This window comes from Paenibacillus sp. Y930, assembly GCF_056786375.1.
Genome location: NZ_JBXCIX010000005.1, coordinates 288,357 through 346,027, shown reverse-complemented (window position 1 = coordinate 346,027; position 57,671 = coordinate 288,357). Strand labels below are relative to the sequence as shown.

General features: G+C 40.7%; 50 protein-coding genes and 1 pseudogene (1 of these 51 only partly in view). 32 read left to right on the top strand and 19 right to left on the bottom strand.

Annotated features, from left to right (window positions below):
- The 11 genes from AC1TO5_RS16560 to AC1TO5_RS16510 form a co-directional block, all read left to right on the top strand.
- Window positions 1-179, top strand: partial view of a DHH family phosphoesterase gene (locus AC1TO5_RS16560; protein ID WP_482063934.1) — the 3' end only. The gene continues 1,783 nt to the left of window position 1, outside the view; 179 of the gene's 1,962 nt are visible here — the last part of the coding sequence; its start codon lies beyond the left edge, outside the window; its stop codon occupies window positions 177-179.
- Entirely contained in the window at window positions 176-619 is a 444-nt protein-coding gene (gene rplI / locus AC1TO5_RS16555; protein ID WP_482063933.1) for a 50S ribosomal protein L9, read from the top strand. The genes AC1TO5_RS16560 and rplI overlap by 4 nt, the downstream gene beginning before the upstream one ends.
- A gap of 568 nt (window positions 620-1,187) precedes the next feature.
- A complete protein-coding gene (gene dnaB, locus AC1TO5_RS16550; protein ID WP_482063932.1) occupies window positions 1,188-2,549 on the top strand; it encodes a replicative DNA helicase in 1,362 nt (453 codons plus the stop codon).
- A gap of 194 nt (window positions 2,550-2,743) precedes the next feature.
- Window positions 2,744-4,030, top strand: a complete 1,287-nt coding sequence (locus tag AC1TO5_RS16545) for an adenylosuccinate synthase (RefSeq protein ID WP_482063931.1) — start codon at window positions 2,744-2,746, stop codon at window positions 4,028-4,030.
- A gap of 207 nt (window positions 4,031-4,237) precedes the next feature.
- Window positions 4,238-4,819, top strand: coding sequence for a hypothetical protein (locus AC1TO5_RS16540; protein ID WP_482063930.1), 582 nt, complete (start codon window positions 4,238-4,240; stop codon window positions 4,817-4,819).
- Between the two features lie 138 nt (window positions 4,820-4,957).
- Window positions 4,958-6,553 (top strand): peptidoglycan DD-metalloendopeptidase family protein, encoded by a 1,596-nt coding sequence (locus tag AC1TO5_RS16535; protein WP_482063929.1) that lies wholly within the window; start codon window positions 4,958-4,960, stop codon window positions 6,551-6,553.
- Window positions 6,554-6,728: 175 nt separating this feature from the next.
- Complete coding sequence (gene yycF / locus AC1TO5_RS16530) at window positions 6,729-7,475, top strand: response regulator YycF (protein WP_482063928.1); 747 nt, start codon at window positions 6,729-6,731, stop codon at window positions 7,473-7,475.
- Window positions 7,475-9,322: a cell wall metabolism sensor histidine kinase WalK gene (gene walK / locus AC1TO5_RS16525; protein ID WP_482063927.1), complete on the top strand. Its 1,848-nt coding sequence runs from the start codon at window positions 7,475-7,477 to the stop codon at window positions 9,320-9,322. Before yycF ends, walK begins: the two co-directional genes overlap by 1 nt.
- Entirely contained in the window at window positions 9,319-10,656 is a 1,338-nt protein-coding gene (gene yycH / locus AC1TO5_RS16520; protein ID WP_482063926.1) for a two-component system activity regulator YycH, read from the top strand. The genes walK and yycH overlap by 4 nt, the downstream gene beginning before the upstream one ends.
- Window positions 10,657-11,166: 510 nt before the next feature.
- Complete coding sequence (gene yycI / locus AC1TO5_RS16515; protein WP_482063925.1) at window positions 11,167-11,904, top strand: two-component system regulatory protein YycI; 738 nt, start codon at window positions 11,167-11,169, stop codon at window positions 11,902-11,904.
- 41 nt (window positions 11,905-11,945) lie between these two features.
- The gene (locus AC1TO5_RS16510; RefSeq protein WP_482063924.1) at window positions 11,946-12,752 is read left to right on the top strand and encodes an MBL fold metallo-hydrolase; all 807 of its coding nucleotides are present in this window, start codon (window positions 11,946-11,948) and stop codon (window positions 12,750-12,752) included.
- Here AC1TO5_RS16510 and AC1TO5_RS16505 read toward each other — a convergent pair.
- Window positions 12,703-12,936 (bottom strand): hypothetical protein, encoded by a 234-nt coding sequence (locus AC1TO5_RS16505; RefSeq protein ID WP_482063923.1) that lies wholly within the window; start codon window positions 12,934-12,936, stop codon window positions 12,703-12,705. The genes AC1TO5_RS16510 and AC1TO5_RS16505 overlap by 50 nt on opposite strands.
- A gap of 147 nt (window positions 12,937-13,083) precedes the next feature.
- Here AC1TO5_RS16505 and AC1TO5_RS16500 point away from each other — a divergent pair, with 147 nt between their 5' ends.
- The 3 genes from AC1TO5_RS16500 (at window position 13,084) to rlmH (ending at window position 15,209) form a co-directional block, all read left to right on the top strand.
- The gene (locus tag AC1TO5_RS16500) at window positions 13,084-14,385 is read left to right on the top strand and encodes a S1C family serine protease (protein ID WP_482063922.1); all 1,302 of its coding nucleotides are present in this window, start codon (window positions 13,084-13,086) and stop codon (window positions 14,383-14,385) included.
- Window positions 14,386-14,561: 176 nt separating this feature from the next.
- On the top strand, window positions 14,562-14,729 hold the full coding sequence (locus tag AC1TO5_RS16495) for a CxxH/CxxC protein (RefSeq protein ID WP_482063921.1): 168 nt from the start codon (window positions 14,562-14,564) through the stop codon (window positions 14,727-14,729).
- Entirely contained in the window at window positions 14,730-15,209 is a 480-nt protein-coding gene (gene rlmH, locus AC1TO5_RS16490; RefSeq protein WP_482063920.1) for a 23S rRNA (pseudouridine(1915)-N(3))-methyltransferase RlmH, read from the top strand.
- A gap of 327 nt (window positions 15,210-15,536) precedes the next feature.
- Here the strand turns inward: rlmH and AC1TO5_RS16485 are convergent, their stop codons facing one another.
- Window positions 15,537-16,421: an SDR family oxidoreductase gene (locus AC1TO5_RS16485; protein ID WP_482063919.1), complete on the bottom strand. Its 885-nt coding sequence runs from the start codon at window positions 16,419-16,421 to the stop codon at window positions 15,537-15,539.
- A 180-nt stretch (window positions 16,422-16,601) separates the two neighbouring features.
- Here AC1TO5_RS16485 and AC1TO5_RS16480 point away from each other — a divergent pair, with 180 nt between their 5' ends.
- Both AC1TO5_RS16480 and AC1TO5_RS16475 read left to right on the top strand, forming a co-directional pair.
- Window positions 16,602-17,243: a TetR/AcrR family transcriptional regulator gene (locus AC1TO5_RS16480; protein ID WP_482063918.1), complete on the top strand. Its 642-nt coding sequence runs from the start codon at window positions 16,602-16,604 to the stop codon at window positions 17,241-17,243.
- Between the two features lie 351 nt (window positions 17,244-17,594).
- Window positions 17,595-18,293 carry an AraC family transcriptional regulator gene (locus AC1TO5_RS16475; protein ID WP_482063917.1) on the top strand — a complete coding sequence of 233 codons (699 nt, stop codon included), beginning with the start codon at window positions 17,595-17,597 and terminating at the stop codon, window positions 18,291-18,293.
- Between the two features lie 59 nt (window positions 18,294-18,352).
- Here AC1TO5_RS16475 and AC1TO5_RS16470 read toward each other — a convergent pair whose 3' ends face one another.
- The 5 genes from AC1TO5_RS16470 to AC1TO5_RS16450 all read right to left on the bottom strand — a co-directional run bounded on the left by AC1TO5_RS16470 (window position 18,353) and on the right by AC1TO5_RS16450 (window position 23,219).
- Complete coding sequence (locus AC1TO5_RS16470; protein WP_482063983.1) at window positions 18,353-19,201, bottom strand: IS3 family transposase; 849 nt, start codon at window positions 19,199-19,201, stop codon at window positions 18,353-18,355.
- Between the two features lie 41 nt (window positions 19,202-19,242).
- Entirely contained in the window at window positions 19,243-19,926 is a 684-nt protein-coding gene (locus AC1TO5_RS16465) for a transposase (RefSeq protein WP_482063916.1), read from the bottom strand.
- A gap of 574 nt (window positions 19,927-20,500) precedes the next feature.
- Window positions 20,501-21,244, bottom strand: a complete 744-nt coding sequence (locus tag AC1TO5_RS16460; RefSeq protein WP_482063915.1) for an SDR family oxidoreductase — start codon at window positions 21,242-21,244, stop codon at window positions 20,501-20,503.
- A 111-nt stretch (window positions 21,245-21,355) separates the two neighbouring features.
- Window positions 21,356-22,354 (bottom strand): alpha/beta hydrolase, encoded by a 999-nt coding sequence (locus AC1TO5_RS16455; protein ID WP_482063914.1) that lies wholly within the window; start codon window positions 22,352-22,354, stop codon window positions 21,356-21,358.
- Window positions 22,355-22,385: 31 nt separating this feature from the next.
- Window positions 22,386-23,219 (bottom strand): MBL fold metallo-hydrolase, encoded by an 834-nt coding sequence (locus AC1TO5_RS16450; RefSeq protein WP_482063913.1) that lies wholly within the window; start codon window positions 23,217-23,219, stop codon window positions 22,386-22,388.
- A 414-nt stretch (window positions 23,220-23,633) separates the two neighbouring features.
- Between AC1TO5_RS16450 and AC1TO5_RS16445 the strand changes: the two genes are divergently transcribed.
- Window positions 23,634-24,176, top strand: coding sequence for a helix-turn-helix domain-containing protein (locus tag AC1TO5_RS16445; protein ID WP_482063912.1), 543 nt, complete (start codon window positions 23,634-23,636; stop codon window positions 24,174-24,176).
- 229 nt (window positions 24,177-24,405) lie between these two features.
- Here the strand turns inward: AC1TO5_RS16445 and AC1TO5_RS16440 are convergent, their stop codons facing one another.
- The 4 genes from AC1TO5_RS16440 to AC1TO5_RS16425 form a co-directional block, all read right to left on the bottom strand.
- Window positions 24,406-24,795, bottom strand: coding sequence for a carboxymuconolactone decarboxylase family protein (locus tag AC1TO5_RS16440; RefSeq protein ID WP_482063911.1), 390 nt, complete (start codon window positions 24,793-24,795; stop codon window positions 24,406-24,408).
- A 2-nt stretch (window positions 24,796-24,797) separates the two neighbouring features.
- Entirely contained in the window at window positions 24,798-26,426 is a 1,629-nt protein-coding gene (locus tag AC1TO5_RS16435; RefSeq protein WP_482063910.1) for a thiamine pyrophosphate-binding protein, read from the bottom strand.
- Window positions 26,410-28,716, bottom strand: coding sequence for a putative bifunctional diguanylate cyclase/phosphodiesterase (locus AC1TO5_RS16430; protein ID WP_482063909.1), 2,307 nt, complete (start codon window positions 28,714-28,716; stop codon window positions 26,410-26,412). Before AC1TO5_RS16430 ends, AC1TO5_RS16435 begins: the two co-directional genes overlap by 17 nt.
- Before the next feature lie 657 nt (window positions 28,717-29,373).
- Window positions 29,374-29,751 (bottom strand): MarR family winged helix-turn-helix transcriptional regulator, encoded by a 378-nt coding sequence (locus AC1TO5_RS16425; protein WP_482063982.1) that lies wholly within the window; start codon window positions 29,749-29,751, stop codon window positions 29,374-29,376.
- A 203-nt stretch (window positions 29,752-29,954) separates the two neighbouring features.
- Between AC1TO5_RS16425 and AC1TO5_RS16420 the strand changes: the two genes are divergently transcribed.
- Window positions 29,955-30,875, top strand: a complete 921-nt coding sequence (locus AC1TO5_RS16420; protein WP_482063908.1) for an alpha/beta hydrolase family protein — start codon at window positions 29,955-29,957, stop codon at window positions 30,873-30,875.
- Window positions 30,876-31,145: 270 nt separating this feature from the next.
- Here AC1TO5_RS16420 and AC1TO5_RS16415 read toward each other — a convergent pair.
- A pseudogene (locus AC1TO5_RS16415) lies at window positions 31,146-31,383 on the bottom strand (IS66 family transposase); the annotation flags it as partial.
- 323 nt (window positions 31,384-31,706) lie between these two features.
- Between AC1TO5_RS16415 and AC1TO5_RS16410 the strand changes: the two are divergent.
- Together AC1TO5_RS16410 and AC1TO5_RS16405 are read left to right on the top strand one after the other, a co-directional pair.
- Window positions 31,707-32,528 carry an SDR family oxidoreductase gene (locus AC1TO5_RS16410; protein WP_482063907.1) on the top strand — a complete coding sequence of 274 codons (822 nt, stop codon included), beginning with the start codon at window positions 31,707-31,709 and terminating at the stop codon, window positions 32,526-32,528.
- Complete coding sequence (locus tag AC1TO5_RS16405) at window positions 32,521-32,898, top strand: MerR family transcriptional regulator (RefSeq protein WP_482063906.1); 378 nt, start codon at window positions 32,521-32,523, stop codon at window positions 32,896-32,898. Before AC1TO5_RS16410 ends, AC1TO5_RS16405 begins: the two co-directional genes overlap by 8 nt.
- 285 nt (window positions 32,899-33,183) lie before the next feature.
- Here AC1TO5_RS16405 and AC1TO5_RS16400 read toward each other — a convergent pair whose 3' ends face one another.
- The 3 genes from AC1TO5_RS16400 to AC1TO5_RS16390 all read right to left on the bottom strand — a co-directional run bounded on the left by AC1TO5_RS16400 (window position 33,184) and on the right by AC1TO5_RS16390 (window position 35,701).
- Window positions 33,184-34,050, bottom strand: coding sequence for a CPBP family intramembrane glutamic endopeptidase (locus AC1TO5_RS16400; RefSeq protein ID WP_482063905.1), 867 nt, complete (start codon window positions 34,048-34,050; stop codon window positions 33,184-33,186).
- Window positions 34,051-34,203: 153 nt separating this feature from the next.
- A complete protein-coding gene (locus AC1TO5_RS16395) occupies window positions 34,204-34,848 on the bottom strand; it encodes a response regulator transcription factor (protein WP_482063904.1) in 645 nt (214 codons plus the stop codon).
- Window positions 34,835-35,701: a sensor histidine kinase gene (locus AC1TO5_RS16390; RefSeq protein ID WP_482063903.1), complete on the bottom strand. Its 867-nt coding sequence runs from the start codon at window positions 35,699-35,701 to the stop codon at window positions 34,835-34,837. Before AC1TO5_RS16390 ends, AC1TO5_RS16395 begins: the two co-directional genes overlap by 14 nt.
- 854 nt (window positions 35,702-36,555) lie before the next feature.
- Between AC1TO5_RS16390 and AC1TO5_RS16385 the strand changes: the two genes are divergently transcribed.
- The 5 genes from AC1TO5_RS16385 (at window position 36,556) to AC1TO5_RS16365 (ending at window position 43,432) form a co-directional block, all read left to right on the top strand.
- Complete coding sequence (locus tag AC1TO5_RS16385; protein WP_482063902.1) at window positions 36,556-37,914, top strand: SLC45 family MFS transporter; 1,359 nt, start codon at window positions 36,556-36,558, stop codon at window positions 37,912-37,914.
- Between the two features lie 223 nt (window positions 37,915-38,137).
- The gene (locus AC1TO5_RS16380) at window positions 38,138-39,130 is read left to right on the top strand and encodes a LacI family DNA-binding transcriptional regulator (protein ID WP_482063901.1); all 993 of its coding nucleotides are present in this window, start codon (window positions 38,138-38,140) and stop codon (window positions 39,128-39,130) included.
- 141 nt (window positions 39,131-39,271) lie between these two features.
- A complete protein-coding gene (locus tag AC1TO5_RS16375; RefSeq protein ID WP_482063900.1) occupies window positions 39,272-40,936 on the top strand; it encodes a glycoside hydrolase family 13 protein in 1,665 nt (554 codons plus the stop codon).
- Between the two features lie 486 nt (window positions 40,937-41,422).
- Entirely contained in the window at window positions 41,423-42,889 is a 1,467-nt protein-coding gene (locus tag AC1TO5_RS16370; RefSeq protein ID WP_482063899.1) for a C39 family peptidase, read from the top strand.
- Window positions 42,890-42,967: 78 nt separating this feature from the next.
- Complete coding sequence (locus AC1TO5_RS16365; protein ID WP_482063898.1) at window positions 42,968-43,432, top strand: hypothetical protein; 465 nt, start codon at window positions 42,968-42,970, stop codon at window positions 43,430-43,432.
- A gap of 248 nt (window positions 43,433-43,680) precedes the next feature.
- Here the strand turns inward: AC1TO5_RS16365 and AC1TO5_RS16360 are convergent, their stop codons facing one another.
- The 3 genes from AC1TO5_RS16360 to AC1TO5_RS16350 all read right to left on the bottom strand — a co-directional run bounded on the left by AC1TO5_RS16360 (window position 43,681) and on the right by AC1TO5_RS16350 (window position 47,026).
- On the bottom strand, window positions 43,681-44,424 hold the full coding sequence (locus tag AC1TO5_RS16360; RefSeq protein WP_482063897.1) for a glycoside hydrolase family 16 protein: 744 nt from the start codon (window positions 44,422-44,424) through the stop codon (window positions 43,681-43,683).
- A gap of 234 nt (window positions 44,425-44,658) precedes the next feature.
- Entirely contained in the window at window positions 44,659-45,786 is a 1,128-nt protein-coding gene (gene nspC, locus AC1TO5_RS16355; protein ID WP_482063896.1) for a carboxynorspermidine decarboxylase, read from the bottom strand.
- 1 nt (window position 45,787) lies between these two features.
- Complete coding sequence (locus tag AC1TO5_RS16350; protein ID WP_482063895.1) at window positions 45,788-47,026, bottom strand: saccharopine dehydrogenase family protein; 1,239 nt, start codon at window positions 47,024-47,026, stop codon at window positions 45,788-45,790.
- 751 nt (window positions 47,027-47,777) lie between these two features.
- On the opposite strand from AC1TO5_RS16350, the gene AC1TO5_RS16345 reads away from it, so the two are divergent.
- The 5 genes from AC1TO5_RS16345 to AC1TO5_RS16325 all read left to right on the top strand — a co-directional run bounded on the left by AC1TO5_RS16345 (window position 47,778) and on the right by AC1TO5_RS16325 (window position 52,744).
- Window positions 47,778-48,962 carry a serine hydrolase domain-containing protein gene (locus AC1TO5_RS16345; protein WP_482063894.1) on the top strand — a complete coding sequence of 395 codons (1,185 nt, stop codon included), beginning with the start codon at window positions 47,778-47,780 and terminating at the stop codon, window positions 48,960-48,962.
- A gap of 71 nt (window positions 48,963-49,033) precedes the next feature.
- Complete coding sequence (locus AC1TO5_RS16340) at window positions 49,034-49,534, top strand: LytTR family DNA-binding domain-containing protein (protein ID WP_482063893.1); 501 nt, start codon at window positions 49,034-49,036, stop codon at window positions 49,532-49,534.
- Window positions 49,535-49,544: 10 nt separating this feature from the next.
- Window positions 49,545-49,976, top strand: coding sequence for a hypothetical protein (locus tag AC1TO5_RS16335; RefSeq protein ID WP_482063892.1), 432 nt, complete (start codon window positions 49,545-49,547; stop codon window positions 49,974-49,976).
- Between the two features lie 70 nt (window positions 49,977-50,046).
- Window positions 50,047-50,736, top strand: a complete 690-nt coding sequence (locus tag AC1TO5_RS16330) for a phosphoribosylaminoimidazolesuccinocarboxamide synthase (RefSeq protein ID WP_482063981.1) — start codon at window positions 50,047-50,049, stop codon at window positions 50,734-50,736.
- Between the two features lie 319 nt (window positions 50,737-51,055).
- A complete protein-coding gene (locus AC1TO5_RS16325) occupies window positions 51,056-52,744 on the top strand; it encodes a methyl-accepting chemotaxis protein (protein WP_482063891.1) in 1,689 nt (562 codons plus the stop codon).
- Between the two features lie 212 nt (window positions 52,745-52,956).
- Here the strand turns inward: AC1TO5_RS16325 and AC1TO5_RS16320 are convergent, their stop codons facing one another.
- Complete coding sequence (locus AC1TO5_RS16320) at window positions 52,957-54,105, bottom strand: stalk domain-containing protein (protein ID WP_482063890.1); 1,149 nt, start codon at window positions 54,103-54,105, stop codon at window positions 52,957-52,959.
- A 228-nt stretch (window positions 54,106-54,333) separates the two neighbouring features.
- Between AC1TO5_RS16320 and AC1TO5_RS16315 the strand changes: the two genes are divergently transcribed.
- Together AC1TO5_RS16315 and AC1TO5_RS16310 are read left to right on the top strand one after the other, a co-directional pair.
- Window positions 54,334-56,070 carry a sensor histidine kinase gene (locus tag AC1TO5_RS16315; protein WP_482063889.1) on the top strand — a complete coding sequence of 579 codons (1,737 nt, stop codon included), beginning with the start codon at window positions 54,334-54,336 and terminating at the stop codon, window positions 56,068-56,070.
- 14 nt (window positions 56,071-56,084) lie between these two features.
- On the top strand, window positions 56,085-57,659 hold the full coding sequence (locus AC1TO5_RS16310; protein ID WP_482063888.1) for a response regulator: 1,575 nt from the start codon (window positions 56,085-56,087) through the stop codon (window positions 57,657-57,659).
- Window positions 57,660-57,671: the final 12 nt, after the last annotated feature.

The following is a 57,671-nucleotide window of genomic DNA, read 5'->3' as shown; positions in this document are numbered from 1 at the left end:
TTGCCATAAGTGCCCGTTCATTTGGACAAATTAATGTTCAGGTTGTGATGGAGCATATGGGCGGTGGTGGACATCTAACCAATGCTGCGGCACAGTTAGAGGGAACGGTAGATGAAGTGGCGATTAAGCTGAAAAATGTACTCAAACAAATTGAGGAAGAAGAGGGGTTATTCGAATGAAAGTGATTTTTCTACAGGATGTTAAAGGTCAAGGTAAAAAAGGTGAAGTTAAAGATGTTTCTGAAGGATATGTACGTAATTTCTTATTGCCGAAAAATTTAGTTAAGATTGCATCAGCCGGCAATGTGAAAACATTAGATATGCAGCATGCTTCTGAAGTAAAGCGCAAAGAGCAAGAGAAACAAGATGCGATTGCATTAGGCAAAAAAATTGAAGAATTAACGATTCAAGTAAAAGCTAAAGCTGGTGAAGGCGGTAAATTATTCGGTGCCATCACAACGAAACAAATTGCTGATGCTGTTGCAGCACTTGGCATCAAAATCGATAAACGCAAAATGGAATTGGATGAGCCAATTCGTTCCCTTGGCGTAACGCAAGTACCTGTTAAGCTACACCTGGATGTAAAAGCGACTATGAAAGTACAAATCGTCGAAGAATAGTTAGAGGTAGTTCAAAACATCCACTTGTGATCACGATGACTATGCTGACGTAGCGTAGTCGACGGCGAATATGCCTCCCCATCGAAAGCCTGTGTGTGCTCGTGTACCAATAACGTACACTGTGCTACTCGTTTTCGCTGTGGGTCATCTTCTTGGTGCTGACAAGCGAACGTTTTGAACCTTTATTTGAAGTTCGGTCAAAAGACATCGTGGCTTCACTTTGTTGCAGAGACATTGTCGTTATGCTTCGAAGGTGTGGGTTTGCTTACGTACACTTTGTGTACGTTGTACTCTATGCTCCGTTGTATAGGCATCATCATAGCTTGGCTATGATGATTTTGAGAGATAAATTGAACCACCTTAACATGAAAGTTCAAAAAATGGGCTTTCAGAACCGAGAAGATGGAGCGCTACTTGAGAAAGGCGGAAGCGCAAGTGTACGTGTTTGGTACACGCGAACCGTACTTTCCAAGTTCGCTTCATCTTCGACGTCGAGTAACCTTCGAAGTCAATCATCGTTATCAAAGTCCGTTTTTTGAACTACCTCTAAAAGAAAGGATGTGGGCTGGTGAATTCTGAGCCGTTATTTGACCGCGTGCCTCCGCAGAATATGGAGGCTGAACAGGCTGTTATTGGGGCAGCATTGTTACAGCCAGAAGCTTTAATTACAGCGATGGAACGTGTAAAGAGTGAAGATTTCTATAATAGTGCCCATCAACTGATCTTTGAAGCTATGTTGGATCTCGGTGAGAACAGTCAACCGATTGATCTCGTGACGTTAACAGCGCATTTACAGGATAAGGGCACGTTAGAGGAAATAGGCGGAGTAAGTTATTTGGCGAAGCTTGCCCATTCCGTACCTACGGCTGCTAACGTAGAATATTATGCGCAAATCGTTGAAGAAAAGTCGATGTTACGTCGCTTAATTCGGACAGCAACAAATATTGTTTCTGATGGCTATGCGAATGCAGAAGATATAACGAGTATGCTTAGTGATGCAGAGAAAAAAATTATGGAAATTTCCAATCGTCGTTCAAGTAGCGGATTTATTTCGATTCGAGATGTATTGATGGAAGTTTTCGAAAAAGTAGAATTTCTCTATGCAAACCGCGGAGGAACTTCTGGTATTCCGTCGGGCTTCATTGATCTAGATCGGATGACAGCAGGCTTCCAGCGTAGTGACTTAATTATCGTTGCTGCTCGGCCTTCTGTAGGTAAGACGGCATTTGCCTTAAATATTGCGCAAAACGTTGGTGTACGTGCCAAGGAGACGGTAGCTATCTTCAGTCTGGAGATGTCAGCTGCTCAGCTTGTACAGCGTATGATTTGTGCGGAGGCCAATGTCGATGCGACACGTATGCGTACAGGTAACCTAGAGCCTGATGATTGGGAGAAGCTGACGATGGCGATTGGTGCTTTATCTGAAGCGGAAATCTTTATAGATGATACTCCAGGTATTACTGTAGCGGAAATTCGCGCAAAATGTCGTCGTTTGAAGAAGGAAAATGGTTTGGGTATGATTGTGATCGACTATTTGCAGCTAATCTCAGGTCGTGGGAAAGCTGGAGAAAATCGTCAGCAGGAAGTATCTGAAATATCACGTACATTGAAGCAAATTGCTCGTGAGTTGGAAGTTCCTGTTATCGCACTGTCGCAGCTTAGTCGTGGCGTTGAACAACGTCAAGATAAACGTCCAATGATGTCCGATCTACGTGAGTCAGGATCAATTGAGCAAGATGCCGACATTGTATCCTTCCTATATCGCGATGATTACTATGATAAAGAGTCAGAGAAGAAAGATATTATCGAAATTATTATTGCAAAGCAGCGTAATGGTCCCGTTGGGACGGTGGAGCTCGTATTCCTCAAAAACTTCAATAAATTCGTAAATATAGATAGAACTCATCAAGATCCGTCGAAAGCGTCATAAATCACGAACGATTACATGTACTAGCATGTAATCGTTCGTTTTTTATTTGACTTTTTTTAGGACAATTGATAAAATATCAATGCGGTTACTTAAAGTGAAAATTCAAAAAGTAGACTTTTTGAGCAACCGCTTGAATATCATCTTTTGTTGTGACAAAAATTATCGATGTAGAATCATCGAGTGGGGGTAGAGCTATGTCAACAGTTGTTGTTGTCGGTACGCAGTGGGGAGATGAAGGGAAAGGTAAAATTACCGATTTTCTTGCGGAGGGTGCGGACGTAGTAGCGCGTTATCAAGGTGGTAACAATGCCGGACATACGATTCTTATTGATAATAAAAAATATAAGTTAACGATGGTTCCTTCTGGTATTTTCAATGCCAATAAAACATGTGTTATTGGCAATGGTATGGTCATTAATCCTGAAGCATTAATTACTGAAATTAATTATATTCAAGAGAATGGCTTCTCTACAGAAAACCTTGTAATTAGTGATCGCGCGCATGTTATTATGCCTTATCATATTATTCTTGATGGTCTTGAAGAAGATCGCAAAGGTGATCAAAAAATAGGTACAACTCGTAAAGGAATCGGCCCTTGCTATATGGATAAAGCTTCTCGCAGTGGTATTCGTATCGCAGATCTTATGGATGCAGAAGAGTTCTCTGCTCGTGTCCGTGCGATTATTATTGAGAAAAACCAATTAATCGAGCAAGTTTACGGTTCTGCAGGTGTTGACGCTGAGCAAATCATTAAAGAGTATCTTGCATATGCGGAAGTACTTCGTCCATATGTTACAGATACGTCTGTTGTTTTGAATGATGCTATCGATGCTGATCAAAATGTGTTATTTGAAGGTGCTCAAGGTGTAATGCTTGATATCGACCAGGGTACTTACCCATATGTTACTTCTTCAAACCCGTCAGCAGGTGGTGTTTGTATCGGTTCTGGTGTAGGCCCATCACGTATTCAACAGGTTATCGGCGTTGCGAAAGCATACACCACTCGTGTTGGTGATGGTCCTTTCCCTACTGAGCAAGATAATGAAATCGGCCAACGGATTCGAGATATAGGCCATGAATACGGTACGGTTACTGGTCGTCCTCGTCGTGTAGGCTGGTTCGATACCGTTGTTATCCGTCACGCGCGCCGTGTCAGTGGTATTACGGGGCTTTCCCTTAACTCATTAGACGTTCTTTCTGGCCTTGATACCGTAAAGATCTGTACAGGGTATAAATATCGCGGTGAGATCATTCACCACTACCCCGCAAGCTTGAAAGCAGTTAGTGAATGTGAAGCGGTATATGAAGAGCTACCAGGCTGGTCAGAGGATATTACGAGCGTAAAACGTCTTGAAGATCTACCGACCAACACATTGAACTATATCAATCGTATTGCTGAACTAACAGGAATTCCAATTGCGATCTTCTCTGTGGGGCGGAATCGTGAGCAGACGAATCAAGTACTCCCAATCTACAAGTGATCCGCTTGTGATCACGTTGTGATACTCACAAGTTTATTGATATGATTACAGATTAAAGACTTAATTGTGAGCAATTCTCGCTTACAATTGAGTCTTTTTTGTCCTTGGATTTATACAAATTTAGGAAATAACTATTTTTGTGAGAATGAGTCCTACCCTTTCTGTCCATAATGATAGAGACTATGAAATGCGGTGGGAGTGAGATGGATGATTTTGAAGATTTTGATGTGGGCGGGTAAAGCAATCGCAACGGTGTTAATTGTTTGTATGCTATCAATATGGACGACAGGGTATATTATCACTAGTTATGTAGAATCTATTTTGAAGCAATATGAAATTCCAATAGAGATTCCTCCAATGGCGATGTCCGGTGTTTGGGGCATGCTGTGGGGAAGTGAAATAGATACATTAAGTAATAAGGCCGTCACAGACCTTCCTAGCGCCACAGAGCAACCAGAGACGAATGAGGGGGAAATACCGACTGAACTTAATACTGAACCTGACGATGCTGCTCAAGAAGTATTAGCCCCTATTGAGGTAGACGATACCGAAATCGCGATGACACCAGAGGAAATTGCTGATGCCAAAGATACAGTTTCGCTGGAAGATAAGGATAGAATGCTAGAGTTGTTGACGACCCAATTACCACCAGATTCGTGGCAAACATTCTCAACTTATCTAGAAGATGGACTAACCGATCAAGAGTTAATAGACATTCAACAAATGATGGCGCAGCACCTTAATGGCGCAGAATACGAGGAATTAATGATAATTCTTAAGAAATATTAATGTGATTAAAAAACTCCAAAGGTTGCTCAATTTGTAAATCCTATGTTAAAGTTAAAGGCGGATGATCCTATCAGGAGCGTTTGTCTTTTTTCTGTGGGGATACTTTAATAAGAGCAAAAGTGCTAAAAGGAGAATATCATGACCGGATTCGGGGACATGAGTCGTTTGAAAGAATCAGTTACGAAATTAGTAGATAAGCTAGTTAGTAAGATTCGTCCAGTAGACTCTCAAGCAGTAAAAGCTGAACCAGATGAACAGACCGATGCATTGATACCATCAACACCACTTTGGCGTAAAAAATCCACCCAACTTATAGGTGGAGCCATAATTCTACTAACAACTGCAGGCGTTATCGGCGTTCAACAATATAATGAATATAGGACTAATAATACATTTGAGATTTTTCATGTTTATCAAAATGGAACGATAATCGGTTCAGTAGATACTAAGAATGAAGTGGAAAAGTTAATAAGTGATGAACAATTAGAATTAGCTAACAATAATCCAGGTATTACTATGGTGCTAGAGACAGGCGAACTTACATATGAAAGTGAAACAGCTTTTAAGTTGTACGCTGATACAGATGCAACACTAAGTGCGCTTGAACAATCCTTTACATCACATGCAGTCGGAGTAGCTGTCGTAGTTGACGGTAAAACATTAGGTATCGTTAAAGATGAAGCAACAGCGGCTAATATTTTAAGTAGACTGCAAAGCGAATATGCGCCTGAATTAGCAAGTGCAGTTACAAAAGGTCAAACGATCGAATCATTATCTTATAATGCAGCTGATGCAAAGACAGATGAGCCAGCTACAGTAAGCTCAGATGAACCTTCTACAGTCGTTACAGAAATTGGTTTCGTAGAAGATGTTAATGTAGAGAATACTGTTACAGAGCCAACTTCCATTATGGATGAAGATGCTTTATATTCTACCATTGTTGAAGGCAGCACGAAGCCAACGAAATATGTTGTGCAAAAGGGCGATTGTGTAGGTTGTATCGCTTATAAACTTGGTATTTCAGAGCAAGTCATCTATGAGAATAACCCTTCCATTGTAGGCGACAAAATTACTGCCGGCGATGAGTTGGATTTAACGGTACGTATGCCAGAAATTACAGTGAAATCTACGGAAAAATCAATAGAGATTGAAGAAATTGCTATTCCTATTGAATATGTCAAAAACAATGAAGTTCGTGAAGGCGAAAATAAAACGATTCAAGAAGGATCGGTAGGTTCGCAAAAGTTAACGTATAGCATTTACAAAGAGAATGGATATATTCTTACAGAAGAATTGGTTTCTAAGGATATCATCGTAGAAGCAGTTCCTACTATTATTGAAAAAGGTACGATGATTATAGCTGGTGTTGGCTCTGGTCAATTTGCATATCCAGTATCTAATTCCCGACTTTCTAGTAAATATGGTTCCCGTTGGGGTAGAAGTCATAAAGGAATTGATCTAACAGGTAATAAAAGCATAAAAGCAGCGGATGCTGGAGTAGTTGAATTTGTTGGAACGAAAAGTGGTTATGGTAATGCGATTATTATTGACCATCAAAATGGATATAAAACTTTGTACGGTCATCTTAAGTCCTTTGATGTAAGTAAAGGAGATAAGTTGAGTCAGGGTGACAAGATCGGTATTATGGGTAATACTGGTCGCTCTACAGGCGTACATCTTCACTTCGAAATTTTGAAAGATGGTAGCAACGTGAATCCACTTAGCTATTTATAATTTTATATATATTGAAGGACGAGTACAAAAGTATCTATACTTTTGTGCTCGTTTTTTGTTATGTTGGCAGCTATTCAAAAAATAATATGTAGCGGTGCTGCAATCATTGGGTACAAGTGGTAAGGCTATGGTAAAATAGTATTTATAAGAAGGATAAATGAGGCGGTGTTTGCGCATGTACGGAAAAATATTAGTAGTAGATGATGAGCAGCCGATTGCAGATATTTTGAAATTTAGCTTAGAAAAAGAAGGATATGAAGTCATTTGCGCATTCGATGGTGAAGAAGCCATTCGTCTTGCCTTTGAAGAGCAACCAGATCTGATGCTGCTAGATCTGATGCTTCCCATTAAGGATGGAATGGATGTGTGCCGCGAAGTAAGAGCAAAGCTGCATATGCCGATTATTATGCTAACCGCGAAGGATACGGAAATTGATAAAGTGCTTGGACTAGAGCTAGGTGCCGATGATTACGTAACAAAGCCCTTTAGTACACGTGAATTACTTGCACGGGTAAAGGCACATCTGCGAAGACAGAAGAAGTCAACGATGCTTGCACAGGAGTTATTGGCTGAAGACGGTCATGATCAGGGTAGCTTTGAACAACAAGGATTTAGTTTGTTTAATCTATTTATTGATACCGATATGTATGCTTTATATAAGGATGGAGAGCCGATAGAGCTAACTCATCGTGAATTTGAGCTTGTTCATTATTTGGCTAAGCATTGCGGGAAAGTGATGACACGCGAACATTTATTACAGGCAGTATGGGGATTTGAATATTTCGGAGATGTACGTACCGTCGATGTAACGATTCGTCGATTGCGTGAAAAAATCGAGAATGACCCCAGTCGTCCAGAATACATTTTAACTCGTCGTGGACTAGGTTATCTGATGCGTAATCCTAAATTCGGGAGTTTATAATGAAGCTGAAACAGTACTTTCAAACGATTCAAGTAAAGCTTGTTATTATTTATTTATTACTTATTCTCGTAGCGATGCAATTGATTGGCGTGTACTTTATAAGTGCAGTAAAGACATCGTTAGTGAATAACTTTACGAATAATTTGAAGGAACAAGCTGATATTCTTGCAAAGTTTGCAGCTCCGAGTCTATCGCCTAGTATAGATAATGATACGGATTCATCGGATAATACTTCGGAGGATTTGAATCTTGTTGTCCGTAATTTGTTCAGTATTAGTGGGGCAGAAGTGCAAGTGCTTGACGCGAATGGTAAAATCGTTGCGACATCGCTGCAGCTTCATCAATCGTACATTGGGCAGAAAAATAAGTCGTTAGCGGTCAGCCGTGCCCTGCAAAATATTTCTGATAATGAAGAAGAATACATTGAGGAAGACGGCTCGCGTAAGAAGATGATCGCAGTGCCTGTTACTCATAACGATAAAATAGTTGGAGCAGTACATATTGTTGCTTCAATGACAGAAGTGTACGATACGATGAATCGTGTAAATCAAATCTTTTTCTCAGGTACTATTATTGCGCTCGGTTTGACAGGGGTGCTCGGTGTAGTGCTTGCGCACACGATTACGCATCCGATCCAAGGATTAACGCGCCAGGCTGAGCTTGTAGCAGAAGGGCATTTCGATATGAAAGCACCCGTACTTGGTAATGATGAGATTGCTCGTCTTAGTATGGCATTCAATGAGATGACGATTCGGTTAAAGGAAGCATTATCATCGAACGAGGAAGAGAATGAAAAGCTAATATCCGTTCTTTCCAATATGAGTGATGGCGTATTGGCAGTGGATGAGAATAAACAGGTCATTATATGGAATAAACGCGCATTGGAATTATTAGAGCTCGGTACATTGCAGGATAAAGGATTACCAGAAGTATTAGAATTGAGTAAGGAGCAAGAGCAGTCTCTACAACAAGGACGTATGCAAAGTTTTATCATTCGAAGAGATAGCTCTGACTACGATACATCAACGGAAGAAGATAGTATTTTGAAAGTGACATTATCGCCAATTCATCGGCGGGATCGTGGGATTACTGGCGCAATTGCGGTACTACAAGATGTTACCGAACAAGAGAAGCTTGAATTATCGCGCCGTCAATTTGTAGCCAATGTATCTCATGAGCTACGAACACCACTAACAACGATTAAAAGCTACGCAGAAGCGTTGAATGATGGGGCGTTAGAAGAACGTGAGCTGTCTGAACGATTTGTTGGTGTAATTAGTAATGAGACAGAGCGTATGATCCGTCTTGTTAGTGATCTATTGCATTTGTCACGACTAGATTCGAATCAAGCGCCACTTCGTCGTCAACAAACGAATATTCAAGATATGTTAGATGAAGTAGCAGATCGCTTCTCGTTCCAATTACGTCAGAAGCGGATTACGGTAACGGTTAGAGTAGGAAAAGGTGTTCGTAACATATGGCTTGATCGCGATCAAATCGATCAAGTGCTTGATAATTTAATTTCCAATGCGGTGAAATACACGCTCGATGGTGGCAAGATTACATTAAATGCTATGAAATCAAGAGAGAATGCATCCCTTGATATTAGTGTTCAAGATTCAGGGATTGGAATTCCTACGAAGGATCTAACGAGAATTTTTGATCGTTTCTATCGTGTCGATAAGGCGAGATCCCGTAATATGGGCGGTACGGGCTTAGGATTATCAATTGCCCGGGAAATTGTGAAGAAGCATGGAGGCAAAATAGCGCTTGAATCTGAATTAAATGTAGGATCAAAGGTTACATTTAGTTTGCCCTTGCTACAGGAAGGAGGGAAATCCAAATGATGGAGAGATTTAAGTCCGCTTTATTAGTGTTTCTAGTTGTTTTAAGCTTACTTCAGACGTATTTCCTTGCGTATCGAATGCCATGGCTTGGTACGACCACGAGAAGTGATCAAGATTATGTAAATACGGAGTTAATCGGTAAGATAAGTAATGTAGAGAGTGTGATATATCCGGAGGAATTAATACTTCATCTTGGTGAGGACAAGCATACGATTGTTTATCCTAATACACAATTCTACGATCTGATCGTTCGTCAACGTCTTGCTAATCGTGAATTAAAAGGTCTGCAATTGGTTGCTAACAAGGCAACGGACTGGACGCAGCTGAAGCGAGATCATCAAGGTATTGAGCTATCATTTCGCAATGGTATTTCCCTTGATCTATTGAAGAAGCTATTGAAGATTGAGACAGATGCGGTTCATGCGGCAACGCAAATTGATCGCATTTACATTTATGCGATTAAAGAATCGGAAGAGGTACATGCCTTTTTCTTTGAGAAAAATGGATCAACTGTGTATGAAGCGGTTCGAGTCGATCTAACGGTGAAGGATCTTCAAGATTATGTAGGGTTTGGCGAGTACTTGCCACGTTACGAATATCTTAATGGGGATTTATATGTTGCGATTGATCCGATTCAAGCTACAGAATATAGTTTTGGCTATGATGTTATTACGCCAGAGCAGATGCAGCGTAGTCTTTTCTTTGATTCTAGTACGACTAGAGCGATTGTGAATCGTTCAGGATCACAAATTTATACCGATGGAAAACGTGGTCTAAAGGTTGAGCAAAATGGATTATGGATTAGTTATTCAAATTCGACGGCATCACAGACGAATACAGCTCCAGCGAGTGAAAATGTATATGTAGCCGTTGATTTTGTCAACCAGCATGGTGGATGGGATTCCAGTTATCAATTAGCAAATGTACCAGAGGCAGATGAGAAATATGTACGCTTCCGCAAATATATTGAGCAGTATCCTGTTATTGATATAAGTCCATTCAATTATGGATATATTCAATTGGGATTCCAGCAAGGTGTCGTTGTCGAGTATGAACGTACGTTAATTTCATTGCCTAGCGTAGCAGAATCTAAAACGATTCGTTGGTTATTTGGAGGTACAGGGTTGAGGAGTCAACTTGAGTCCTATAGCAATAAAGATGAAGTCGTTGCGATTTTCCCAGCACTGACAGCAGTTCCACAAAGCGATAATCAAGTTAAATTTATTCCTGTGTGGGCAGTACAACTGCAGGATGGAACAGAGGAAGTATTAATGGACGCGATGTTGCCGGGCATTGATCCGAGTATTCTAGATAGTTCGAAGAAAGAGCTGTGAGCGTGGTGGCGGTAAATATTGCCGATGCTTCTGGGGGAATTCGTTTCAAGATAAGAGAGAGCTAGTAGCTCGAACGGATCGGCTGTAACGTCAATTTTGACGTTACAGCAGTACTATTGCTCGAAAAGATCGTCTGTAGCGTCAATTTTGGTGTTACAGCAGCACTATTGTTCGAAAAGATCGTTTGTAGCGTCAATTTTGGTGTTACAGCAGCACTATTGCTCGAATAGATCGGACATAGTGCCTCTTTTCTTTGTAGGTTGGTGTATGTGACCAAAGTAGTAATAACATTTAAAAGTTTGGTATATGCTTACGAGGTAACTTTTCGTTTACAAGAGGTTACTCAGGGAGTTACAAAAAGTTTGGTATATGCTTACGAAGTAACTTTTCGTATTCGAGAAGTGATTCTAAGGAGCTAACGAAAAGTTTGGCTTATGCTTTCGAAGTAACTTTTCGTATTCGAGAAGTGATTCTAAGGAGCTAACGAAAAGTTTTAGGAGGTGAACATTCGTGGACTGGAGTCGGGCTAAGAGTGCGTTAATTTTCTCTTTTCTGATGCTTAATCTATTACTTGGTTATCAGCTATGGAGTGAAGTGCGTACGGAAGTGAATGCTAACGCCAATACAGCTGAGTTGCCTGCGGATAAGCTGCAGCTCATGCAACAGAAAAAAATTACGCTGTCTACGAATTTACCGTCGGAAACGCCGCGAATGGGTGACCTCACCTATTTATTACAGTCTGATAGTATGGAAAATCATAAGGCGGCGCCTATTAATCCACCTGTAGACAGCTCAGTGGTGTTCATTAGTAAGCAACTGACGAAGTCACTAGGGGATCTCATTCCTGATCTATCGGAGTATGCGTATGATGTGCATAGTAGTCGTGATGGTGTATTCGTCTTACAACGGATGGTCAATGGACGCCCGATGTTCCAGACGAAGCTAGAGTTATACAATAGTAATTTGAAAATTACAGCGTTTTTGCAGGATCGAGTAGAAATTACAGGTACAGGTGAGGAGCAGCAAGTATTATCTGCTTCAAAAATAGTATCTAGCTTAATTGAATCGTATCTAGAAAACGGCGTAGTCATTGTAGATATTCAGTTAGGATACTATGGACAAATATTTGACTCAGAAGTTCAGGTTGCAACACCGGCGTGGCGTGTTATGCTAGATGATAGTAAAGTTTATTATGTTGATGCTATTAGCGGAGAGGTATTAACTGACAATACGGAGGACAAGCTATAAAGGCTCCTGTCAGCCAGGAGAAGGGATATGAACGAAGTATTATGGGATTACGATTTACAGTACTAGCGAGCGGCTCTACAGGGAACGCGACAATTATAGAAGGCAATGATAAGACGGTGATGATTGACGCCGGATTAAGTGCCAAAAAGCTCGATGAGTTAATGAAACAGCAGGGGATTAGTGGACAGTCAATTGATGCACTGCTTGTTACCCATGAGCATTCTGATCATATTAAAGGTTTAGGGGCATTTGCTAGAAAGCATAATCTACCAATTTACGCCAATGAAGCAACATGGGGTGCGTTGGAACGTCATGTTGGTACCATTAGCCCAGAGAAACGCAATGTGTTCGAAAGTGGCGAAAGCTTGAAGTTCGGTTCTATGGATGTGCATACGTATAATATTTCTCATGACGCGGCCGAGCCAGTAGGCTACACATTTGAACAAAATGGACAACGATTAGGTGTTGCTACTGACCTTGGCTATGTAAGTGAAAAGGTAAAACAACAAATTATTGATTGTGATGTGCTTGTATTAGAATCTAATCATGATACTGAAATGCTGCGAATCGGACGTTATCCTTGGAATATTAAGCGTCGCATACTTAGCGATGTTGGTCATCTATCGAATGTTGCGGCAGGAGAAGCTTTAATAGAGTTAATGACGGATCGCACAAAGCGTGTATATTTGGCCCATCTTAGTCAGGATCATAATCAGATGGACCTAGCTATGTTAACCGTTAATTCTATATTCGAAAGTCATGGAATATTTTATAAGCGGGAGGAGTTTCCGCTAAGACCTACCTTTGCTGATCGACCGACACCTTGGGATGGGTTAGGTTTGCAATAAGCTGTTCAAGTGTTCGATCAATCCGATTCATCGTTCGTTGTAGCTCTGCATCGTTAACGAGTCCTTTCGAAGTTAGAATGGCAATTAGTGCGTTCAAAGTAAGAAGGGTATGGTAGTGCTCTTGCTTTAAGTCAGCTAATTGTGCAGCTAACTGAACATGTTCTAATGAATAAGAAGTTGACATATAATAAGCCCCCTATAGGAATTTTTTATGTTTATAAATGACTTGCATAAGTAGTCTCTTATTAGTGTAGTCTAATCTCGCAAAAACATTCCTATTTCATGGGAAAGGTTAGTAAGATATAGAATAGTGGAGAGGGGCGATTATAGTATGGGCTTGTTTGATGACGATTTTTACTCATCAAAAGTTTCACGTAAAGCGTTACGGGAGCAATTTGGAGTAGGTAAGCGTTCACGTAGGCAGCAGCCTTTTTTACGTGATTGGAAAGTAGGTAAGCTATCAACACTGCAAATTGCATTGATCTCATCATTCTCAAGCGCTATAGTAGCTTGCTTGCTATTCGGATTTATATTTGGCTTTGGTGGCGGAGCACCCTCTGATCGTGAAATTGCTGGTCTTGATCCGTCACAGCGCGCTGTACAAGCAACAGATAAAGTACGACCAGCCGTCGTAAGCATTATTAATGAGCAGAAATTCACACTGGGACTAGATAGTAAAATCGTTGATCCGGAAAGTGATGAAGGTAGTGTATATAAGGAAGCAGGAGTAGGTTCAGGACTTATAATTAAGAAGGATGATACTTACGCTTATATTATTACGAACTATCATGTCGTTGCCAGTGCAGGACGTGTGCAGGCGGTGTTAACAACAGGTGAGAAACGCGAGGCGGAAATCGTCGGTTTAGATCAAACTACAGATCTCGCTGTATTGAAAATAAAGGCTAAAGGTATCGAGAATGTAGCAGAGATCGGAGATTCCTCTTTATTACGTGCAGCTGAGTTTGTATTAGCTATTGGAAATCCACTTGGGATGGGTGAATCGATTACGCTTGGCATTGTCAGTGTCACGAATGAAACAATCGCAGTGTCGCTTAATCAGAATGGGGTTATGGACTGGGAGCAGGAAGTTATTCGTGTCGATGCAGCCATTAACCAAGGAAATAGTGGTGGACCGCTCATTGATCTGAACGGTCGAGTGATTGGTATTAATAGTATGAAAATCTCGAATTTTGGTGTTGAAAGTATTGGTTATGCGATTCCGATCAACAATGTCATGCCAATTATCGATCAGTTGGTTGAGCAGGGTTATGTGTCTAGGCCGTTTCTAGGTATAAGTATGCTTGATCTGCAGCAGTATTGGGCACAGCAGGAGTTAGATCAAGAAGCTGATAAGGATGAAGAAGGTACCGAAGGCGAATCGCAGCTTAGTTTGCCACGAGGAGTGTATGAAGGTGTTTTAATTACAGGGGTACAAGGCCCTGCACTTAAAGCTGAATTACAATATAACGATGTCATTGTGCAATTGGATGATACGAAGGTGAATAGTATACGTAAGCTTCGTAAATATCTATACGATCAAAAGCAAGTTGGCGAAGAGATGATCGTTCATTACTATCGTGGCAAAGAACTGCTGCAGACGAAGGTCATACTTGGCGAAAATACGCCGGAATAATAACGAAACCGATAGAAACCGTAGTGAAGCAAAGAGGTTGTTAGCAGCTTAAGATGAGCTTGCTATATTGCCTCTTTGTTACGCTACGGTTTTGTTGTAAGTACAAGAACAATTGCGAATTTTGTGGTATATTGTAAGCATATTGAATAAGAACCTCACAGATAGGAAGAGACGCTATGTATTGTGTATGTAAAGAATGTATTGACGAAGCAATTGAACTTTTTGTAGATGAATATGAAGATGCACCGGATATGGTTGATTTGAACGAAACAGAATTTGCAGACTGGGACCCACCGCGTAAATGCGATTTGTGTGAGGAAGCTGCTGTAGTGTTGGTGGTCTAGATGCATATACAGATCATTGCAGTAGGAAAGCTGAAGGAAAAGTACCTCGTAATGGGTATGGCTGAGTATGCGAAGCGTCTAGGTCCGTATATAAAGCTGACGTTGTCTGAAGTACCGGACGAGAAAGCACCAGAAACGATGAGTGCTGCAGAAGAAGAACAAGTAAGAGATCGCGAGGGTGACAAAATCCTCGCTCACATAAAGCAAGAAGCTCATGTAGTCGCTCTCGCAATTGATGGAGAGCTATGGTCAAGTGAGGACCTTGCCCAGCAACTAGATAAGCTAGCCACGTATGGAAAAAGCCACGTGGCTTTTGTTATAGGTGGAAGTAACGGATTGTCGAGCAATGTGCTGAAGCGGGCGAATCAAAGGTTGAGTTTTGGAAGAATGACGTTGCCACATCAGTTGATGCGGTTGGTGTTGATTGAGCAGGTGTATCGTGGGGTGAAGATTAATCGGGGGGAACCATACCATAAATAGGGCGAAATTTTTGGCAAAAGGGCTTTGCAAGAAAGGGTTAGTAGAAAAAATTAATAAAGATAAAGATAACAAATACACAATGCTGGCAAACAGTTAGAGGATGGGCTTTCATTCCCAACGAAAGTCATGTGCATTAGGGTCTTGCGCAGCGGGAACGGAAAGCGGTGGAGCAAGGAGTCGAAGGGCCAATCCGGGAGTACACTTGCACGTAGGAGGCGGGTAATCTTTTACAGTCTATATATTAAAGAAGCTCGCTGTCGCAGCGAGCTTTGTTTGTGTCATCTTTCAACCTATTTCCAACAACCGTAATTCAACTACAACCTTTTCTCACCTATTAAAATAGTGGCCCTGTTCAAGGTCTTGGATCAGGCTAGGGTGGACCTGATGCCATCCTAAGCGTTCCTTTGTCAGCGAGCTCGACGCTGGATTATCCGTGGAGGCAGCAAAGGAGAGCCAACCGAAGTGAGCGTCTGCCTCTTCACGGGTGATGCTGACCACCGGCAGGTTTAAGTGACGTCCGATGACGCCGGCAATATCCCGGAAGGGCACTCCTTCTTCGGTGACCCCGTGATAGATGGCTTTCTTGTCGCCTTTGTCAAGCACCAGTCTAAAAAGACGTGCTGCATCCAATTGATGTACTGCCGGCCATCGGTTGAGTCCATCTCCCACATAGGCTGAAACCCCTTTTTGACGCGCGATCTCGATGAGGGTCGGAACGAAGCCCTGCTCGCCCTCACCATGTACGGACGGCGCGAGGCGGACGATAGATGACCGCACCCCGTGCTCAGCCAGCTCAAGCGCTGCCTCCTCGGAGCGTCGCGGCGTAGATTGCGTCGACGCTTGTTCTTCCGTCCCCAGGATTCCCGGTATGAGCATCAATGTGCCTGAGGTGGCCACGAATGGTTTCCCGGTACCCTTGAGCACCGATCCCATGGCCTCGATCGCCAGACTGTCGGCTGCTGCAGCCGCCTCAAAGCTGGCGAAGTCGTGTTTGAAGGCCAAGTGAATGACCCCGTCTGCCGATCTGGCACCTTCTCGCAGGCTATCAAGGTCATCGAGGTCGCCGCGGTGTACTTCGGCGCCGGACGCCTTCAACGCTGTGGCGGACTTATCCGAGCGGGCGAGTCCAACAACCTGATGCCCCGCATTGAGAAGTTCGCGTACGACGGCAGAACCGATGAACCCCGTTGAACCAGTTACAAATACACGCATAGTATCCATCCTTTCATCTCATTGGCATGATTAGGTACAGGAAGGATTATACAGCAAGGAATCTTTAAAGTAAACAAAATTTACTAAATTGGTTAAGTTTATAAAATAAGTTAATGAAGTTTGTAATCCTAGCGATTTTGCTATACTATTGTGAAGTAAGCATCAAAGGGGGCTTAAGTCGTGAGAAAACCAATGAGCGCAAATCATTATATGAATAAAATCAAGCCTATCGTTCGAAAGACCAAGTTTAGCCAATTGAGAATCGACGATATCGCAAAATATATGGATATTAGCAAAGTGACGTTATATAAACATTTTTCATCCAAAGAGGATATTATCGAACAGGTAGTCGAATATGAAATTCAGTATTTGCAGCAGGCTGATCTCGTTGTAAATGATGATTCCCTCTCTTTTATAGATCGCTTCCAAAAAACATTTCTGCAATCGGTGCTGTGCGTTGCTTATATATCTGATTTGTTTCTGCAAGATCTCAAGGAATTTTATCCGACACTTTATGAAAAGCTTGTCTATGCCCAACAAAATCGGAATAAGAATTTGCAGGATTTTTTTGAAGCCGGGATGGACCAGAAGGTGTTTAACCGAATGAATGCCGTGCTGTCCTTGGTTCAAGATGACGCCACCCTGCGGCGTATTATGGAACCGACCTTTAGTATCCAATGGTATGATCTCACGTTAAAACAAGCCATTATCGAATATTATAAGATGAAACAGTATCAAATGATTAGGCCGGAACATTTGGGTACGATTGACGACTCCAATTTGGAAAGTCAGGTAGCGGAGATTTTACAAACCATCTCGTGACGTCAACGATGCATTTTTCGCAGAGATGATATCGGGGTAACCTTCCAGTTGGATTTGTACTACCTTGTCAGCATAAAAGTATGATTCGTAAAAGTATTCTTCATTCGGGTTAGTAGTGAAGACATCGACATCATTATGAATCGATATCCTCACGAACCCTAGATTCTATATGTGAAATCCTATGGAATAAACTCTTCATGGATATATTTCATGAAGGTTTTTTTCGCCCTATTTGTGATACGGTGAACCGTATCATAAGTAGGGCGAAATTTTTGGACAGAAATGAGCATCTTCGGACAGGAATGGAATCGCTTGATTATGTACAATGAAATTGAAAGGAGATGAGGTCTATTGGATACGTTAAGTTCGCTTCGTCTAGCTATTGATTATATTGAAGATCAACTTCAATCAAAGCTTGAGCTAGATGACATCGCAAGTGCCGCATTGTCATCAAAATATCATTTCCAGCGAATGTTTCATGCTTTGACGGGTTTCACTGTAACCATATATGTTCGAAATCGTCGCCTAACGCTTGCCGCTGAAGAATTGGCAGGGACGGACAGCAAGGTAATTGATGTCGCACTTAAGTATGGTTATGAGAGTCCGGAAGCGTTCGCAAAAGCTTTTCAACGGTTGCATGGTGTGACACCTTCAGCTGCAAAGAGAAAAGATGTAAAGCTCAAGTCGTTTCCTCGGATCTCCTTTCAAATTCATATCAAGGGAGATTCGGAAATGAACTATCGTATTGTGGAAGAAAATGAAACTCATGTAATCGGCAAGGATGTAGTCATTAAGAATGATGCTTATACGGAGATTCCTAGATTTGTGGAGGAAATATGGAAGAACGGCACGCATGATCAAATTAACGAGTCTTTGGGTAGATCAGCGGGAACACTGCTCTATGGTTATCATTATGATTTTGATGATGATGGAACAAAGCGTTATCTGATGGGTTATGAGCTGCCGGAAGGGAACAAAGTTCCGTCAGGGCTCACCACTCTAAATATTCAACCTCAAACCTACGCTGTTGAACTGCTCCCTGTCAAGTAGACAGTGAAAAAAACAAAAAGCTATGGCACCGACTAGATACTTATGGTTGGTGTCATTTTCTATGCTACGGAACTACGCAGGTATTGCCTATATTCCAATGGCGTCATGCAGCGTAGTCTCTTTTGGTAGCGATGATTATTGTAATAATTAATATATTCTATTATTTGGGTTTCTAACTCTTCGTACGTGTTGAATTTACTAAGATAGTACATTTCAGATTTCAACATGGCCCAAAATGATTCCATTGGGCCATTGTCTATGCATCTGGATACTCTAGACATACTTTGTGTCATACCAGCATCATCTAGTTTCTTTTTGAAAGTTTTGCTTGTATATTGGAATCCACGGTCACTATGAAAGAGCGGTTTTACATCTGGATAGGTCTGATGTGCGGTATCGAATGTTCTGAAAACAAGGTTGTTGTTATTGGAATGCCCTACCACAAAAGACACGATACTTTTATCTGACAAATCAAGAATTGCGCTCAAATAAGCCTTGCTTTGAAGGCCGTACTTCATTTCAGTCACATCCGTGAGCCATTTTGTACCGAACTCATGAGATTCAAACTCTCTATTCAAGATATTTTCGGCCGTAATTTCAGGCGTGGAATGGATGTAATTCTTTCGTTTCTTACGGCAAACCGATTTTAATTGCAAGATGTCCATGAGTCTGTATATTCGCTTATAATTGACCTTCAAATCATGTTCTCGATTCAGTTTAATGGTCATCTGACGATACCCTAGGATACCGTTCTTTTCTTCATATGCATCCTTAATCAAAGGAAGTAACATTTTATTGAATGTCTCATTGTCACTTTCTTTCCGATTTAGCCATTTATAATACGATGAACGTTGGATTCCCATCAGATCACAAAGTTGACTTATGGGATAGGATTTCGTGGCATTCAGACCGCGTATCGTTAGATATATGGCTTCATATCGAGCTTGACTTAGAATCGCCGCCTTTCGAGTTCTTCCAGCTTTTTTAGCAGATCTATCTCCATCTGCTTTCTCTTATTCTCAGCCTGGAGTAGTTTATTCTCTGCCCTCAGTTTCTCCACCTCGGACATCGCATCTTCATTTTTTCTTATCCCACGTCTGTCCTGAAGTGCATCTACACCGGATTTTATATATTTATTTGTCCAGGAATAAACTTGCTGATAGGATACTTTGAATCTCTCTGCTGTCTGGGCATAATCGTTTTGATGTTCTATGCAGAATGTGACAACTTCAATTCTTTCATCGAAAGTCGTTGATCGTCCTTTGGTCATGATTGGCGTTCCTTCTGTTCTAGAAGTATACAACTTCTCATGACCATTATACTTCAGAATCCATTGCCGCAATTGGCGAGTTGACTTTATCCCATATCTTTTACAAACATCCATGTGAGAACCGCCACCAGCTATATAGTCCTCGACAGCTGTTTTCTTTAACTCAGCAGAATAGGAAGTGTTTTGGGAGGTATGAAGGAGTCCATTTGGTCCTAAGGATTGATAGGTTTGAAGCCATTGTTTAATGGATGTAAAGGAAACACCTAGAAGAGATGCTAAATGATTAAGTGAATCTTCCCCACGAAGATATTTTTCAATCGCTGCGATCTTTCTTGGTCCAGATATTTTTGCTTTATGAGACATAGAAAATATGCTCCTCCTTGAAATAAACAGTTTTATTATTTCAACTGTCTACCACAAGGGGAGCATATCAGAGTTCGCCTCGCAAGGGCTTTTTTTCATGCGATTGTATGCCAATAACATCGTAGCCGAATTAGGTTTGAGCATCCACGAACGTAATTTGCTTCCAAATAGCGCATAACATTACCCATGGATGTTTGGTAACGACATGCGGAATGAATAATTGAACCAGTTGCGGGACGTGATTCTGACGCTGTGACGAGGAGTGTTTATGATTAAGATAAAATTGGAGGTTTCGATCAATAGAAATTCCTTATTGTAATCAACAGGAAATCCGATTTAATGAGCTAAGAAGTCAGCAATTAAGTGGCGCGGCAGATTTTTCGCCGATAGACCCGTTAAGGTGAGCCTTACCATAAGTAGTGCGATTTTTTGCTTAAATAAGAAATAAAGAAAAAGGCCCGACGAGCTTGTCTTCGCAAGCTAATCAGGCTGAGTATAAGAATAAAAACTTGTGAATGCTTTGGAACAAATTACTTCTAAAACTGATGAACTACCTTCCGCCTTAAGTAGAAGATTAACTGACCTGAGCAGAGGGGCGAATAATGATTTCATTCACCGAGGCCCATTCCGGTTGCTCGATGGCATAGCAGATCGCTTTAGCAATGTCTTCGGGCTGTAAAGGCTGAGTGGTTCCACGGGTTCTTAAAGCCTCCAGCGCATCTGTATCTGTAATTGTATCCTGTAACTCAGTTTGAACAATACCGGGAGAAATAATAGTTGTTCGAATATTGGAAGGGGCTAGCTCCATACGGAGGCCTTCTGTTATGGCGCGGACCGCAAACTTGGTACCACTATATACAGCCCCAGCCACACCGACACGGTGGCCAGCAACAGAAGAAACATTGATGATATGGCCGGATTGTTGTTCTTCCATCGCAGGCAGACATGCAGCGATTCCGTTCAATACTCCCTTAATGTTCACATCAACCATACGATTCCACTCATCGACTTTAAGCTTATTCATGAAAGACAGTGGCATGAGTCCGGCATTATTGATCCATACGTCTATATGACTGTAGCGTTCAAGCGTGATGCTGGCCAGTGCCTTCATTTCTTCAAGAGAAGTAACATCTGCGGCATAAGGGAATGCTTGCTTACCCGCTTGATTGATGCGTTGAACGGTTTCCTCTAATCGTTCGATTCGTCTTGCTGACAAGACCACCTTAGCGCCGAGTGCAGCCAACTTCTCTGCGGTCGCTTGACCAATCCCACTGCTGGCTCCTGTAATTACAACGACTTTTCCTTCTAGGGTTACCATGTATACCTCCTTAAAAATTGGAGCAGGTGCTCCAATTGATGTTGTTGACCCGTAGCGTGGCTACGGGTCAGCTTGAATTTGGGAAATGTGATTTTACACTTTTGGGGGAACTTACCTCGCAGGACTGTATTCTTCATCGAGAAATTGCTGCACAGCCTGGAAGACTTGTAATCTGTTCTTCTCAAGCATGACCATATGCGTTCCTTCTCCGATTTCGGCCCAACGCCGATAGGGAGCGCTTGTTATTTCGGAGAATAACTCTTTTGCCAATTCGATCGGAACATCGATGTCCCATTCTGCATGAACCAAAAGGACTGGAACCTTGATATCTTTGGGTTTATAGAACTTTTTGCCTGCGCCCCAATATTCACGTATATCTTGTATGGGACCGTTAGTAGCTTGGATACTCGGGGGGGTTCGCATCTTGCTAGTGGGGTCAGAAGCAAGTGTAGCTTCCAACCACTTCTCGAACCAGCCTTCTGGGAGGAGGCTGTCTCTCTTATGTTCCGGAGCAGCGCTTAACCATCTAACCTTCATTTGGTTTGTCGGAACGAAGCGATATGCTTCAATCTGACCGCCGGGATCAAGCGGAATTGGCTCTGAGCTAATCCATTGCGGCGCGACTAGTGAAAGTTTATTCACCTTATCGTTGTGCATACTGGTGTAAGCGGCAGCTATGGTCCCGCCCCAGGACATCCCGAACACATTGATTTTGGACAGTTTCTTTCGCTTCAAAATAAAATCAACGGCAGTACCAAAATCTCGAACGGCTGTTTCGGTTCGGACGAGCGGAGGATTGTGATCAGCAGGCTGCTTCATCTCGGGTGGGCGAGTCGATCCACCATAACCGCGTACGTTCACGGCATACACATCATAACCATGGCTGGCAAGGTAATCCAAAAAGGTAAAGCCATCAAGTGCGACATCGAAAAGACTTTCGATTGGATAGGTTGCACCATGCACGATCAATATGGTCCGTTCCGCAGAAAAGCTTTCACTGGAAGCCAAACGTTTATTTCTAACTAGCAGTTCAATGCCTGGTGTATCGCTTTGAATTCTAAAGTCTTCCTTCACAATGAATTGCTCGTTAAATAATAGATTTGTATTCATGTTATGTCACCTGCCATTCAACCAGATTCAATTACTCATAACGCCATTTGTAGCCGTCTCCATCTCGACTCACATAACCTGCCGAAGTGCCAGGGAAATGCGTACCGAAATAAAGGGCATTGCGATCCGCTGCATAGGCAAGCGCCCAAAGCCGCGACTCACGTGCTTGTTCATCGAATTCACAGAAGCAAGAGTTCCATTCCGGACGATATACTTGGATCGGATGATGCAAAACATCGGAGGCGAAGAAGGCTTCTTCCCCACGTGATGTTATACTGATCGACATTTGACCGATGCTATGACCCGCAGATGGGATGAATTTGATTCCATCAATAAAGTCTCCGCCCTCTGGTCCGATAAATTCGGCTAATCCCGCCTGGACGATCGGTAAAACACTTTCCTCGTAGGCATTAATGCTTACCTGGTTTGCCTCATTATGGCTTTCTGGACTACCGAAGAATTTTTCCTCTATTTTCGGCATAATGTATTTTGCATTTGGGAAGGTCGGAACCCATTTGCCGTCAACTAGCTTAGTGTTCCAGCCGACATGATCATAATGGAGATGCGTCAGCAAGACGTAATCCACTTCCTCGGGAGTTACGCCAGCTTCCTCCAACCATTGGAGATAGGGAAGCTGAAGATTGGAAAGACCCGGATTATTGGGCAAGTTTTTATCATTTCCAGTAGATGTATCTATTAAAATAGTATGCTCGGGAGTTTTCACGATCCAATTACCGATCGTAATGATGACATGTTCCAGATCCTCATCCATGCTTCCTTTAAGCAACCAGTCTTTATGCTGTTCTAAGAAGGACGGATCCCAATCAGGAAGAAGGTCCTTCGCCGTATATCCGTTTGTTTCCAATTCATTTATGCGTCTGACTGTGATGTCCCCCACTTTATAGATCTTTGAGCCTAATGCCATAATTGTTTCTCTCCCACTATAATTTATTTATCGGATATTATGTTTTTGTAGGAAGAAACATAATGCTTGTTTCTCTCCCTTGAGCGTAAATTACGCTAGCAACGAATACTATCCAGATAGGTCTGAAAATTTTCAATTCAAAGTTCTTCTGTCTGAAGTTGATGCTTACTAGCCCCGGAAGCTAGCTTTGCATCAGCCTTGATATAAATACTAATGCAATCATGTTCACAAATCAACGTTTTTAGAACGTAATCCTGCCCTACTTCAAATGCTTGTAAAAGCACAAATTATGGCATATAATAACGATATTATTTCGCTGTCAGCGTAAAAAAAGAAAAGAGGAGAAATATCTACATGAATTCAATAGGCGATTCCATCCGTAAAGTAAGAAAAGAGAAAAAATTAACTCTCCATGACGTGTCCGAAGCAGCCTCAATCTCGCTATCGTTTCTTAGTGAGATTGAGCGGGATAAGGCTAATCCTTCTATGAGCGTATTAAAACGGATCGGCAATGCATTGCAAATTAATTTTAGAGATTTATTGGCAAATGATGAGCGAAGCACTGTCATAAGAAAAAACGAACGAAAGCCTCTTGTTCAATCTGAAGGCTCCAGGATTACCTGGTTTGCGCTTAGTCAGGGAAACAGCAATAAAATGGGCCCTCTTTATGGGGTACTTGAGGAAGGTGGCACTTCTGGGGAGATCGGTGTCGGTCACAGTGAAGGGGAAGAATTTACATATGTAGTTGCAGGGAAATTAGAACTCTTTATTGGAAATGACCGCTATATTCTAGAGGAAGGAGATAGCATTTACTATGATGCTACCCTTCCCCATCGCTATAGAAATATTTGGAAAGGCGAAACCATACTTCTTGCCGTTTCGACTCCCCCGTTCTAATGTAGAGTATATATTTTTCATCTAATTCGTCTACAGATAAATGGCGGCCATGAGGCCGCCATTTGTTCTCGCTGATTGATCCGTTAAGGTGAGCCATATCAAAACAGGGCAAATACTTTTCAAAAAGAGACGTGGCTGCGTAAGTTCTTTACATACAGTCCAATAAATGAGGAGCACCCATACAGGTGCTCCTCATTTATTATATTTAGAAAATTACGCAAACAATTCATTAAATTTCTTTTATACCTCTTTGCTCAAATACATTCATTACTTGTACCATAGCACTGCACGCTTTTGGAAAGCCAACATAAGCGGCACAATGAATAACGAGTTCAACAATTTCTTTTGGACTCATCCCCACATTGAGCGCGGCATTAAGATGAAAACCCATTTGCTCAAAAGCGCCCTGTGAAATCAACGCTGTCAGCGTGATTGTTTCTCTTTGTTTAAAATCCAATATTTCTCTGGAATATATTTCTCCAAAACCAAATGAAACTAGAAAATCTTCAAAATCGGGATAGAATTTTTTGAATGATTCTATCGCCTTTAAACCTTGTTCTCCAACCATTTCATTTAGAACTTCCATTCCCTTGTTATAATTATCTGAATTTCTACTCATATTTATCCCCTCTTCATTGTTGGTGGAATTTCTAATGGATCAATCATAGCTTCAATAACAACCGTTGTATTTGCAAGTTTAGCTTTTTCAATCGCATCTTCTAACTCCTTAGCATCGAAACATTTGAAAGAAAGAGCCCCCATGGATTCTGCAAACTTTTGAACATCTAACATCGTTTTATAAACAGTTCCGACAGCTTTTCCTAAGTGCAAAGTCATTCCTGTATCAACCATATCGATTTTACCATTATTGAAAACGACAAAAATGACATTAGCACCGTAGTTTACAGCAGTAGAAATCTCAGTTCCATGCATAAACGTGCACCCGTCCCCGGTTAAGCAGACAATCTTAGCTTTAGGATTTGAAAGCTTGGCTCCAATAGAATACCCTATAGCATGGCCCATTGTACCGAACACATCATCAAAATAAAAAGTACCAGGTATCTTAACATCGTAATACTTTATACCATAAAAAGTATGACTCCCATCATCACCAAAAATGATAGTATCTTCATCTAAAGTTGCGCTCATCACTTTAATAGCTTCAACTGCAGTCATTGGAGATTGACTTTCCTTGAAAGGTTCCTCCATTTTATAATCATAAATATTAAACGGCATTTTAGTTATTTCTTTGTAATTAAGTTTATCAAATAACGCATTTAGATTTGTTTTAATATCACCCATAATAGGTAATGTTTCCACCTCAATAGTTTTACCTATGAAAGTTTGGTCAAAATCAAAATGAATGACGTTTTTTGGGAAATTGGAAGGCTTTAGACCAGCAACGGACATATCTGAAAGTTTAGTTCCAATGACGATCATCAAATCTAAACCGCATTCAACGTAGCTACTTGCTTCCTCAGTCCCCCCAAGTCCGTAAGCCCCCAATGACAAATGGTGATTACTCTCAAATACACCCTTACCTCCTGGCGTGGTCATGACTGGAATGTTGAAAATCTCGGCTAACATTTTAACTTCTCGATATGCCCTGCTCGAATGTACGCCTTTGCCTAGAAAGATAACTTTTCTACCAGGAAGGTTTATTAAATCCTTACACTTATCTAAGTTTGAAGCAACAGGATAAATAACCTCAGGTAAGTCAATTTCAAATTCAGCGATACTTTCAGCTAAAACATCTGCGGCTATGGATAGATGAACAGGTCCTTTAACTCCTGAGTAGGCTTTTTCTATGGCATGCTGGAAATAAGACTTAAAAGTATCCGCTCTTTCCACTCTAGCGCTAAACTTTGTCACAGGTTCAAACATTTTAACGAGATCTGTTCCAAACATAGTTGAGTCTTGGCCTAACGCTTTACCTGAATCTTTGGTAGAAGGATGTCCGGTAATAAATAAAACAGGAAGATGAGATGCTTTAGCTTGACCGGCTGATGTTAAAAGATTAGTACCACCTGGACCCGATGTTCCAATAGCCACGGCCAATTTATTATTCATTAATGCATAACCAGCAGCCTCGAATCCAGCACCCGACTCGTGTTTGGACAATACGAACTCAATACCGTTATTATAGAAATCAAGAATGAGTGGAGTGACTGGCTTACCAGGAATGCCAAATATGTGGTTGATCCCCCACTTTTTAAAATGAATTGCTAATATCTCAGAAATTGTTTTCATTATAACCATCCATTTCGCTTGAGTAATTGAGTTTTATATCGTCATTCAGTTGATAAAACGACTTTTCAAAATCATCGACAGAAAGAGGTTTACTAAAATAATATCCTTGAACAACATCGCATTTTTTCATTAGTAAAAAATTGAGCTGATCTTTTGTTTCTACACCCTCTGCTACAACGTCTAAGTTTAAATTGTGTGCCATTGAAATAATTGTGCTAACAATATTTGAATCATTTTTATCCAACATGATATCTCTGACAAAGGATTTATCTATTTTTAAAGTATGAATAGGGAACTTCTTTAAATAATTCAAAGAGCTATAACCGGTACCGAAATCATCAATACTAATCCTTACTCCTAAAGCATTTAATTGACCCAAAACGTTTATCGCACGCTCAACATCCATGGTCATCGTTTCCGTAATCTCTAACTCCAAATAATTAGGATCCATTCCAGTTTCAATTAACGTATTGGAAATGACTTCAACTAAGTTATCCTTTAAAAATTGCTGTGAAGAAAGATTAACCGCTATTCTAAATTTAGGAAACCCCATTTCAACCCACCGCTTACTTTGATCACAAACTTCACTTAAAACCCATTCACCAACTTGAGAAATTATTCCGTTTTCCTCTAAAATCGGAATAAATACATCTGGCCCAACAATACCGTATTCTGGACTGTTCCATCTTAGGAGGGCTTCAGCTCCGATGATTTTCTTACTAATCAAGTCAACTTGCGGTTGATAGTACACGATAAATTCTTTGTTATCTAAAGCCTTTCTCAATGAAACTTCCAATGATAGTTTATCTTTTTCGTTAGAATTGGACTTCATGTTTGAATCGAAAAGGGTATAATTATTCCTTCCCTTTGATTTCGACTTATACAATGCATTATCTGCGTAAACCATGAACGTTTCAGCGTCAGTCCCATCATTGGGATAGATTGCTATACCGATACTCGCAGTTACATGGAACTTGGAACCATTAATAGTGAATGGAGTGTCAAATAAGTCAATAATTTGCTTACCAATGTGAGTAACTTCTTTTTGCCCAGTAAGGTTATGAAATAGGAAAATGAATTCATCTCCGCCCATTCTAAATACCCTTCCATTACTATCCAAAAATTGTGTTAGTCTATCAGAAACTTGCTTCAGTAATATGTCACCATTGGAATGTCCAAAAGCATCATTAATCGTTTTAAAGTGATCTAAATCCAAGAACATAAGTGTCAAATCAATATTTGTGCGAGTAGTTAGAGATGATAAAATATGATAATTTAATGTTTCACTAAGCGATCGTCTATTGGGTAAAGATGTTAATTCATCGTGATAGGCCAAATAATTATGCCGTTCTTCATTTAAATAACGCTCTGTAATATCTCTAAGCTGAGAGTATGAACCAATAAAATTATTGGTTTCATCATAGATGGGTTGAGCGTCGAATAAACAAACTACTTTTTGATTATCTACGGTTCTTAAAATCATTTGCACATTATCAAAGCTCTGTTTGTTCTGTATTACTTTTTTCATGTAACTACTTACTAGACATTCTGGGTTTTGTTCACTTCTATCAATAATGTTGGTATCTTTGTGAATATTGAACGTTTCGACCACAAAATCGTTTACTGAACTAATGATGCCATCAGCATTTGTGATGATAATGCCATTTCTATTTTTATTAACCATAATCTGATTTAACATATCTAACTTTCTATTCTGCTTCCTTAGTAAAAGCTCTCTTTCAATAGAGTCAACAACTGTAGATAACATGGTTAAGAAAAATGGATTATGCAATTCAGTTGCAGTCATGATACAAATACTTCCGAGTAAATTATTGTTATCTGTGTAATGAAAGGCCACACCGTAGCATGCTGTGCCATGAAGGACAGTATGGTAATGATTTGAACCTATAATTTGAATCGGATGGCTTTGTTGAAGAGATAGGCTCACGACATTCGTACCCATATCTTCTTGCGTAAATTGTGCGCCTACTTGTATACCTAATGGATGAATTGTTTTTTTAATCGTTTCATCGCCAACCATATGTAGCAAATATCCATTTTCATCAGAGATTACAATTAGTACAGGTGTTCCGCTTAACGAGTGCAAAATCTTTTTTGAAAAAAAATTAACAACGGATAAAATTTCACTGTACGTGTTTCTTTTTTTCAACAGTTCTTGTTCTGACATAGAACGTTTCGGTTTTCTAATTTCATTTGGATCCATTCCTGCTTCGATACATTTACGCTTAGACTCAACAATATAGTCCTCTTCATCATCCAGTTGTATCATTTTAACCACCGCCCGCTGACTTTAACTTTTTATATCTATCATAACTATTTTTGAGAGTGGTAAGTTCAATTTTACTGTTTTTAAATATCCGAGATATAACCAGTTTGTGAGTGAATAATCTATTCCTATTAATTTTATTTTCCATTTTATTCAATCTCACTTATGTTATTCGACAAAAGTAGACATTACCCTGCAACAATAAAAATTTGAATCAGAAGATGAAGAGAAGTGAGGAACTCTTGTGCCCGATAATGCGGTGCGAGAGTTTATTTTTCTTTTAAGTGTTTTGTATGCATTTTAATAACTTTGTATTTTCAGCCGTAGGAGTCACCCAATATTCTCCACAAAATGTTACTGCAAATTGAGTAGCTAAAAAATTTCGCTGTTAGAGTGATACGGTGAGCCGTACCACAAGTAACGGCAAGTTTTTCGGTGATACCCGAGTTCTTGGAAAGGCACTTTCCCAGGCATGAGTTTGGGATGGATCTTACTCGGAGGAAAAGTCGGTGTAAACGGGCTGCTGCTTGCTTTTGGAGTACAGAACGATGGGGTATACCTAGAGGGGACTGTTGCTTGCTGAAGCAAAAGCCCCCTCCGCTATTTGGTGGAAGGGGCCGGTTCAATTGACATTCAACATATTTGTTTCAAAAAGCGTGGTCACGGCGTCGAGGCATTACTAGACGCTGAAGACCCTTTTTTTGTTCTTTCCGCCAGCTTCGTAATCGACTCAATGTCTAGATCGGTTAATTGATCTAGGAAATGTTTGCGTATGGCCATGGAGACAATGGGCCGGGCATCATCTAATGCTGACTTTCCAATGGGAGTGATGATAACTTGAACACCGCGATCTGCGTCTAATGGCTTTCTCATCACAAGGCTACGTTTTTCCATCCGAGTCAGATGATGTGACAATCGGCTCTTATCCCAGTCCATAGATTCGGCCAACTCTTGTTGGCGAAGGCTGTCGTTCCCCAGAAGATCTAACCGATCCAATACCCCATAATCGCCCTCGGATAGTCCGGTGCGCTCGGACATCTCTTTAATTACGCGACCGAAGATGCTGTGAAAGGAGCCTTTCCACTTATACCATAATTGAATTTCTTCATCGTTCAGTTTTCTCTTATCCATAGGAATAATATAGCACGGTTGACGTGACAACTTCAACCGTGCTATATTTACTACAGGTTGACGTGTCAACCTGCTTTTAAATTGAGAAGACCAAGAAAGGAACATCTATTATGAAAATGCACGTAAGTATGTCTACTCCAGTCATCTCGGTAAAGCCGATAGTGCTGTCAGCCCCGGGCCGCGGTGAGGATTTGCAAGTGCGGGTATCAGCGCCAGCGACGGGTAGCCAATTACCTATTATTATTTTCTCGCAAGGCTTTGGTTGGTCGATGGATAGCTACGGTCCGTTAGTCGACTACTGGGCTGCTCACGGCTTCGTGGTCATTCAACCCACCCATCTCGACTCGAGGACGCTGAATCTTCCTCCTGACGATCCCCGTACACCACTGATCTGGCGTTTCCGCGTCGAAGACCTTAAGCACATCCTTAACCAACTTGATCTTATTGAAGCTTCCGTTCCAGGCCTCAGCGGACGTCTCGACCGCAGCCGCATCGCCGCTGCCGGACACTCCTGGGGAGGCCAAACGGTGAGCATGCTGCTTGGCGCCCGAGTCCTCGATGCCAATGGCGAACCGGGAGAGGACATGTCGGACTCGCGGATCAAGGCGGGCGTATTGCTTTCCACGACTGGCCTTGGTGAAGCTGACTTGAGTCCGTTCGCGGCAGAGCACTTCCCATTCATGAACCCGAGCTTCTCCGATATGAGGACGCCGACTCTCGTGGTCGCGGGGGATCATGACCAATCCCGCCTGTCCACTCGGGGGCCGGACTGGTTCACAGACCCCTACTTCCTGAGCCCGGGCAGTAAGAGCCTGCTCACCCTCTTCGGGGCAGAACATATACTTGGCGGAATCTCCGGGTACAACGTCGCGGAGACGACGGACGAGAACCCCGAACGAGTTGCTTTGCTCCAGCAGCTCACGTGGTCTTACCTTCGCGATGCGCTCAATCTCGACGATTCAAGCTGGTTGGCAGCCCGTAAAAATCTGGAGGAGGGTGCCAATCCATTAGGTCGCATCGAATCTAAGTAAGAACCTAAAAGGCGTGATCAAAGCGAATCAAAGAAAGGGCTATCAAAAGGAATGCCCTAAAACTTGCCGTTACAGACAGTGCGGTGAACCGTATCATAAATAGGACGACTAATTCATCATTTATCTTATCAAATTCATGATTATTATTCTGTCTTAAAGTAAGCGTCAAATAGCCCCCACCTTAAAACCAAGATGAGGGCTATTGCTTTGCCTGTTTATTCTTGTTTAGATACGAGGCAAGTTAGCGGTAGCGACAGCGACCACGGAAGTAGCCTCCCCAAGCTTGCTCTTCGGCAGTGTACGCGAGCGCGGCTGCTTCAGCCATGCCAAATAAGCATCCAAAACCGGGAGACTCCGCTCCTGACGAATGGTGTGAAGTTTTTCAACCGTTAACTGTGCCAGATCGCGCTCGATCGCAAATAGCTGGTTGCAGAAGGCAAGCCCTTGTTAGGCAGCGGTCGCCGTCTCTTGTCCTGCGTAGGGGCAACGCTTTTAATGCCTCGTCAAACTATAATAAACTTCGGTTCATTCCTTTGTAGAGCTCAAAATGCCTGTTTGTTTTGTTCAATTGAGAATCATCCATAGTACTACCACCTTATTGATCTAAATGTTTAAGGTGCTGCTCTAGCTTAAGCAAGGACTATTTCAAATTTGAATGGGTCTTCCAATCACAATTTCAAAGCTCAAGTGTTAATCATACTGTTTAGCAAATTCGTACGAAATTGCGCCGACCCGTCTTTTATGTTGACTCCCTTTCAAAACATCGCTATTGACATAGAGTAAACTCTAGACAATATAATGAAAACAACTTGTGATTAGGAGGATTTATAAATGAAATCAATATTTATTACAGGTGCATCTACAGGGTTAGGGAAAGCGACAGCCGTACATTTCGCAGAACAAGGATGGAACATCGTAGCAACTATGCGATCCCCGGAAAAAGAAACCGAACTTATTAAGTATAATAATGTTCTTGTGACTCCTATGGACGTCCAGCAGCCAGAAAGCATCCATCGTGCTATAAATGAAGCCGTAGAACGCTTCGGACAAATAGACGTACTTATAAACAATGCAGGATATGGAGCAGTGGGAGTTTTTGAAGCAGCTACCGAAAAACAAATTCACAACCAGTTTGACGTAAATGTGTTTGGATTAATGCGAGTGACGAAAGCCCTATTACCACATTTTAGAGCAAATCAGAAAGGCATGATTGTAAACATTTCTTCTCAAGGCGGAAGAATCACGTTCCCTTTAACCTCTTTATACCATGCAACTAAGTTTGCCGTAGAGGGCTTCTCCGAATCGCTGTCCTACGAACTCGCTTCCCAGAATATTCAGGTTAAATTAATCGAGCCGGGCATTGTAAAAACTCCGTGGTACAGCTCCGCCGAAAGATTGCACGATGAATTGCTGTCAGACTATAATGATTTCTCCGAATCTTTCAATAAGGGGTTTGAGAAATTCACCCAGAAAAATGCTCACCTACAAGCCACAGCAGAAATGGTCGCTCAAACCATTTTTAGAGCAGTAACGGACGAAAGTGATCAATTAAGGTATCCCGCTGGCCAAGATGCTGAGGAAATATTGAAGTTTCGCGAACAATTAAAAGACGAGGAGTTTAAAGCGTACGTACACAGCCAAGTTCTTGGTTAAAGGGGCGGTTCTTATTAATTACTCGATTGGCAAGGTTGCAGAAGAAACGGGTCTGTCTATTCATACCTTACGATATTATGAAAAAGAGGGGATTTTTCCTCCTATAAAACGTAACGAATTCGGCACAAGAGTCTTTGACGAGGATGACATGGAATGGCTTAAGTTCGCTCTCTGTCTCCGGGACACCGGCATGACCATTGAAGAAATGAAGACTTTTGCACAATTAACCCACCAAGGCGATGGAACAATTCCAAAACGTGTCGATCTCCTGAATCGGCAAAAGGAGAGGGTATCAACCCAAGTCAACCAATTAATGACATATGCATCTATGATTGAATACAAGCTTGAAAAGTATGGTGAGAAGTTCTGAAGGAAGTTTTCAATTATTGTGAAGAATAAAGTTAAACCTGATCGGACAAAAGTAAAGCTTTTGTCCGATCAGGTTTTCGTTTTTAAATCAGCAGACTGAACATTTTCTAGAAATAAGCTGCTTACGGGAAAGCCCCGAAGGATTACCTCATTTCTTATTGAGTTGTGGGTGAGTTTGACGCTTATAAAAGCCGTCCTTTTCATACTTTGGGACTAGATACCTAGAAATAGATCACATGCCATATGGGCTTGAATTGCTTGCTACAACAGACTGGATCATCAGGCATCACGATGATGCCCGATTCCGTGCAGCGCCAATCAGCATGGGAATGGCAATCAGAAGACTGATCATGACCGGAACAATCGAGCCCTCGAGTCCAAAATCCCCACCTGTGAGAAATGCAGCACCGTTCACTTTCACAGTAAACAGACCTGCTATAGAGTGTCCAGAAATAGGAATGCCAAGTAAACCCTCAAGTGCATTCCAGGAAAAATGCAGCCCCAAGGCAAACCACAGGTTCCGTCGCCACAAGAATGCAGCTCCGAGCAGAACCCCTGCTTCTAAGGTGATAGCGAATGCACTCCATAGCGTTGCCCCTGGATTGCCAAGATGGGCAACTCCAAAGAATAGTGAGGTCACAGCGAGTGCAATCCAGCTGCCCCCCAATTTCTGAATGGCTTGAAACATAAGCCCGCGAAAGATCAGTTCTTCAATAATGGCTGCACTTAAAGCTGCTGTAATAGAAGTGATTAGAACAGAACCCGTATCCGCAGCACCCGCCCATTGAAAGGAATAACCTCCCGCAGCAACAATAATAAAAGTGGATACCGTGATAAAGATTGCTCCGGTTAGTAATCCCATGCCAGCTTCAATTCCTGCACGTTTTCTTGATATCTCAGGAATTGACCGACGGGCCATGTATTTCATTGTTAGCCTATAGACGATGATGGCCACAACCCCAGCCGTTAGTGTCAAAAGAAGGGAGGCAACTCCCCCTGCTTGTTCTGCTAATGGCCGGAATAATGCATCCACGAGAATAATGCCGATAGATCCCACAATCATCCAGATGATTGGAAAGCGCCAAAATCGATTCCATGTACTTAATTTCCCACCAATTTGCTCTTTCTCTTTATGTGCTAACATTTTCTTCATATCTTGCTTCAGCTCCTCTATTGCTTGATAGTCATGAGTATAAGCTGAAAAAGTCATAAAGAGAAAGTGCGCTTTAGTCATTATTTGATCATATGAACATGCCCAAATAAGCTGGCATCTATAATAGCTACCAGCTTCTTGGGTATCGGCTTCTTAGTGATCCATGAATCCCGAATCTCGTGCTTTACGGGCAGCCTCTCGCCTTCCCCTCACATTAAGCTTCGAATAAATCGTTGAGATGTAATTTTTAACCGTTCCTTCGCTAAGAAACAGCGCCTCAGCTATGTCTTGATTGCGCAGGCCAGAAGCCAGCTTATGCAGCACTTCAACTTCACGAGCGCTCAGCCCGTATTCATTACTTTTTGTGTCAGCAGTATTGTTCATACTTTTGATCATTTTACTTGCCATCTCCTGCGTGATTAAAGTCCCTCCCGCATGAACCACCCTTATGCCTGCAGCCAGTTCCCTGGGATGAATGGCTTTGAGCAGATAACCTTCTGCTCCATGGCTTAACGCCGCCAACACATATTCTACTTCCCGATAGGAGGTGAGCATGATAACTTTGATTATAGGCATCCGTTCTTTAATCAGGGCCGTTGCGGCAACGCCATCCATGACTGGCATATTGATATCCATCAGCACAATATCCGGCTGAAACTGCTCACAGCCTTTGATTGCTTCTTCCCCATTCTTGGCTAACCCGACGATATCTAAATCCTCTTCCATGGACAGGACAATATGCAGACTCTCCAGAATTAATTCCTGATCATCGGCAAGCAGCACTTTAATTTTCGCCATGCAGCATCGCTCCTTTCAGCGGAATTTCACATCTGACTTCGGTAATAGCTACAGTTCCCACCTTAGATGACACAAACAGGCTGCCTCCCAGCCGCTCAACCCGATGTTTCATAGAGGTCAAGCCGAAGCCATATTCCAGCTTGTCAATCGGCTTTCCATTATTTTGAATGAATAATTGCAGAATGGACTCGGAAAATCGAAGCTCCAGATGCAATTGAGACGCTTTTCCATGTTTTAGTGCGTTCGTAAAAGACTCCTGAATGACTCGAAGAATCGCTTGTCGCACTTCAAAACGCATCGGCTGCTCTGTTCCTAGCAGACTCATCGTCAGGACTGTTCCAGTGTGCTCCCGGAAACTGACCACAAGCGCCTCAACCTGTCGTATTAGAGTCGACTCCTCTTCTTCTCCCATCTCGTGTACAATATTTCTCATTTCGTCCAGATTCTGCTCAGCCAATGCTCTTAAACGAATTAACCTGTCTTTGACCTCGGCAGGCTTGCGATCCATAAGAGCAATGGAAGCATCAAGGCTCATAATGAGTGAGATAAAGGAGTGACCCAGTGTATCATGAAGCTCCTTGGACATGCGGTTGCGCTCTTCAATCAAAGTCATCTTCTCAATTTCAGCGGCGTAGTGGGTTAACAGTTTATTTTGCTGTTCCACTTCGGCTACCAGCTCATTTTTCTGAGAATACGCATTGGCTACGAAGCTTGCCCAAATGCCGATGAAGCAGAATAAAAGATTGTCTGTTCCGATACTAAGAGTTTGTTCCCAAGGTAATTTTAGATAAGACTGAAAGATAAAAGGAATTAAAGCAACTGTGGGAATGATCCAGAGCGTCTGCTTAGTCAATAAGTACCCCATTATAAGACTCGGCAACAAGTAGTCTGCTTTTGAAGTCAGATCCGGATGGAAGACAGAATTCACATAATAAGAACCGCCCAACAATAGCTCCAGTATGCAAAACCAGACTTTGTTCACCCGCCGCCCAGGAAACCAAAATATCATAGGGACGATAAGCGCTGCCATCAGCCAGATTACGTTTAATAATGTATGATTTGACAGCTCGCTTTCTGTGAAAAACCGAGACGACAGCAAAATATAATGGTAAAAACGAAGAGCAAATATGCCCCAATCCATGAAAGATAATATTTTTTTTATATCGTCATCCCTCTTTTCTAGTAAAATAAACCAGTATCAATGAACCCAGTGTATCATTATAGCTTTCTTTCAACAATTGTACTTCTGCTTATAAGCGTTGATTTTTTTTGCAGCCTTTCCCATACCGGATTGGTTGCTTCGGTGGAGGGCATATAATGGGGTACCCTTCGATTTCGCTCTATAGATATTACGGTGAACCTTATCACAAATAAATGAGATTTTTGTTTATCCTTAAATAAATTGAAACGCACACATTTCCAATTTTATAACAAATTTAAGTTGTTTTATGGAAAGTGTTGTTTAGAGTGAAAAAAGGTACTATAATAACTTGTGGTTTAAAACAAGTTAATTAACTTTTATAGATACTTGTAAGTGTTGTTGTTATTAAGTTAGAGTAATGTGGAATGGTATTTTGTATATTTTTTTGACTAAATTGAAATCGATTTCAACTCATTCATAAAATGTTTTCCATGAATTTAACAATCCACTATAGATCCTAGTAAGTAACAACACAGAGAACCAAATAAATATAAGTGGAGGATGTAATGATATCTGAACAGTCTGAAAAAATGAGTGGTGTAAGTACAATAAGACAACTACCTAAACTTCCAATTAGTATGATTTGGATGATAAGTTTTGGTTTCTTGGGTGTACAAATGGCGTTTGCTTTACAAAGTTCAAATATGGGGCGTATCTTTCAAACGATTGGTGCTGATCCTCACTCATTAGGTTTTTTCTTTATATTACCTCCGCTTGCGGGGCTAATTGTTCAACCTATAGTAGGATACTTATCGGATAGAACTTGGTTTCCCAGATTAGGGAGACGTATTCCTTATTTAATTGTCGGTGCTATAGTCGCCGTTATCGTTATGTGTCTACTGCCCAATTCAGGTAGCTTTGGATTTACTTCAGTCGTAGCATTGACTTTTGCAGCCGTTACTATTTTATTCATGGACGTTGCTTCAAACGTAGCTATGCAGCCATTTAAAATGATGGTTGGTGATATGGTCAATGAAGAACAAAAGGGTTTTGCCTATTCCATTCAAAGTTTTCTTTCAAATAGTGGTGCTGTACTAGCTAGTATTTTTCCGTTTGTTCTTACGATTCTAGGTGTCTCCAACACAGCGCCTGAGGGAGTTGTACCACAATCAGTAGTCATTTCCTTCTATGTAGGTGCAGTTATACTAATCATTTGCAGCTTATTTACTGTATTAAAAGTTAAGGAGTATACACCTGCTGAATATGCCGCATATCACGGAATAGAACATAAGACGAAAAAAGAAAAAGTAAGTATGATTGCGTTACTTCGTAAAGCTCCAAAAATATTCTGGACGATTTCTTTAGTTCAACTATTTTGTTGGATGGGTTTTCAGTATTTATGGACGTACGGTACAGGAGCAATTGCAGACAATGTTTGGAATACAACTGACGCTTCTAGTGCAAACTACCAAACAGCAGGTAACTGGTTTGGTATTCTTTCTGCAGTACAAGCCATTGCCGCAGTAATTTGGTCACTTGTACTGTCACGTATTTCTAATGATCATCGCAAAATTTGGTATGCATTAAGTTTATTCATTGGTGCAATTGGATTTGGTACTATATTCTTTATCGAAAATCAAAATGTATTAATTGTTTCATTCTTTTGCATTGGTATTGCATGGGCAGGTATGATGATGTTCCCATTCACAATGTTAACCAATGCTTTGTCAGGTGAAAATATGGGCACATATTTAGGTCTATTTAACAGTAGTATTTGTATCCCTCAAATTATTGCTTCTTGTCTTAGTTTTGCGTTGTTCCCATTATTGGGTGCTTCAATGCCAGCTATGCTTTTAGTTTCAGGTGTTTTACTTGTATTGGGAGCGATATCTGTTGTGACTGTTAAGGAAACTTATTTAAGTTAGGTAGTGTTATTTATAACACTATGGTGGGTCGTACTATAAGGAAGCACATCACTTGGATTTTTAGAAGCGTCAATGAACTATTCAAAATCTTTGACGCTTCTTTTTATCTTTGTAGACTTAGGCTATAGATTTGTTGTCTCTTCAGGAATATAATTGGGTAATTAAATGAATCCCGATTTCATTTCTATGAAATGACCAAATAGTTTAGTACGGAGTGAAATATATGCCTAATATTAACGATGTTGTCCGCCTTTCAGGAGTTTCAAAGTCAACGGTGTCTAGGGTAATCAATAACTACCCGCATATTGCACCAGAAAAAAGAGAACGTGTTTTAAAGGTCATGAAGGAAATAGGATATATACCGAACGTAGCAGCTCAAAGATTAAGAGGGTTAAATGGTACTATAATTGGCGTAATTGTCCCTAGAATAGTTAATCCGTTCTTTTCTCACCTGGTGGAAGCGATTGAAAAAGAAGGTTATATAAGAGGATATCAGACGATTATTTTTCAAAGTCATGAAGATAGTGAGCGTGAAATAAATTTTCTGAATTTAATGAAACATAAACAAGTTGATGGCGTCATTATGACGGCATATGAAAATGATTGGAATATAATAAATAACTATTTGAAATATGGTCCGATTGTCATGTGTAACGAGTATTTATCTGAACCGGTCGTACCAACGGTAAGAGTTGATCAATTTATGGCTTCATACGAAGGTGTAAAACATTTAGTTAGCCAAGGACATCGAAAAATTGCTTATTGCACAGGTGGCTTATTTAGTCAGTCAGGAAAAGATAAAGACAGAAATCAAGGATACCAGAAAGTATTAACAGAAGCTGGAATCGAAATCAATCCGAATTGGATTTTTATAAAGCGACATACTGTAGAAGATGGTCGAAAAGTATTGCATCAGATTTATGATATGCAGGATAGGCCGACAGCCATTTTCACAGGAAGCGATGAAGTTGCAGCAGGTATAATTATGGAAGCTAGAAATCAGGGGATACGTATACCAGAGGAACTTGCAATCATTGGATTCGACGATCAACCCTTAGCACAAATGCTATCACCAGAACTGACTACGATTAAACAGCCTGTCAGTGAAATGGGCTATACTGCAATGGATTTAATTATTAAGCGGTTGGAAGGTAAAGATGTTGAAAATAAAATGTACACATTACCTTTTCAATTAGTAGCCAGAAAAACAACATAAATGTATAAAGGTGAACCATCATCTACCTATAATTAATATTCTTCGTATTAATATGAAATCGTTCCCAACAACTAAAGATACTCAGTAGTAATCTATAGAGTATTTTTTATAATTAGGAAATGTGAAAGTGAGGAAATAAGTATGAAACAAACATGGTGGAAAGAAGCTGTAGCTTATCAAATTTATCCACGTAGCTTCGTTGACACGAACGGTGATGGTATTGGTGACTTACAAGGTATAATAACAAAGCTTGATTATCTAAAGGATCTAGGAATTGATGTCATTTGGATTTGTCCAATGTATAAATCTCCAAATGATGATAATGGCTATGATATTTCTGATTATAAAGATATCATGGCTGATTTCGGTACAATGGCTGATTTCGATGAATTACTAGAACAAGTACATGCTCGTGGTATGAAGTTGATTTTGGACCTTGTTATTAACCACACATCCGATGAACACCCTTGGTTTATTGAATCAAGAAAAAGTAAAGATGATCCATACCGTGACTATTATATTTGGAGAGATGGTAAAGACGGTAAGGAACCGAACAACTGGGAAAGTATTTTCCACGGTTCAGCATGGAAATATGATGAGTTAACCGATCAGTATTTTATGCATATCTTCTCTTCTAAACAACCTGACCTTAACTGGGAAAATCCAGTAGTACGAAAAGAACTAATTGATACTGTAAACTGGTGGTTAGATAAAGGTGTAGATGGATACCGTGTAGATGCGATTTCACATATTAAAAAAGCGCCTGGTTTCCCTGATTTACCGAATCCAGATGGCTTAGACTATGTATCTTCATTCCCGTATCATCTAAATCAACCAGGCATTCAAACTTTCTTAGAAGAACTTCACCGTGAGACCTTTGCAAAGTATGATATTATGACTGTTGGTGAAGCTAACGGTGTAACAATCAACGAAGCAGATGACTGGGTTGGCGAGAAAAACGGTAAGTTTAATATGATTTTCCAGTTTGAAGCGAATGGACTTTGGGGTCAAGAAACTGAAGGTAAATTAGATTTATTGGCACTGAAAAATGTATATACGCGCTGGCAAAATGCCTTAGAAGGTACAGGTTGGAATGCGTTATTCCTTGAAAATCATGATTTACCACGTTCTGTATCTGTATGGGGCGATGATAAAAATTATTGGTTAGAATCATCTAAAGCACTGGCTACATTATTCTTCTTTATGCAAGGAACACCGTTTATTTACCAAGGTCAAGAAATTGGTATGACGAATACGAAATTTGACTCTATCGATGATTACAACGATGTATCTGCAAAAAATGCTTACCGTATCGGAATTGCCGCGGGTAAAACGCATGAAGAAATTATGGCACCGATTTGGATCAATGGACGAGACAACTCTCGTACACCGATGCAATGGACGGCTGGAGAAGGTGCTGGCTTTACAACAGGTACACCTTGGTTGAAGCTAAATCCAAACTATAAAACAATTAATGTTGCTGCAGCGGAACAAGATGAGAATTCCATCTTAAGTTATTACAAGAAAATGATTAAGCTACGTAAAGCTGATAAGCTATTAGTATACGGTAAATACGACCTAATCCTGCCTGACAATGAGCAAGTTTATGCGTATACGCGTGAATGGAATCGCGAAAAAGCAGTTGTTATTGTTAATATGTTTAGTAAAGAAGCACAGATTTCATTACCTGAGCAGTTAAACAACTACAATTTTGAGTTAGTATTAAGTAATATCAATAAATCGGATTCATATGAACAAAATATGACGCTTGCACCGTATGAAGCACGTATGTATCGTTCGAAATAATGAAGACATCAAAAAGAAGTCTAAGTTAGTTTAAGAAACCTCAGCTCGTTTTAACAGAGCTGAGGTTTTTTTGTTATGCAGTTCGTCGGTATTCAATAGGTGACAAACCACCCAAACACTCTGTATAGCGGTAGTTGTTGTAATACGCATCGGCACACGAGAATCGAGAGAATTATGCCACAGGCAAGAAATCCCCGATGATAAAACAAATATGACAAAATTGTCACCTTCCCTTTGAATATGTCACCTAAATCGCGCGACAAGACAGGAAATTTAAATGTACAATTAAGTAACAAACTATCAAGATCATTTACAGTTGGTACGGGCAAGCCACGACAGAGGAAGTGCTCCGTACGATCGAAAGCGCAGCTTCCCCTCGAAGTTGTCATGGAGGAAACTGGAGAAAATTAGAGATGGTAAGGATAAGTCCATATGAAGTTAGGACTATTACGTTATACTTAAAAGACCGAAGCGGGGGGCGAAATCTTGAATTATAAAATTGTTATGTATATGAAACAAGTACTTATACTTATTAGTATAGTGGCACTTGTTCTTGTTTCCACTGCTTGTAATTTGTCGAAAGAACAGACACCTGGCTCGGACAATCAGGCAGAGTTGGAAGAGGCTGTTTTGGAGGCAACAGCTTTTGAAAAGGATGTAGATTATTTAAGACAAAGAGGTTTTGAGCTTCCTAAATTGCCACCTGATAGCAACATGAGATTGGAGCCATTTTTCTCTTTGCTCGTAGAGGCTTACGAGTCATTGGGGTCGGAAATTGATATTTCTAAAGTTAACCCCAAGTATGATGCTAGTGATGCTGTTAAGAAAATGACTTTGATTGGAGTGTACGAGCAGTTTGAGATCGTTGATGCATGGACCTCCGACTTGGATTATGGATCGGTTGCCTATTGGCTTATGAAGCTTCAGGATTCAATTCAAAAACGATTCTATTCAAGAGGTGATCTAACGGCTACGACTGGAGACTTACTCCAACGGATCAATACGGCTACTGCACTGCATACTTGGACAGAAACTGCCAATGAGACTAGAACTTATGTGTTAGGTGATGTATTAGAAGGAGAAGCGGCATTGAATCAGCGATTGACTAGGCTGATGGGAGCTGAAATGCTAGTATCTGCCTATGAAGCTATATTTGGAGAAATACAAATTGTTCAAACCTTCAAGCCTAAGGATACGGAAGATATCAATGCATGGAAGTCCAACGGATTTTTTTTCTGGTCGGAGTCTGGGAATTTTGAGCCTGAAAAAAACGGCAACTGGGACGATTGGTCATTTATGTCGGCTATTACTTATGACGCTACTCTTCGGTTAGATTTGAAGCTACAAGAGTCTAAGGTACCGTATGGTTCCGTTGTAGCGGCCTTGGCCACCCTAATGAAATCCTACGAGGGAACGGAGCAAGTTGATATTGAAGAGAAAATTGTACTCAATGAACGCCCGTATGAATGGTATGTTTACCAGCAGGTCACAGGTGAATATGGCCAAGTGAATTGCATGCCTTCCACTGTGGAAATGGCAATGAGATATCAAGGACTTTCGGATGTTCCCTCAGCAGAGACTTTGCGCAAGGCCAATCCATGGAATGGGTTGGGCTGGACAGATGGAGTTGCCGAGAGTGTAATGCTGCAGTATGGCTTGAAGTTCACTGATTCTTTTGATGCCACATTGGATTTGGATAAGATGTTAGATCATTTGGATAAAGGAAACATCTTGTATGTCATGTATAGGGAACTAGACAATCCAGAGGGACATTCGTCCATGATCAAGGGCTACTGGAAGATGGAAAATCATGTTAATTTTATCGTTTCAGACCCAAATTACAACATGATGGGGCCATTTGGTTATCTAGAATATTTAAGGGATGCTCAAACTATGTTGCTTGATATGGAGAGGCATCTCACTAGGTATTTTATAATACCACCGGGAAAATGAATCAAGGATACGGAAGGCAAGGTAAAGAGTTGATTTGAAAAAATACACTAACATTAAATGAATAGGAGATAATGAATAATGAAGAAGATTATATTTGCATGTGTCATTTGTGCTTTTTTCCTTGTAGGGTGTAGCAACAATAATGAGGCGAACTTAGATAAGATGAATTCTGATGAGAATATGAAACATACGTTGGAGCAATACATTCAGGCCATTGCTAATCAAGATACTGAAAAATTGGTCGAGTTATATGGCGGTAGCTACCAGGCTTTCATGAATTTATCTCCTGAAACGGACCCTAATGATGAGCAAAAATTATTCAATCAGTATCTAGAGCTGATTCCTAAAATCTCCCTTAAAGAAATTCTTGATCAGACCGAGGTAAGCAAGGATGAATATAAATTTCTGCTTACATTAAAGCATGAAGACGGAACCCTGTTCCAAACACGGGAGTTAGACACAATCACTGATAAGTTCACCTACACAGTTAAAAGAGTTGTCGGTAGACTAAAGGTAATGGAAGTCCCTCCATATCAACCCTAGGGCGGAGGCTTCATCTTCAATTATTTGTTCATACTATATAGTTAGTATAGAACGTAAACGGGTAATGTTGATAATCCATATTTAATAAAGTAAGCAGCAAAAGAGAACTGACTCAAACTAGAAAAAGCACTATAGCCCCTTCCGTATCCACTGAAGGGGCTATAGTGCTTTTTGAACAACCTCCCCAAGAACTGTTAGCATCCCAGCCCTTAAGTATGTCTCTCCCACCCTAGTATCATAACCACCCCCTACTGATACAACCAAATCCCCAAAACCGTCATTACCCCCGGCAACGCAGCTTCATCCACCGAGACATTGTCATACCAGCCGCCTACGGCTAGGTTGAGCACGAGATAGAAAGACTCGTCGAAGGGCATAATGTCGGGCTGCTGGCGACGCTCGGCGTAGCAATGTCCATCTACTAGCCAGCGGATCGAGTTGGCGTCCCATTCCAACGTATAATCGTGGAATTCGTTAATTGTACTGTTCTCCAGCTGGTAAGAAAACTCATCGGTCACTTTATTATCCCAATCTTTCCCATAGTGTAGCGTTCCAGATACTTGCTTAGGCAGGCGGCCTTTCGCTTCCATAATGTCGATCTCGCCCGATGCTGGCCAAGGTCCATAAACCTCTTGCTGTGGAAGTAACCAGATGGCAGGCCATAACCCCTGTCCTACGGGTAGTTTTGCGCGGATAATTAGTTTGCCGTAGCAAAAAGAAAGATGGTTCTTAGTGTCCAACCGTGCGGATGTATAGGCAAAGTTGCGGCCGTCTACCTCGATCAATTCGCGGCGCGCGCATAGGTTTAAGCCAAATTCATTGATATACAGATTGTTAAAATTACCCGTATAGAACTGCTGCTCACCGTTACCCCAGCCTGGGCATACGACATTACCATTACTATCAAGCAAATCATTGCCAAGGCGAATGTTCCATGCACTTAGATCGGTTTTTCCATCTGTAAAATCCTGCTGCCATATAAGCTTGTTCATCCCTTACACACTCCTTTCATCTATCCATAGCATACTTAATTTTAGTGTATGGTCAATCGAATCTAAAAAGTTGGGATAGGGTCAATAATCATGGCCTTTTTTTTCTATGCGCATTTTCATACGATGTACTGGACCGATACTAAAAGCTTTGCCTAATTTCCCAGAAATCGAGAAATGCTATTCAAAAAAGCCTTAACCCGTCTAATAAAGTTGGGTTAAGGCTTTAATTATTAATTAAGCTAATCTCATCTTAAAATCTTGATAGCCGAACTCGCGAACGATGCGGCAATTTCCGTCTTGCTCCTGCACTGCGATGGCAGGCAGTGGCATGCCGTTGAAGGTATTAGTTTTGACCATAGAGTAGATTGCCATATCCCCAAATACTAATCTGTCGCCGTTCTTTAAGGGCTGATCGAAGGAGTAGTCTCCGATTACATCGCCCGTAAGGCAGGTCGGGCCGCCAAGTCGATAGGTATAAGGCTTCTCGCCAGCTTCGCCAGAACCGAAAAGCGGCGGACGATAAGGCATTTCCAGAACATCCGGCATATGACATGTCGCCGACGTATCCACGATAGCAATTTCGATCCCGTTTCTATTCATATCTAGAACGGAGGTAACCATATAACCCGCATTGAGCGCGATGGCTTCTCCCGGTTCAAGGTAGACTTCTAAGCCGTATTTATTCTGCATACGCCCAATACAAGCTTCAAGTCTTGGGATATCATAGTCTTCTCTAGTGATATGGTGACCGCCACCGAAGTTGATCCATTCCATTTGAGACAACCAAGGTCCGAACTTGTCTTCGACTGCATCAAGTGTAGTTTCCAAGTCGTCCGAGTTCTGTTGACAAAGGGTATGGAAGTGCAGTCCCGAAACGCCTTCAAGTAGATCCGGACGGAAATCCTCTAGCATCACACCAAATCTTGAACCTGTCGCACAAGGATCATAGATTTCATGTCCCTCTTGTGTTGAGCATTCTGGATTGATGCGAACTCCTACTTTTCTACCAGCAGCAAGAGCTTTTGCTTTATACTTTTCCAGCTGAGAGAAGGAATTAAAGATGATATGATCACAAATCTCAATGATTTCTTCGATTTCATCTTCACGATAGGCAGGAGCAAAGACGTGATTTTCTTTGCCCATTTCCTCGTGACCTAGCCGCGCTTCGTATAAACCACTTGCAGTCGTACCGCTTAAATATTTTCCAATGAGTGGATACATAGAAGTCATGGAAAAAGCTTTTTGCGCCAGCAAGATCTTGGCTCCCGTACGCTGCATAACGCCGCTTAGAATATTAAGATTTTTTTCGATGAGTGCTTCATCGACTACAAAACAGGGTGTCGGTAATTCTTCAAACCTCATGTTAGCGAACCAACTCCGGCTTTTTAGCTTCCTCCGGCAATGCGTCAACAAGCACCGGATTAAAATCTTCTACCCATGGAAGTCCCCATTTGTTTAGCTCTTCCATGAATGGATCTGGATCGAACTCTTCGATATTGAATACGCCCGGTTTATTCCATTTTCCAGTCATGACCATTGCAGCACCGATCATTGCAGGAACACCAGTTGTATAAGAGACAGCTTGGGAGCCAACTTCTTTATAGCACTCTTGGTGATCGCAAATATTGTATACATAGTAAGTTTTGTCTTGACCGTCTTTTTTACCTTTGAAGATACAGCCGATGTTCGTCTTGCCCACTGTACGAGGTCCAAGGGAAGCCGGGTCTGGTAGTACAGCCTTCAAGAATTGAAGCGGAATGATTTTTTTTCCTTCGTATTCGATCGGTTCGATAGAAGTCATTCCTACGTTCTCAAGAGCTTTTAAGTGCATAAGATAGCTCGGTCCGAAAGTCATGAAGAAACGGATACGTTTCAGTCCAGGCATGTTCTGTGCAAGAGATTCAAGCTCTTCATGGTACAGTAAATACATGTCTTTTTGACCGACTTCAGCGAAGTTATATTCACGCTTAATTTCCATCGGTTTCGTCTCGATCCATTCTCCATTTTCCCAGTAGCGTCCATTAGCGGATACTTCACGAATGTTAATTTCCGGGTTGAAGTTAGTTGCGAACGGATAGCCGTGATCGCCGCCGTTGCAATCCAAAATGTCGATATATTCGATTTCATCAAAATAGTGTTTTAGTGCGTAAGCAGAGAATACGCCAGTTACGCCTGGATCGAATCCGCTACCCAAAAGAGCTGTAATTCCAGCTTTTTCAAAGCGCTCACGGTAATCCCATTGCCATTTATATTCAAATTTCGCCGTATCTTCTGGCTCATAGTTTGCCGTATCCATATAGTTCGTTTTAGTTGCTAGGCAAGCATCCATAATCGTCAAATCTTGGTAAGGTAGAGCTAGGTTCATGACGATATCCGGTTTGACTTCATTAATTAGAGCGATTAGCTCATCTACATTGTCTGCATCAACTTGTGCAGTCGTAATTTTGACTTTGCCACCGTCCAATTTTGCTTTCAGATCATCGCATTTGGATTTAGTACGACTCGCGATACAGATTTCTTCAAAAACCTCACTGTTTTGAACACATTTGTGAATTGCTACTGATGCTACGCCACCGGCGCCAATGACTAGAGCTTTTCCCATTTTTCGATCTCCTATCCCAAGTGAATTTTAAATGTAAAAACGGCAACAAAAAAAGCAAGCGAAACACGCACGATGCGCACCACACTTGCTCTGATATATATAAATAAAAAGATAGTCCCATTAAATATGACTGGACAAACTTCTTGCGTGCTCGTCAGTCATCAAACGTATAGTTTCATGGAAAGGTTCTTAATATTCAAATATATCATGTTAGGATCAGAGTCTATATAGCAAATAATTACTTTTACCACTCTTATTGACCGTTTCACAAGTTATGTGCATATGCACTGGTTGTAAAGTAACCAACTTATAAAATTTGAGCTTTTAACTCAATCAATAAGGCAACTAAAGTTGCCAATCGGCATTTGACCGGGCTGTCCGTATGGCCATAACTTCTTGTTAGAAGTGGTCAAAGGTTATCTGCTTGGAAAGATCCTACATGCTTTGAATATTAGCTTTCCAAAATATTATTCTTTTTCATAATAGCAGGATAGGGATGAGCAAGCAAGATATTTTTTTTTGAAGAACGTAATTAATTTAGAAACGTTGAAAATACAATGGGATAAGGAACAAAGCCTTGACCTTTACTATTCTACTTATTCTGCCTATTATTTATAATCACTTGCCTATTGTTAGACATCTAGAAAGTCGTCTTAACCTTAAATTTTGACCGTTTAGCTTAAAAGCGTATCTAAATCTACACTCACCGCTTAGATTAATGTATGAGTACATGAAGCGAAAGGTGGGCCATATGAAGAAGATAACTTTGAGAATAATCGTTTGTGTGATTATTGTAGTTGGCATTGGATGGGGTATATTAGCGATTATGAATAGACCGATATCGGAAGAGGCGGTTAATGAAAAAATCGAAAAACATTTAACCAAAATAGTAGAGAACAACGATTCGCTATCTAGCGTATTATTGACCATTCAATCCAATCAAACAGGCTACTTTGAACAATTTGCAGTTGGTACGCAAAATCAATTGTCAGATCAACCTGTTCAATTTGATAGTCAATATCATTCAGCCAGCATAGGTAAAACGATGTGTGCTGCTATCTATGGTATGTTAGTTGACGAAGGGAAAATCAGCTATGACGATAAAATCAGTTCTTGGCTAGGTGATGACATTCTAAAGGGATTATTTGTAATAGACGGCATAGATTATAAAGACCAGGTAACGCTACAACAGTTACTGAGTCATACATCGGGAGTTGGTGATTATTTCGAAGGTCCAGTAACAAGCGGAAAACCACTATTAGAAATGATTTCGACTAATCCGGATCTTTCATTTACTCCAGAAGAGTTGATTGCATTTACTAGAGAAAACCAAGATCCTGTAGGACTTCCGGGTCAACAATTTTATTATACGGATACGGGATATATTTTGCTTGGACTTATGCTGGAAGCTATCGAGAAAGAGGCGTATTCTAACATTTTAGAAGAAAGAATATTTGAACCCTTGGCCATGAATGATAGTTATTTAATGTTTTATAACGATGAACCGGCTGATATTGTTGGGATTTATATCGATGGCATTGACTATAGCGGTAGAAACGCGTTATCGATTGATTGGGCAGGCGGCGGAGTTGTTACGACTATGGATGATCTGTTAACGTTCATGAGGGCTCTAGAAAATGGCGCTTTACTGTCTGCTGAAGTGTATAGTCAGATGACTAACTTTAGTCAACGCTATGAGAAAGGTATTTACTACGGCATGGGCATGATGTATTTTGATTTTAGTGAGTTGTCGTTTCTGCTTAGCTCAATGAGGGATGTTTATGGTGCTGTCGGGGCTACAGGAACTTATGCATTATATGATAAAGAGGAAGATACCTTTTTTATTGCAAATTTTGGATCGATTGATTATGCGGAAAAAGGTATAGAAGAATTAGTTAAAATAAGAATGATTTATGATAGGATGATAGTAAAGTAAACATTTTATAAGCTGTAAATAGGAGACACATGATGGTTCAATTATTGTGTTCAAATAAAGTGTATGAAAAAATGAAACAAGAATTAGCCAAATACCAAATAGACATTAAGCAAGATAGTGATTTGGCACTAGTTGAAAAAGGATATGACCTGCCAAGTGGAAAACTTAGTGTTGTGTTTGAAGCGATTGATTACATGGATGTGATTAAGCTTCTGGTCTCTGGCATTCGAGCAGACACACATTTTATGAATACGCTGACAGGCTTAAGAGACAATAAGTTTGTAGTTATCGAACCAAGGGATGTTTTGTATCTAGAAGCAGGTTCTGACGGGATTATGGCGTATACAAAGTCCAATCGCTATAGTATCAAGGAATCGCTACAGTATTATGAGAATCTATGGGGTGTAAAAGGATTTATACGAATCAATAAATCACAACTCGTTAATCTTCTACATGTAAAAGAAATTATTCCTTGGTTTAACTCTAGATATGTACTTAGAATGGATAATAACGTTGAACTAGAAGTGTCAAAAATGTACTCAAAAAAGCTTCGCAACACACTCAAAATATAGGAGAGCCACAATGGATAAAATTCATTTGGAAAATATAATAAAGTCATTTTTTCTGGGTCTCTTTATAGGTATTCTACTACAGTTTTACAACGATACCGATGTGCTTTTCGCATATAAAATCATGACGGTATTAGCTAGTGGAAGTATAGGCTTCATCATTGGTTTTATAACGGAATGGCTAACAGCAATACTCCCAATTCACATCGCAAACTCCAAAATGTACTTCTTTATAAACAACCTCATTGCATTAATTATTACCACTTTAATCATGTTATTCTTAGTTATAATTACAGGTGGTCAAATGGAGAATCAAGGAGAATTTATGCCAATATTATGGGTAGTGCTTGGTATTGTATGCATAGCAAATCTATTCGATTATATGATGTATCGGCGAGTCCAACATAAATTAAAAACCTTTAAGGCATTGATTAAAGATAAATAAGGGTATTTACAGTATGTTATAATGTAAAAAACTAGATGAACCTAATTTATTTGCAGAAGGAGTTAATATGATGAATCTTATTTATACTGGTAAGACAAAGGATGTATATGCGCTGGAAAATGGGGATTACCTACTGAAGTTTAAAGATGATGTAACGGGAGAGAATGGTGTGTTCGATCCAGGTGCTAACACAGTTGGTTTAGTTATGGAAGGTTCTGGGCGTGCAGGATTAAGCTTAACGAAGTTCTTTTTCGAGAAGTTGAAAGCAGCAAATATTCCGACTCACTACATAGATGCAAATATTGAGGAAGCAACAATGACGGTGGCACCTGCCACTGTATTTGGAAAAGGACTTGAAGTAATATGTCGTTATCGTGCAGTAGGAAGCTTCCTTCGTCGCTACGGCTTGTATGCACAAGAAGGACAAGCATTGGATGCTTTTGTAGAAGTGACGTTGAAAGACGACGATCGTCTGGATCCACCAATCAGTGCATCTGCTCTTGAGATGCTAAGTATATTGTCAGCCGAGGAGTATGCTGATCTTGAGCAATTGACGAAGCAAATTAGTGGGGTTGTGAAGGACGAGCTTAGCAAGAAGGGTATCGAGCTTTATGATATTAAATTAGAATTTGGCCGCATCAATAAGGATGGACAGGTTGTTCTTATCGATGAAATTTCTGGTGGCAATATGAGAGCTTACAAGGACGGGGTGTACATCGCACCTCTTGAGTTGGAGAAATTGATGCTGGCAGCTGAATAAATCAATATCGAATTCATATGAAACAAGTTGATTTTTACATAGAAGCCGTTCTATTTCCGGTGTTTTTCTGGATAGAACGGTTTTTTTGTGTCCAGTCATACGATCTAGTGCTATTCGAAAAACTAAAGCATGTCAAGCAGCAATAAACCTGAAGAGGCTCACAATAACGATTTGATTATAAGTTTCAAATATTGTATAATATTTGAAATCCATACGTAAATACGAATGGCAGAGTAATGAATCTCTCTGCAACAGCGGAGGGGATATTGCTTTTTTTTGTTTTAAAAATATATATTAATCGAAAGAGAGGATTATTAAAGTGAAATTATTAAATTTTAAAAGTATAAGATCGAAAATGTTATTTGGATTTTCTTTAGTTATTGCATTGGTCGTTATTTTTGGGGTTTATAATTTTTTGGTTGTCGACAGAAGTAATAAGGAAGCTAAAAATATTGTAGAAAAAGAGCTGCCACTTTTAATTGCTAATGAAGGTATGACGACCACTCTTGCGAATCGAATCTCAACGGCTCGCGGTTATGTACTATATGGTGGTGATTATAAAGAAAGATTTGACGAGTACACTGAACAGGGAAAACGTTTTGAGGAAGTAGCTAGAGGGATAGGTACATCCGAGGAATTTGACAAGCTTATTGAACAGACAGTTGTATGGAGAACATATGTTGCAGAAAATGTATTCGCTGAATACGACAAAGGAAATGTAGAGCTAGCTCGAAAAAATCTAGCAGAAAAAGATCCGATGATCCGCGAACTAATGGCTGGTTATGAGAAGATTGCTGCAGAACGTCGGGATTCAATTAATGAGATCGGTCGCCTCATTGTCGCAAACGGGGAATCAACATTAATTTTTACAACGATCATAACGATATTGGTTATACTACTTAGTCTAGCTACAGCACTAATTAGTTCTAAGCTTATTACAACTCCTTTAATTAAGGTTATGGAGCGAATGGAGTTAATTGCGAACGGTGATTTAAGTCATGAACCTCTAGTAACGAAGTCACAGGACGAAGTAGGTCATCTTGTTGCTGCAACAAACCAAATGAGCAGTAATGTTCATGAGTTATTGAGAGAAATAAACTTTGTTTCCAGTTCAATAACAACTCAAAGTGAAGAGTTAACGCAATCAGCAGATGAAGTGAATTTAGGTTCACAGCAAATCGCAATTACTATGCAAGAATTGGCGATAGGTACAGAATCACAGGCTACAAATGCAAGTGGCTTAGCTGCAGTTATGGGAACATTCTCTACAGTAGTTCAAGAAGCTAATGAAAATGGCGAACGTATTGACCAAGCCTCCAGTGAAGTACAAATAATGACTCGTGAAGGCAGTAAATTAATGGAGTCTTCGAACAATCAGATGGGAAAAATTGATCGAATTGTACAAGATGCAGTTCAAATGGTGCAAGGTTTAGATATGAAGTCACAAGAGATTTCAAAATTGGTTTTGGTTATTCATGAAATTGCAAGCCAAACGAATCTACTGGCATTAAATGCGGCCATCGAGGCTGCAAGGGCAGGTGAGCATGGTAGGGGATTTGCCGTAGTAGCAGATGAGGTTAGAAAGCTTGCGGAACAAGTGTCTGCATCTGTAACTGATATTACAAGTATAGTAGCTGGTATACAAAATGAATCCAGTATAGTTACGGAATCATTACAAGAAGGCTATAAAGAGGTTAAGCAGGGAACGAGCCAAATTCAAACTACGCAGGAAACTTTTGTTGAAATTAGCTCGGCTGTATCTGGAATGGCGGATAGAATTAAAATAGTATCTGAGAACCTTTCAAATATCGCTTCAAATAGTGAAACGATGAGTCAATCGATTTCTGAAATTGCCGCTATTTCAGAGGAGTCAGCTGCGGGTGTTGAACAAACCTCTGCTTCATCTCAACAAATTAGTAGTTCAATGGATGAGGTGGCCGATAGTTCCAATCAACTTGCACAATTAGCTGGAAAATTAAATGGATTGATTCAACAATTCAAACTTTAGAGTGCGGAGAACGAGCAACCACACGGTGAGCACTATAAAACCTTCGGCTCAATAGATAAATGATGTTTCATTAGGAAATATAGTATAGCGTTAACTTAAAATGCAGTTCCCATCCTAATGGATGCGTGCTCAATGGGTAACTTATAAACAGCACTGCCCTCGCATTATTGAGGGCAGTGTTGTTTTGTTAATCTTACAAAATGCGTTCTAATTTACTGATTAGCGTTAAGGTATTTCTTGTATTCCGCAATGAGTGTTTCTTCGGATTTTCCAAAAGCATTTTTGAAAGCAGTGGAAGGCTGTGATCCTTTTGCTATTTCATTAAAGAGATTCAAGTATTGATCATGCTTGTAGTTTTTTTCTAAGAAGAACACCATACTTTCAAATGCGAAATATTCATTGGGATATGCATTTAAGTCGGCAAATGACTTGATATTGTTCCAATTGATAGGACTCCATCCGGATGCGCTATTGCGTGTTTTTAGTTCTTTTTGATAAAACGCAAGATCACGTCTGTCACCTGCTGGATCGGAAGAGGAACCATACTGAGAGTATCCAAGCACTTTCTTGGCAACGTAGTCGGCTTGTCCTTCAAGTAGCCAATTTAATCTGCCACTTAGCGTTGATCCCAGCTTGTCCATATCCCATTTCTGATGTTGGTAAGCATGAGCCATTTCATGAGCAAAGACGAACCGGACTGCCTCATCTCCAGCCATGTTAAAGTGTTCTTCAGCGGAGAGTTTAATGGCATTATATTGAGGGTTGAAGAGTGCTCCAGAGTTGATCTTGAAGATGCCGTCACCATCATGTATCCATAGTTCTACTTTTTCTGTAAGCGTGTTAGCACCGAAAAACTTCTCGTGCGCCTTCAAGATATCTTCCGCTTCTGTATAAAGATAGTGAAACTTCTCGTCAGCTTTCGGTGTGAAATGAAGCGTCAAATTTTTCGTTTCGTACGTGACCCAGCCATCATGTGAGGACGATCCTTGATCTTTCAGTCTTCTTTCCAACTCAGCAAGTTTTTGCTCAGCTGCTTTTAAACGATCAGCATCGGTTAGATTACCTCCAGTTCCTCCTGATTGCTTTGTAGTCATAGAAATGGTGTAGGTATCGCCTTTCCACTTTACATCTTGGTCCAAGTTTTCCGCTACGAATCGAAGTGGAACGTAAGTCGTTCCTTTGTAAATGAACCCTTTGTTATCCTCAGGTGCTTTCTTTTCAATACCGTTGAAAAAGTATTTTAGATTGTAAAAGTTAACGTCAATACTGGTAGAAGATGCAGCGTATGCTACTCCTGAGAAGATCGTTGTTAAAAGCATGATCGTAATTGTGATGCGTGTTAAAGCTTTACGTTTCAGCATAGTTGACTGTTCTCCAAATTCTTATTTAGTTGTAAGGGCATTATCACCTTAACCTTTGTAATTCTACACAAGCTGACCGTTTCCTCTTCAAGATTCATAAAAAGCAGGCAATAAGAACTATGTTGTGAGGAGCCGATATATGAAGAAACAATTGTAACCGTTTTCCTTTCGTTATAGAATAGATTGAAAAAGCGGTATCGTAGTGACACGCCACAAGGGAGCATGCGCATGGAGAGGTTCTTATCTAGTAAAAAGTATATTCCATTCACGTATAAGATGATGATTCCATATCTCATTCTAGTATTGCTCACGGATCTGCTGATCGGTTATATAGCATATACAATGCTTATCCAATCTAGGACTGAGATGGCGGAAACGAGTGTGCGAACGGCATTGCAGCAAACAAGGAATAATATCGAATACCAGACGGATGAAATTAAACGCATGACTAATTCGTTGTTTCTCAATACGCCTTATCAGAATGCGCTTCAGTTTAGAGGGAATCCTTTGGAAAATATGCTCAAAATGAGAGACGATATCGTTCCTTATATGAAGGCTCCTCTGCAATTGTATGGGAACAAGCTAAGACTTACGCTCTATACTGTTAATGAGTCGATGCTTGAAATTACTGGTGACGATATGTCGCTGCCTATTGGTAGAAGCGATTATTATATTCTTTCTCATCAAGCTATCGAAAACAAGGAATGGTTCAAGTCGATCATTACGAATAACGAAGACAGCTTGTTTCTTCAAGTGGATACGGATCGTGCACTAGGCAATATTTCGTATTTCCGCAAGCTCGTTTCTTCACAGGGAGCTCCAGCTATTATCGGCTATATTCGTGTCACGGCCAGAATTGATGAGCTTTTTGGTAATTTCGATACCTTTCCGATTGAACAGGGTATTGACCTTCGTTTGATGGATCGGGTTAGTGGACTAACGCTCTATGAACAGGGTGTTGTGGATGAATATGCTAGACAAGATGCTTATCTGGTTATTAGTGAGGATATTCCGTTTTCGAACTATGTGATCGAGGCAAGGGTACCGCATACATATTTGAATAAAGATGCGAGTAAAATGCAGAAAGTCATTGGTATGGTTTGTTCGATCAGCTTTTTGGTTATGGCATTTATTGGATTTTTGGTTGCTCGCAGATCAGGTAAGAAAATTAAGCGGATTGTATATTTGGTCCAGTCGTTTCAGGAAGGTAATTTTCACAAAAGAATTGGATTTTCAGGAAACGATGAATTTGTCTACATTGCTAATAGCTTCAATCAAATGGCAACAAGCATTCAGGAACTGATCCAGAATGTCTATGAGCAGGGTATTCAGAAAAAGCAAGCTGAGCTGGATGTGCTTCAAGCCCAAATCAGTCCTCATTTCTTATATAACACGTTGTCGACGATTGGCAGCTTAGCTAATTTGGGAGAAGTCGAGAAAGTTACATTAATGGTACAAAGCCTATCTAAATTTTATCGGCTCACGTTGAACGAAGGGCATGTCTATATCTCTCTCGAAAAAGAGTTGGAGCAGGTGAGGATGTATCTGGAAATTCAGAGGGTAAAGTATGCGGATGCCTTTAAAGTTTATTATGATATTGATCCGGAAATTTTACATATCCCCATCATTAAGCTGATTTTACAGCCGTTTGTTGAGAATATATTCAAGCATGCCTGGTTCGGGGAGACGATCGCGATCCGTATTACTGGAAAGCGTCTTGGCGACCGTATTGAACTCAAGGTCATTGATAACGGGATTGGTATGCGGCCAGATACACTTCGGAAAATGCGGTCAAGCGCGATTCATTCGGACAGTTACGGTCTAAGAAACGTGGAAGAACGAATCAAGCTGAGATACGGTAATGATTTTGGTATTCATATCGGTAGTCACTTTGGAGCGGGAACGACAGTTCAAATCATCTTACCCGTGAATAATGCGGAAATCCGAGAAGTAATGGGAGATTAGGAGCACTTATGGCGATGGAGATTAACGTTCTGCTAGTAGATGACGAAGTAGTAGATTTGGAATGGTTGAGACGACGTGTGGCGGGTAGTGAGCATTTGCCTTTGAATAGCGTTAGGACGGCAACGAGCGGATTTACCGCGTTAAAATTGATGGAGCAGCATCCTGTTGATATTATTCTCTCTGATATACGCATGCCGATTATGTCTGGTATGGAGTTTGCGAGAAAAGCAAAAGAGATTAATCCTGAGGTTCATATTCTATTTATTAGCGGACATCAGGATTTCAGCTATGCTAAAGAGGCGATTCAATTGAACGCTACCGGTTATTTACTTAAGCCCGTCGATGACGACGAGCTCAGCAAGACGCTGACCGAGCTTTGTGCCAAGATTGAGAAAGAGAGAAAGCAGTTAGTATCCTTGTCGGAAACGCTGACGCTTGTCAATCAGGAGCTGCTGCTGCGCTGGTTTAACGAGCCAGCACCTGGACAGGTCGAGACGCATATTTACAACTTTCTTATGCCATACCTACAAGGTGCCTCGGCAATCGCCATCATCGAGATCGATGACATGGCATGGAAAATTCAATCCTGGACTGAAGAAAAGCGGAGTGTATGGAGCAGCAGCGCAAATCAATTTATCCGAAAGTTTGCTCAAGATCAAAATTTAGGCATGGTCATCACGACCTATGACGATCACTTTGTTATATTGGCTGCAGTTCAGGAGCAATATTTTAACGCCTTAATGGAAGAGTTGATTCGAGCGTTCTACGAGGAATTTTCCTTCTCCATTACTATTGGCAGAGGAATGTACACAACCGAACTCAGCAAGCTGCATGATTCCTATAGGCAGGCACGGGCAGCTTTAAGTATTAAATGGATTGTCGGGAAAAATAGGCTCATCCAAGATGCCTCAGAATGGCAACCGAAGGATAACATCGCTTCGGATTTAGAAGTTATTGTTGATCGGATGCTTAAAGCAATGCTCGATTATGACCTTACAATCATCGATGATTGCTTGCTGCAACTATTTAATGGGGATAGCCCACTCTCCCGGAAAAACGACGTTTACGATATTATTATTCGGATTACATCTAAGCTTCATGCAGATCTGCGGCAAATGAACGAACATTTGTACGAAATTTTGAAATGGGATTCCCAGCAATCACTAGAGCTATTTCAGTTCGAAACGGTGCATGATATTCTTTCTTGGTTGAGAAGAAGGTTCTTTGAACTGTCGGAGCTACTTTATTTGAAGCGGCAAAGACAAAAGCGGAAGTTAATCGATGAAATTACTGAATATGTGACAGCAAGGCTAGAGCAAAAAATAACGCTAAACGAAGTTGCCGCGCATTTCAATTTTACACCTAACTATCTTGGCCATCTGTTCAAGGCTGAAACTAATAGTCTATTCAGCGATTTTCTAGGTGAGTTACGCATGAAGCGGGTATGCGAACTGCTTGAAGATCCGACTAAGAAAATATATGAAATTGCAGAACAAGTCGGCTATAAAAACATTATTTATTTCAACAGACAGTTCAAACAATATATGAATATGTCACCCGGTGAGTACCGTAAGAGAAACAAAATTTGAATCGAGGCCCAT

Bases quoted from the DNA above. Each gene is read 5' to 3' on its own strand.
- AC1TO5_RS16340 (WP_482063893.1), top strand. From the start codon at position 49,034: ATGAAACAAGAATTAGCCAAATACCAAATAGACATTAAGCAAGATAGT.
- AC1TO5_RS16425 (WP_482063982.1), bottom strand. From the start codon at position 29,751: ATGTCCGAGCGCACCGGACTATCCGAGGGCGATTATGGGGTATTGGAT.
- AC1TO5_RS16395 (WP_482063904.1), bottom strand. From the start codon at position 34,848: ATGGCGAAAATTAAAGTGCTGCTTGCCGATGATCAGGAATTAATTCTG.
- AC1TO5_RS16460 (WP_482063915.1), bottom strand. From the start codon at position 21,244: ATGGTAACCCTAGAAGGAAAAGTCGTTGTAATTACAGGAGCCAGCAGT.
- AC1TO5_RS16410 (WP_482063907.1), top strand. From the start codon at position 31,707: ATGAAATCAATATTTATTACAGGTGCATCTACAGGGTTAGGGAAAGCG.
- AC1TO5_RS16380 (WP_482063901.1), top strand. From the start codon at position 38,138: ATGCCTAATATTAACGATGTTGTCCGCCTTTCAGGAGTTTCAAAGTCA.
- AC1TO5_RS16510 (WP_482063924.1), top strand. From the start codon at position 11,946: ATGGGATTACGATTTACAGTACTAGCGAGCGGCTCTACAGGGAACGCG.
- AC1TO5_RS16400 (WP_482063905.1), bottom strand. From the start codon at position 34,050: ATGAAGAAAATGTTAGCACATAAAGAGAAAGAGCAAATTGGTGGGAAA.
- rplI (WP_482063933.1), top strand. From the start codon at position 176: ATGAAAGTGATTTTTCTACAGGATGTTAAAGGTCAAGGTAAAAAAGGT.
- AC1TO5_RS16360 (WP_482063897.1), bottom strand. From the start codon at position 44,424: ATGAACAAGCTTATATGGCAGCAGGATTTTACAGATGGAAAAACCGAT.
- AC1TO5_RS16500 (WP_482063922.1), top strand. From the start codon at position 13,084: ATGGGCTTGTTTGATGACGATTTTTACTCATCAAAAGTTTCACGTAAA.
- AC1TO5_RS16440 (WP_482063911.1), bottom strand. From the start codon at position 24,795: ATGAGTAGAAATTCAGATAATTATAACAAGGGAATGGAAGTTCTAAAT.
- AC1TO5_RS16465 (WP_482063916.1), bottom strand. From the start codon at position 19,926: ATGTCTCATAAAGCAAAAATATCTGGACCAAGAAAGATCGCAGCGATT.
- AC1TO5_RS16485 (WP_482063919.1), bottom strand. From the start codon at position 16,421: ATGCGTGTATTTGTAACTGGTTCAACGGGGTTCATCGGTTCTGCCGTC.
- AC1TO5_RS16365 (WP_482063898.1), top strand. From the start codon at position 42,968: ATGAAGAAGATTATATTTGCATGTGTCATTTGTGCTTTTTTCCTTGTA.
- AC1TO5_RS16315 (WP_482063889.1), top strand. From the start codon at position 54,334: ATGGAGAGGTTCTTATCTAGTAAAAAGTATATTCCATTCACGTATAAG.
- yycF (WP_482063928.1), top strand. From the start codon at position 6,729: ATGTACGGAAAAATATTAGTAGTAGATGATGAGCAGCCGATTGCAGAT.
- AC1TO5_RS16455 (WP_482063914.1), bottom strand. From the start codon at position 22,354: ATGAATACAAATCTATTATTTAACGAGCAATTCATTGTGAAGGAAGAC.
- AC1TO5_RS16385 (WP_482063902.1), top strand. From the start codon at position 36,556: ATGATATCTGAACAGTCTGAAAAAATGAGTGGTGTAAGTACAATAAGA.
- AC1TO5_RS16495 (WP_482063921.1), top strand. From the start codon at position 14,562: ATGTATTGTGTATGTAAAGAATGTATTGACGAAGCAATTGAACTTTTT.
- AC1TO5_RS16540 (WP_482063930.1), top strand. From the start codon at position 4,238: ATGATTTTGAAGATTTTGATGTGGGCGGGTAAAGCAATCGCAACGGTG.
- AC1TO5_RS16435 (WP_482063910.1), bottom strand. From the start codon at position 26,426: ATGAAAACAATTTCTGAGATATTAGCAATTCATTTTAAAAAGTGGGGG.
- AC1TO5_RS16420 (WP_482063908.1), top strand. From the start codon at position 29,955: ATGAAAATGCACGTAAGTATGTCTACTCCAGTCATCTCGGTAAAGCCG.
- AC1TO5_RS16335 (WP_482063892.1), top strand. From the start codon at position 49,545: ATGGATAAAATTCATTTGGAAAATATAATAAAGTCATTTTTTCTGGGT.
- AC1TO5_RS16345 (WP_482063894.1), top strand. From the start codon at position 47,778: ATGAAGAAGATAACTTTGAGAATAATCGTTTGTGTGATTATTGTAGTT.
- AC1TO5_RS16330 (WP_482063981.1), top strand. From the start codon at position 50,047: ATGAATCTTATTTATACTGGTAAGACAAAGGATGTATATGCGCTGGAA.
- AC1TO5_RS16505 (WP_482063923.1), bottom strand. From the start codon at position 12,936: ATGTCAACTTCTTATTCATTAGAACATGTTCAGTTAGCTGCACAATTA.
- nspC (WP_482063896.1), bottom strand. From the start codon at position 45,786: ATGAGGTTTGAAGAATTACCGACACCCTGTTTTGTAGTCGATGAAGCA.
- AC1TO5_RS16350 (WP_482063895.1), bottom strand. From the start codon at position 47,026: ATGGGAAAAGCTCTAGTCATTGGCGCCGGTGGCGTAGCATCAGTAGCA.
- walK (WP_482063927.1), top strand. From the start codon at position 7,475: ATGAAGCTGAAACAGTACTTTCAAACGATTCAAGTAAAGCTTGTTATT.
- AC1TO5_RS16320 (WP_482063890.1), bottom strand. From the start codon at position 54,105: ATGCTGAAACGTAAAGCTTTAACACGCATCACAATTACGATCATGCTT.
- rlmH (WP_482063920.1), top strand. From the start codon at position 14,730: ATGCATATACAGATCATTGCAGTAGGAAAGCTGAAGGAAAAGTACCTC.
- yycH (WP_482063926.1), top strand. From the start codon at position 9,319: ATGATGGAGAGATTTAAGTCCGCTTTATTAGTGTTTCTAGTTGTTTTA.
- AC1TO5_RS16375 (WP_482063900.1), top strand. From the start codon at position 39,272: ATGAAACAAACATGGTGGAAAGAAGCTGTAGCTTATCAAATTTATCCA.
- AC1TO5_RS16430 (WP_482063909.1), bottom strand. From the start codon at position 28,716: ATGATACAACTGGATGATGAAGAGGACTATATTGTTGAGTCTAAGCGT.
- AC1TO5_RS16445 (WP_482063912.1), top strand. From the start codon at position 23,634: ATGAATTCAATAGGCGATTCCATCCGTAAAGTAAGAAAAGAGAAAAAA.
- AC1TO5_RS16545 (WP_482063931.1), top strand. From the start codon at position 2,744: ATGTCAACAGTTGTTGTTGTCGGTACGCAGTGGGGAGATGAAGGGAAA.
- AC1TO5_RS16535 (WP_482063929.1), top strand. From the start codon at position 4,958: ATGACCGGATTCGGGGACATGAGTCGTTTGAAAGAATCAGTTACGAAA.
- AC1TO5_RS16310 (WP_482063888.1), top strand. From the start codon at position 56,085: ATGGAGATTAACGTTCTGCTAGTAGATGACGAAGTAGTAGATTTGGAA.